This window comes from Lentzea sp., assembly GCF_036380075.1.
GTDB lineage: Bacteria > Actinomycetota > Actinomycetes > Mycobacteriales > Pseudonocardiaceae > Lentzea.
In genome coordinates this window covers 1-46,411 of the sequence record NZ_DASVFL010000001.1, presented here as the reverse complement: position 1 = coordinate 46,411, position 46,411 = coordinate 1, and the positions used below count along the sequence as shown (strand labels likewise).

Annotated in this window: 40 protein-coding genes and 2 pseudogenes; 26 read left to right on the top strand and 16 right to left on the bottom strand. The window is 72.7% G+C overall.

Annotated features, from left to right (window positions below; genetic code table 11):
- Positions 1 to 55 precede the first annotated feature (55 nt).
- Positions 56 to 910, bottom strand: a complete 855-nt coding sequence (locus tag VF330_RS00210) for a dienelactone hydrolase family protein (RefSeq protein ID WP_414675306.1) — start codon at positions 908 to 910, stop codon at positions 56 to 58.
- A 183-nt stretch (positions 911 to 1,093) separates the two neighbouring features.
- On the opposite strand from VF330_RS00210, the gene VF330_RS00205 reads away from it, so the two are divergent.
- The 4 genes from VF330_RS00205 (at position 1,094) to VF330_RS00190 (ending at position 6,306) form a co-directional block, all read left to right on the top strand.
- The gene (locus VF330_RS00205) at positions 1,094 to 3,484 is read left to right on the top strand and encodes a LuxR C-terminal-related transcriptional regulator (RefSeq protein WP_330849381.1); all 2,391 of its coding nucleotides are present in this window, start codon (positions 1,094 to 1,096) and stop codon (positions 3,482 to 3,484) included.
- 19 nt (positions 3,485 to 3,503) lie between these two features.
- Entirely contained in the window at positions 3,504 to 3,917 is a 414-nt protein-coding gene (locus VF330_RS00200; protein WP_330849380.1) for a thioesterase family protein, read from the top strand.
- Positions 3,914 to 5,014: a zinc-binding dehydrogenase gene (locus VF330_RS00195; RefSeq protein ID WP_330849379.1), complete on the top strand. Its 1,101-nt coding sequence runs from the start codon at positions 3,914 to 3,916 to the stop codon at positions 5,012 to 5,014. Before VF330_RS00200 ends, VF330_RS00195 begins: the two co-directional genes overlap by 4 nt.
- 170 nt (positions 5,015 to 5,184) lie before the next feature.
- Positions 5,185 to 6,306, top strand: a complete 1,122-nt coding sequence (locus tag VF330_RS00190) for a S1 family peptidase (RefSeq protein ID WP_330849383.1) — start codon at positions 5,185 to 5,187, stop codon at positions 6,304 to 6,306.
- Positions 6,307 to 6,368: 62 nt separating this feature from the next.
- On the opposite strand, the gene VF330_RS00185 is transcribed toward VF330_RS00190, so the two are convergent.
- Genes VF330_RS00185 through VF330_RS00175 form a run of 3 tightly spaced genes read right to left on the bottom strand, consistent with a single transcriptional unit; the run spans position 6,369 to position 9,833 of the window.
- On the bottom strand, positions 6,369 to 7,901 hold the full coding sequence (locus tag VF330_RS00185; protein ID WP_330849378.1) for a long-chain fatty acid--CoA ligase: 1,533 nt from the start codon (positions 7,899 to 7,901) through the stop codon (positions 6,369 to 6,371).
- On the bottom strand, positions 7,901 to 9,028 hold the full coding sequence (locus VF330_RS00180) for a DUF5938 domain-containing protein (RefSeq protein WP_330849377.1): 1,128 nt from the start codon (positions 9,026 to 9,028) through the stop codon (positions 7,901 to 7,903). Before VF330_RS00180 ends, VF330_RS00185 begins: the two co-directional genes overlap by 1 nt.
- Before the next feature lies 1 nt (position 9,029).
- Positions 9,030 to 9,833: an SDR family NAD(P)-dependent oxidoreductase gene (locus VF330_RS00175; protein ID WP_330849376.1), complete on the bottom strand. Its 804-nt coding sequence runs from the start codon at positions 9,831 to 9,833 to the stop codon at positions 9,030 to 9,032.
- A gap of 125 nt (positions 9,834 to 9,958) precedes the next feature.
- Here VF330_RS00175 and VF330_RS00170 point away from each other — a divergent pair, with 125 nt between their 5' ends.
- Together VF330_RS00170 and VF330_RS00165 are read left to right on the top strand one after the other, a co-directional pair.
- Entirely contained in the window at positions 9,959 to 10,603 is a 645-nt protein-coding gene (locus tag VF330_RS00170) for a TetR/AcrR family transcriptional regulator (protein WP_330849375.1), read from the top strand.
- On the top strand, positions 10,600 to 10,929 hold the full coding sequence (locus VF330_RS00165) for an EthD domain-containing protein (protein ID WP_330849374.1): 330 nt from the start codon (positions 10,600 to 10,602) through the stop codon (positions 10,927 to 10,929). The genes VF330_RS00170 and VF330_RS00165 overlap by 4 nt, the downstream gene beginning before the upstream one ends.
- Here the strand turns inward: VF330_RS00165 and VF330_RS00160 are convergent.
- Positions 10,900 to 12,333: an MFS transporter gene (locus VF330_RS00160; RefSeq protein ID WP_330849373.1), complete on the bottom strand. Its 1,434-nt coding sequence runs from the start codon at positions 12,331 to 12,333 to the stop codon at positions 10,900 to 10,902. The genes VF330_RS00165 and VF330_RS00160 overlap by 30 nt on opposite strands.
- 52 nt (positions 12,334 to 12,385) lie before the next feature.
- On the opposite strand from VF330_RS00160, the gene VF330_RS00155 reads away from it, so the two are divergent.
- The 4 genes from VF330_RS00155 to VF330_RS00140 all read left to right on the top strand — a co-directional run bounded on the left by VF330_RS00155 (position 12,386) and on the right by VF330_RS00140 (position 17,309).
- Entirely contained in the window at positions 12,386 to 13,072 is a 687-nt protein-coding gene (locus VF330_RS00155; RefSeq protein WP_330849372.1) for a TetR/AcrR family transcriptional regulator, read from the top strand.
- An 89-nt stretch (positions 13,073 to 13,161) separates the two neighbouring features.
- Complete coding sequence (locus VF330_RS00150) at positions 13,162 to 14,274, top strand: glycosyltransferase (protein WP_330849371.1); 1,113 nt, start codon at positions 13,162 to 13,164, stop codon at positions 14,272 to 14,274.
- Positions 14,255 to 16,231: a SpoIIE family protein phosphatase gene (locus VF330_RS00145; protein WP_330849370.1), complete on the top strand. Its 1,977-nt coding sequence runs from the start codon at positions 14,255 to 14,257 to the stop codon at positions 16,229 to 16,231. The genes VF330_RS00150 and VF330_RS00145 overlap by 20 nt, the downstream gene beginning before the upstream one ends.
- Positions 16,232 to 16,235: 4 nt before the next feature.
- Complete coding sequence (locus VF330_RS00140; RefSeq protein WP_330849369.1) at positions 16,236 to 17,309, top strand: ANTAR domain-containing protein; 1,074 nt, start codon at positions 16,236 to 16,238, stop codon at positions 17,307 to 17,309.
- A gap of 6 nt (positions 17,310 to 17,315) precedes the next feature.
- On the opposite strand, the gene VF330_RS00135 is transcribed toward VF330_RS00140, so the two are convergent.
- Positions 17,316 to 18,173, bottom strand: coding sequence for an alpha/beta hydrolase (locus tag VF330_RS00135; protein ID WP_330849368.1), 858 nt, complete (start codon positions 18,171 to 18,173; stop codon positions 17,316 to 17,318).
- Positions 18,174 to 18,226: 53 nt separating this feature from the next.
- On the opposite strand from VF330_RS00135, the gene VF330_RS00130 reads away from it, so the two are divergent.
- Entirely contained in the window at positions 18,227 to 21,073 is a 2,847-nt protein-coding gene (locus tag VF330_RS00130) for a BTAD domain-containing putative transcriptional regulator (RefSeq protein ID WP_330849367.1), read from the top strand.
- Here the strand turns inward: VF330_RS00130 and VF330_RS00125 are convergent.
- On the bottom strand, positions 21,062 to 21,832 hold the full coding sequence (locus tag VF330_RS00125; protein ID WP_330849366.1) for a glucose 1-dehydrogenase: 771 nt from the start codon (positions 21,830 to 21,832) through the stop codon (positions 21,062 to 21,064). The two genes, VF330_RS00130 and VF330_RS00125, sit on opposite strands and share 12 nt — an antisense overlap.
- 96 nt (positions 21,833 to 21,928) lie before the next feature.
- Here VF330_RS00125 and VF330_RS00120 point away from each other — a divergent pair, with 96 nt between their 5' ends.
- On the top strand, positions 21,929 to 22,561 hold the full coding sequence (locus VF330_RS00120) for a TetR/AcrR family transcriptional regulator (RefSeq protein ID WP_330849365.1): 633 nt from the start codon (positions 21,929 to 21,931) through the stop codon (positions 22,559 to 22,561).
- Here the strand turns inward: VF330_RS00120 and VF330_RS00115 are convergent.
- The 5 genes from VF330_RS00115 to VF330_RS00095 are packed head-to-tail and all read right to left on the bottom strand — an operon-like array spanning position 22,530 to position 27,451.
- Positions 22,530 to 23,966, bottom strand: coding sequence for a long-chain fatty acid--CoA ligase (locus VF330_RS00115; RefSeq protein WP_330849364.1), 1,437 nt, complete (start codon positions 23,964 to 23,966; stop codon positions 22,530 to 22,532). The genes VF330_RS00120 and VF330_RS00115 overlap by 32 nt on opposite strands.
- Positions 23,905 to 25,221 carry an MFS transporter gene (locus tag VF330_RS00110; RefSeq protein ID WP_330849363.1) on the bottom strand — a complete coding sequence of 439 codons (1,317 nt, stop codon included), beginning with the start codon at positions 25,219 to 25,221 and terminating at the stop codon, positions 23,905 to 23,907. Before VF330_RS00110 ends, VF330_RS00115 begins: the two co-directional genes overlap by 62 nt.
- Before the next feature lie 9 nt (positions 25,222 to 25,230).
- A complete protein-coding gene (locus VF330_RS00105; RefSeq protein ID WP_330849362.1) occupies positions 25,231 to 25,689 on the bottom strand; it encodes a MaoC family dehydratase in 459 nt (152 codons plus the stop codon).
- Positions 25,686 to 26,561 carry an amidohydrolase family protein gene (locus VF330_RS00100; RefSeq protein ID WP_330849382.1) on the bottom strand — a complete coding sequence of 292 codons (876 nt, stop codon included), beginning with the start codon at positions 26,559 to 26,561 and terminating at the stop codon, positions 25,686 to 25,688. Before VF330_RS00100 ends, VF330_RS00105 begins: the two co-directional genes overlap by 4 nt.
- An 11-nt stretch (positions 26,562 to 26,572) precedes the next feature.
- Positions 26,573 to 27,451, bottom strand: a complete 879-nt coding sequence (locus VF330_RS00095; RefSeq protein WP_330849361.1) for an SDR family NAD(P)-dependent oxidoreductase — start codon at positions 27,449 to 27,451, stop codon at positions 26,573 to 26,575.
- 92 nt (positions 27,452 to 27,543) lie between these two features.
- Between VF330_RS00095 and VF330_RS00090 the strand changes: the two genes are divergently transcribed.
- The 3 genes from VF330_RS00090 to VF330_RS00080 are packed head-to-tail and all read left to right on the top strand — an operon-like array spanning position 27,544 to position 32,519.
- A complete protein-coding gene (locus VF330_RS00090; protein WP_330849360.1) occupies positions 27,544 to 28,332 on the top strand; it encodes a PaaX family transcriptional regulator C-terminal domain-containing protein in 789 nt (262 codons plus the stop codon).
- 4 nt (positions 28,333 to 28,336) lie between these two features.
- Entirely contained in the window at positions 28,337 to 29,491 is a 1,155-nt protein-coding gene (locus tag VF330_RS00085; RefSeq protein ID WP_330849359.1) for a glycosyltransferase, read from the top strand.
- A gap of 25 nt (positions 29,492 to 29,516) precedes the next feature.
- Entirely contained in the window at positions 29,517 to 32,519 is a 3,003-nt protein-coding gene (locus VF330_RS00080; protein WP_330849358.1) for an MGH1-like glycoside hydrolase domain-containing protein, read from the top strand.
- Between the two features lie 47 nt (positions 32,520 to 32,566).
- Here VF330_RS00080 and VF330_RS00075 read toward each other — a convergent pair whose 3' ends face one another.
- A complete protein-coding gene (locus VF330_RS00075; protein WP_330849357.1) occupies positions 32,567 to 33,391 on the bottom strand; it encodes an endo alpha-1,4 polygalactosaminidase in 825 nt (274 codons plus the stop codon).
- Between the two features lie 168 nt (positions 33,392 to 33,559).
- Here VF330_RS00075 and VF330_RS00070 point away from each other — a divergent pair, with 168 nt between their 5' ends.
- The 6 genes from VF330_RS00070 (at position 33,560) to VF330_RS00045 (ending at position 39,566) form a co-directional block, all read left to right on the top strand.
- Positions 33,560 to 34,822, top strand: a complete 1,263-nt coding sequence (locus tag VF330_RS00070; protein WP_330849356.1) for an ABC transporter substrate-binding protein — start codon at positions 33,560 to 33,562, stop codon at positions 34,820 to 34,822.
- Positions 34,819 to 35,709: a sugar ABC transporter permease gene (locus VF330_RS00065; RefSeq protein ID WP_330849355.1), complete on the top strand. Its 891-nt coding sequence runs from the start codon at positions 34,819 to 34,821 to the stop codon at positions 35,707 to 35,709. The genes VF330_RS00070 and VF330_RS00065 overlap by 4 nt, the downstream gene beginning before the upstream one ends.
- A complete protein-coding gene (locus VF330_RS00060) occupies positions 35,706 to 36,512 on the top strand; it encodes a carbohydrate ABC transporter permease (protein WP_330849354.1) in 807 nt (268 codons plus the stop codon). The genes VF330_RS00065 and VF330_RS00060 overlap by 4 nt, the downstream gene beginning before the upstream one ends.
- A 23-nt stretch (positions 36,513 to 36,535) precedes the next feature.
- Entirely contained in the window at positions 36,536 to 37,447 is a 912-nt protein-coding gene (locus VF330_RS00055; protein ID WP_330849353.1) for a sugar isomerase, read from the top strand.
- Positions 37,448 to 37,450: 3 nt separating this feature from the next.
- Complete coding sequence (gene melA / locus VF330_RS00050; RefSeq protein WP_330849352.1) at positions 37,451 to 38,734, top strand: alpha-galactosidase; 1,284 nt, start codon at positions 37,451 to 37,453, stop codon at positions 38,732 to 38,734.
- A 73-nt stretch (positions 38,735 to 38,807) separates the two neighbouring features.
- Positions 38,808 to 39,566, top strand: coding sequence for a DeoR/GlpR family DNA-binding transcription regulator (locus VF330_RS00045; protein WP_330849351.1), 759 nt, complete (start codon positions 38,808 to 38,810; stop codon positions 39,564 to 39,566).
- A gap of 6 nt (positions 39,567 to 39,572) precedes the next feature.
- Here VF330_RS00045 and VF330_RS00040 read toward each other — a convergent pair whose 3' ends face one another.
- Together VF330_RS00040 and VF330_RS00035 are read right to left on the bottom strand one after the other, a co-directional pair.
- Positions 39,573 to 40,409, bottom strand: a complete 837-nt coding sequence (locus VF330_RS00040; protein ID WP_330849350.1) for a PhzF family phenazine biosynthesis protein — start codon at positions 40,407 to 40,409, stop codon at positions 39,573 to 39,575.
- A gap of 16 nt (positions 40,410 to 40,425) precedes the next feature.
- Positions 40,426 to 40,563, bottom strand: a pseudogene (locus VF330_RS00035) (response regulator transcription factor); the annotation flags it as partial.
- Between the two features lie 247 nt (positions 40,564 to 40,810).
- On the opposite strand from VF330_RS00035, the gene VF330_RS00030 reads away from it, so the two are divergent.
- The 3 genes from VF330_RS00030 to VF330_RS00020 all read left to right on the top strand — a co-directional run bounded on the left by VF330_RS00030 (position 40,811) and on the right by VF330_RS00020 (position 44,176).
- Positions 40,811 to 41,593, top strand: a complete 783-nt coding sequence (locus VF330_RS00030; protein WP_330849349.1) for an HD domain-containing protein — start codon at positions 40,811 to 40,813, stop codon at positions 41,591 to 41,593.
- A 71-nt stretch (positions 41,594 to 41,664) separates the two neighbouring features.
- Positions 41,665 to 42,948, top strand: coding sequence for a hypothetical protein (locus tag VF330_RS00025; protein ID WP_330849348.1), 1,284 nt, complete (start codon positions 41,665 to 41,667; stop codon positions 42,946 to 42,948).
- Between the two features lie 124 nt (positions 42,949 to 43,072).
- Positions 43,073 to 44,176 carry a lysyl oxidase family protein gene (locus VF330_RS00020; protein ID WP_330849347.1) on the top strand — a complete coding sequence of 368 codons (1,104 nt, stop codon included), beginning with the start codon at positions 43,073 to 43,075 and terminating at the stop codon, positions 44,174 to 44,176.
- Here the strand turns inward: VF330_RS00020 and VF330_RS00015 are convergent.
- Entirely contained in the window at positions 44,073 to 45,326 is a 1,254-nt protein-coding gene (locus tag VF330_RS00015) for a glycosyltransferase 87 family protein (RefSeq protein ID WP_330849346.1), read from the bottom strand. The two genes, VF330_RS00020 and VF330_RS00015, sit on opposite strands and share 104 nt — an antisense overlap.
- Positions 45,327 to 45,456: 130 nt before the next feature.
- Here VF330_RS00015 and VF330_RS00010 point away from each other — a divergent pair, with 130 nt between their 5' ends.
- Together VF330_RS00010 and VF330_RS00005 are read left to right on the top strand one after the other, a co-directional pair.
- Positions 45,457 to 46,071: a hypothetical protein gene (locus VF330_RS00010; RefSeq protein WP_330849345.1), complete on the top strand. Its 615-nt coding sequence runs from the start codon at positions 45,457 to 45,459 to the stop codon at positions 46,069 to 46,071.
- Positions 46,068 to 46,411 (top strand): annotated as a pseudogene (locus VF330_RS00005) (protease PrsW); the annotation flags it as partial. The gene VF330_RS00010 and the pseudogene VF330_RS00005, both read left to right, overlap by 4 nt.

The window sequence follows — 46,411 nt, the reverse complement described above, 5'->3', positions numbered from 1 at the left end:
GGGACGGGTCGCGGCGCCCCCGCCGAGGAAGGCGCCGCGACCCGGGCTCACGGGATCAGGAGTGCGGGCAGGTGTCGCGGTACTCCTCGATCAGCAGGCTGCGGCCCGGCGCCGGGCACAGGAACTGCTCGTAGCGGGTGTCGTTGTCGATGAACCGCTTGAGCCACGAGATGCTGTACTTCGCGATGGTCGTGTTCGGGCTGTTGGGCGCGAAGTGCGTGGCGCTGTTCAGCTCCAGGTACGCCTTGTCCAAAGTGGACGGTAGTGTGGTGTAGAACGGCTCGGAGTGCGTCGCCACGGGGGCGATCGAGTCGTCCTCGGCGCCGACCACCAGGGTCGGGACGCGGACCGACGACCAGTTCTTCGTGGTGTGCCAGCCGGTCAGCGGGATCGCCGCCTGCAGCGACGGGCGCTGGCTCGCCGCGCGCAGGGTTCCGCCGCCGCCCATCGAGTGGCCCATCACGCCGAGGCGGGTGGTGTCGATGCGGGACCGGACGGAGCTCTGCTGGGTGAGGTAGTCGAGGGCCGCGAGGAGCTGGGACGCGCGGCTGTCGGGCTGGTCGTAGATCGTGATGGTGTCGATCGTGAACACGACGAAGCCCTGCGAGGCGATGCGCGGGCCGAGCCACGCGATGCTCGACTGCGTGCCGGTGTAGCCCGGCGAGACCGCCACCGCGCCGAACGTGCCGGACGCGGTGCTGGTCGGGTAGTAGATCGTGCCGCCGCCGAAGCCGCTCACCAGCGACGACACCGAGGTCTCCGACACGGCGAACGGGCCGCGGGTCGCCTCGATGCTCGAGTTCGTCGGGGCCGGTCCGCGTTCGTACGGGTTGGCGGCGGCCTGGGCCTGGGCGGTGGTGCCCAGCAGGGCCAGGGACAGCGCGATCGGGAGGAAGGAACGAAGTCGCACGGCTTTGTACACCTCATTCGGCAGGGAACTCGGGGACACCTGACCCTGCAACCCCGTCGCGGACGTGCGCATCGGTACAACCACCGGTCTCGCCGGAGAACTTCGGAGGCAAAACTAACAGTGGTAGGTGAATTTCGCCGCGACCCCTTCCGCAGGCCGTCGGGGGGCGGCGACACTGGGCCGATGCTGCGTGGCCGCGACAGGCAGCGCGTCGCCGTCGACGCGTTCCTCCGGCGTGCGCGCACCGGGAACGGGTCGGCACTCGTGCTGCGCGGCGAGCCCGGCTCCGGCAAGTCGGCCCTGCTCGAGCACGCCCGGCGCTCCTACGACGCGGTGCTGTGCGTGGACGACGTGCGCGACCTCGACGACGACCTCCGTCAGCTCGCCGCCGACGTCACCGGCACGACGGCCGCGCTGCTCATCGCCACCGAGACCGCGACGTTCGGGCTGCCCGGCGTCGTGCTCGAACCGCTGGACCGCACGGCGAGCCTCCAGGTCCTCGACGACCTGCTGCCCGGCCTGCCGCCCGCGCTCGCCGTCGACCTCGCCGAGCTGGCCTGCGGCAACCCGCTCGCGCTGCGGGAGCTCGCCGGGTCGCTCACCTCCGGCCAGCTCGGCGGCACGGCACCGCCGCCGGACGTGCTGCCCGAGTCCAGCACGTTGCGCGCCCGCCTGCTCGCCCGGTTCGAGTCGCTCTCGCCGAGGGCCCGGCACGTCGCCGCGCTCGCGGCCGTGGACGACGAGCTGACCGCGGAGGCGCTGGTCCGGCTCACCGGCGACCTCGACGCCGTCACGGAGGCGGGCACGCTGCTCGACCCGCGCCGGCTCGTCCGCTCCACCCTGCACACCTCGATCGCGGCGGCCGCGCGGTTCCAGGCGCACGCCGCGCTGGCCGAGCTCCTCCCGCCAGGACCCCGGCGGACCTGGCACAGCGCCATGACCAGTGGCGACGCCGCCGAGCACGCGGACGCGCTCGCCGCCGGCGCCGAGCAGGCCCGCCGCCGCGGCGACTTCGCGACCGCCGCCCGCGACCACGGCCGCGCCGCCCAGCTCACGACCGACCAGGAGGAGAAGGCCCGCCGGCTGCTCAGGGCCGCCGCGGACCACTGGGCCCGCGGCGCGCCGCACCGGTCGCGCGCCGTCCTGCGCACGGCGGTCCGGATGACCGACACGGTCGAGCTCCGCGCTCTGATGGACCTCGTCGCCGGGGGCATCGACCTCGGCGAAAGCCTCCCGGACGTGGCGGCGGACCGGCTCATCCGCGCCGCCAGGGGCCTGGTCGGCACGCAGCGCGGACTGGCGGTGGCGGCGCTGGGGTTCGCGGGCGAGGCGGCGAGCATCGCGGGCGACCCCCGCCGGCACACGGCCGTCGCGGAGCTGGCGCGGTCGATCCGCCGCCCCGACGAGCACCCGGTCACCCGGCTCACGCTCGACCACCTGATCGGCATGTCCGCGACGCTGTCCGGACGCCACGACGAGGCGTTGCCGGCGTTGCGCGCGGTCGTCGAGCTCGCCGCCCGGGTGCCGGGACCGCAGGCGCGGATCTGGGCGAGCCAGGCGGCCTACGTGCTGGGCGACGCGACCCGGTCGTACGAGCTGGCGACCGGCGCGGTCACGGCGGCGCGGGAGAGCGGGTACACCGCGCTCGTGCCGTGGGCGCTGGTCTACCGGGCGCTGTCGGCGTTGCTGCTCGACCAGCACGCGGCGGCGCTGACGGCGGCCACCGAGGGAGTGCACGCCGCCACGGCGGTCGGCCAGCACAACGCCGTCGTCGACCACCTGACGATCCTCGCCCTGCTGGCCGCGCTGCGCGGCGACTCCGAGACGGCCCTGCACCGCATCGACACCGCGACCGAGCACATCACCGAACGCGGGCTCATCCGGCCCGGCACGTTCGGCGCGTGGGCGTTCGCGTGCGTCGACCTGGCGCGCGACCGGCCCGCCGACGCGCTGGACCGGCTGCGCCTGCACCACGGGCACGCCGGCATCAAGGTCATGGCCGCACCGCACCTCGTCGAGGCCGCCGTCGCGTGCGGCAAACCGTCCACGGGGGACAGAGCGCTGCGGCGGTACGAGAAGTGGGCCGGTGCCACGGGAAGCGCGGCGCGGCTCGCGCTCTCGCACCGCTGCCGCGCCCTGCTGGAGGCCGGCACCGCCGACGAGCACTTCGCGGAAGCCATCCGGCTGCACCGCGCCAGCGGCACCGCGCTGGAGCTCGCGAAGACCGAGCTGCTGTACGGCAACCGGCTCCGGCGGGGCCGCAGGCCCAAGGCGGCGCGCGAACACCTGCGCGACGCCGTGCGCATCTTCGAGTCCTACCAGGCCGACCACTGGGTCGAGCGGGCCCGCGCGGAGCTGCGCGCGGCCGGCGACCCCACCGGCGAGCCCAAGGACCACCCCGGTCTGACGCCGCAGCAGGCGCAGATCGCGGCGCTGGTCGCCGAGGGCGCCACGAACCGCGAGATCGCCGCGCGGTTGTTCCTGAGCCACCGCACCGTCGAGCACCACCTGCGCAACATCTTCGCGCGGCTCGGCGTGCGGTCGAGGGTCGAGCTGACCAGGAGGCTCGACTGAGCACAGCAGCGGAGGGTGTGTGCGCGACAGCTACCGGCACTGGCAGCGGATTCCGACCCGGTGGGCGGACAACGACGTCTACGGCCACGTGAACAACGTCGTCCACTACGCGTTCATGGACACGGTGATCAACACGTGGCTGATCGCGTCGGGCCTGGACATCCACGAGGGCGCGGAGATCGGCCTGTGCGTGGAGTCCCACTGCAACTACCGGGCCTCGGTCGCGTTCCCGGACGCGCTCGACGGGGGCCTGCGGATCGGCCACCTCGGGCGGTCCAGCGTGCGCTACGAGGTCGGGTTCTTCCTCGAAGGGAGCGAGGACGTGGTGGCGGAGGGCCACTTCGTGCACGTGTTCGTCGACAGGACGACCCGTAAACCGGTCGAGATCCCCGCGCGCTTGCGCACCGCGATGGAAGGGCTGGTGGTGGCGTGAAGACCCGGGGTGCCGTGCTGACCGCCGTCGGCGGGCCGTTGGAGATCGTCGACCTGGAGCTGGACCCGCCCGGTCCCGGCGAGCTGCTGGTGCGCGTGCACGCCACCGGCCTGTGTCACTCCGACCTGTCCGTGATCGACGGGTCGCGCGTGCGGCCGTTGCCGATGGTGCTCGGGCACGAGGCGGCGGGCGAGGTCGTCGAGGCGGGCCCGGACTCCGAGTTCCGCGCGGGCGACCACGTCGTGCTGTCGTTCGTGCCCGCGTGCGGCGCGTGCCGCCCGTGCTCGTCGGGCCGGCAGGCCCTGTGCGAACCGGGCGCCGCCGCGAACCGCGAGGGCACGCTGCTCGGCGGCGGGCGCCGGTGGACGCTGCCCGACGGCACGCGGCCGCACCACCACCTCGGGGTGTCCGGGTTCGCCGAGTACACCGTGATCTCCGGCCGCTCGGCCACGCTGGTGCCGCCGGACCTGCCGCTCGACGTCGCGGCGCTGTTCGGGTGCGCCGTGCTGACGGGCGCGGGGGCGGCGTTCTACAGCGCCCAGGTCGTGCCGGGGGACAGGGTCGCGGTCTTCGGGCTCGGCGGCGTCGGGCTGTCCGCGGTGCTCGCGGCGATCACGGCGGGCGCCACCCAGGTCGTGGCGGTGGACGTCGTCGAGCACAAGCGGCAGCTCGCCCGCACGCTCGGCGCGACGCACGAGGCCGCCGGCGGACCGGACGTCGTCGCCCACGTCCGCGAGCTGACCGGGGGAGGCGCGGACAAGGTCATCGACACCACCGGGGTCGCCGCCGTGCTCGAACAGGCTTACGCCGCAACGGCTGTCGGCGGCACGACCGTCACGGTCGGACTCCCGCACCCCGACCGCACGGTGACGCTGCCCGCGCTGAACCTGGTCGCCGAGGAACGCACGCTCAAGGGCAGCTACCTCGGCTCGTGCGTGCCGCGCCGGGACGTGCCGCGGTTCATCGACCTCTACCGCGCGGGGAGGCTGCCGGTCGACGGGCTGCTGTCCGGCCGGCTGGAGCTCGACGCCGTCAACGACGGGTTCGCCGCGCTGGCGTCCGGCGAGGCGGTGCGGCAGGTCGTCGTCATGGCGTAGTGCCCGATCGGGCTTGTCCGGGCAGGAACCGGACAGGACAGGTGTGCGGTCGGCTGTTGACGCCGGGCAAAGGTCTGGTCCACGGTGGGAGCGCTCTCATGTTCGCCGCTTCCCGCAACGGGGCGGGAGGCGATCCCTGCACGGACAAGGAGAAGAGCTTGCGCCTCACCATGCCCAGAATCGTGCCCGCGCTGGCGCTCGTGCTGGTCGGGTCCACTTTCGCCGTTCCGGCACAGGCCGCGGCCGAGGAGCTGTCACCGGGGCTGGTCGCCTCGATGACCTCGGCGTTCGGGCTCACCGAAGCCCAGGCGCGCGTGCGCCTGGCGTCCGAAGAGCGCGCGTCGGTGCTCGCACCGCGCGCCGAGACCCAGGCCGGCGCCTCCTACGCCGGCAGCTGGTTCGACGAGAAGACGAACCGCCTGGTCGTCGCCGTCACCGACCGGGCCGCGGCCCGCAAGGTCGAGGCCGCCGGCGCCGACTCGGTGGTCGTCGGCCGGTCGGCGAACTCGCTGAACGCCCACAAGAACCGCCTCGACGCCCTGTCCAAGACCGGCAACGTGCCGGCCGCGGTCGCGAGCTGGAAGACCGACGCCAAGACCGGCACGGTCGTGGTGAACGTCGAGGCCGGCAAGCAGACCGCCGAGGTCGCGGCGTTCCTCGACAAGGCGCGTTCGTTCGGCGCCATCAGCGTGAACACCGAGGCCGTGCAGCAGCCGCAGACGTTCGCGGCGGGCACGGTCGGCGGCGACCCGTTCTACACCGGCAACGTCCGCTGCTCCATCGGCTTCTCGGTGCACGGCGGCTACGTCACGGCCGGCCACTGCGGTGGCGGCGGCGCGGCCGTGTACGGCTGGGACCGCTCGTTCCAGGGCAACTTCGCGGGCTCGTCGTTCCCCGGCAACGACTACGCGTGGATCCGCACCGGCGGCGGCTGGTGGACCGTGCCGGTCGTGCTCGGCTGGGGCACCGTGAGCGACGCGCTCGTCCGCGGCTCGTGGGAGGCGCCGGTCGGCACCTCGGTGTGCCGCTCGGGTTCCACGACGCACTGGCACTGCGGTGTGGTGCAGGGCCGCAACGAGACCGTGAACTACTCGCAGGGCGCCGTCTACGAGATGGTCGGCACCAGCGTGTGCGCGGAGCCGGGCGACTCGGGCGGCTCGTTCATCACCGGTGACCAGGCGCAGGGCGTGACGTCCGGCGGCTACGGCAACTGCTCCAGCGGCGGCCGCACCTGGTTCCAGCCGATCAACGAGATCCTGCGCGTCTACGGGCTCACGCTGCACACCGCGTGACCCGGAGGAGGACCGGCCGTCCAGGGAGGCGGCCGGCCCTCCTGCTCAGGGCCCCCGAAGGGTCACCGGGAAAGGCGTTGCCGGATCTCGGTTTTGAGCACCTTGCCCACTGTGGACCGCGGCAGGTCGGGCCAGATCTCGACCTGCTTCGGTGCTTTCACGCTGCCGAGCTGTTCCTTGACGAACGCGATCAGCGTCGCGGCGTCGGTGTCCCCGCCGCCGCGCAGCTGCGCGACCGCCGTGACGCGTTCGCCCCACTTGTCGTCGGGCAGCCCCACCACCGCGCAGTCCTGGACCGCCGGATGGGCCCGCAGCGCCTGCTCGACCTCCGCCGAGTACACGTTGAACCCGCCCGTGATGATCATGTCCTTGGCGCGGTCGACGATGTGCAGGAAGTTCTCCTCGTCGAGGTAGCCGATGTCGCCGGTGTGGTGCCACCCGTGCGCGCTCACCTCGGCCGTCGCCGCCGGGTTCTCGTGGTACCCGGCCATCACCAGCGGTCCCCGCACGACGATCTCGCCGCGCGAGCCCGGCGGCAGCAGAGCGCCGTCCGAAGCCATGATCGCGACCTGCGTCAGCGGCGTGGGCCTGCCCGCCGACGACAGCCGCGCGGTCGCGATCGAGCCGTCGGGCAGGAAGTGGTCGGCCGGGGCGAGCGTGGCGATCATGTTCGGCGCCTCGGTCTGCCCGAACAGCTGGCCCATCACCGGCCCGATCCGGTGCAGCGCCTCGGTCAGCCGCACCGGCGACATCGGCGCGGCGCCGTACCAGAGGCAGCGCAACGAGGTCAGGTCCGTCGAGTCCAGCGCCGGGTGGTCGAGCAGGCCGTAGACCACCGTCGGCGGCAGGAACGCGTGCGTGATCCGGTGGTGCTCGACCAGCCGCAGGAACTCGCCGAGGTCCGGCGCGGGCATGACCACCGTCTCGCCGCCCAGGGCCATGATCGGGAACGTGAGCACGCCCGCCGAGTGCGTCAGCGGGGCGAGCGCGAGGTAGCGGGGCCGGACGCCGAACGGGTAGCTCATCAGTGTCAGCGCGGTCGCGGTCTCCATGTTGTGCCCGGTCAGCCGCACGCCCTTGGGCCTGCCGGTCGTGCCGCCGGTGCCCGCCAGCATGCACAGGTCGTCGTCGGGGACCGTCACGGGTTCCGGCTCCCGCGCGTGCTCCGCGAGCCAGTCCGCGAACGGCACCGCCCACTCCACCTCGCCGTCGAGGCACACCAGCGTGGTCAGCGCCGGCAGGTCGCCGCGGATGCGGTCCACCAGCGGCGCGAACCTCTCCTGGAAGAACAGGCACCGGCAGCCGAACAGGGCGAGCAGCTCCCGGTTCTCCGCCGCCTCGTTGCGGGGGTTGACCGGGCACCACACCGCCCCGGCCCGCGAGATGCCGAACACGCACGTGAGCGCGAGCGGGTCGTTGGCGGACAGCACCGCGACCCGGTCCCCGACGGCGATCCCGCTGTCCTGCAACGCTCCCGCGATCTCCCGGGAGCGCCGCTGGACCTCGGCGTAGGTCTGCGAGACCCCGCCGGTCGTGAGGCAGGGCGCGTCACCCCCGAGCGACGCGCCCTTGTCCAGGTAGTCGGACAGCCTCATCAGCGGTGCACTTCGACGATCGGGTCGAGCACCAGCCCGAACGACCGCAGCGCGCCCAGCAGCTCCCGGTGCCCGAACGCCTGGCAGCCCGAGGCGAACCCGACCCGGCGCGGCGCGTCCTGCAACAGGTGCACGGCCGCGTGGACGTTCAGCAACGCCGTCTGCTTGTAGTTGCAGTTGCCGTGGATCACGCACGACGCGCGCCCGAGCGGCCCGGACGCGTGCACGGAGTCGAGCGAGATGTTGATCCTCGGGTTCTCGCGCGGCGGCATCTCGCTGCGCACCTGGGCGGAGAACGCGTCGACGATCGCGTACTTCTCCTCGTCGGTCTTGCCCTCCATCTCCGCCAGCGCCGCGGTGACGATCTGCGGCACGCCGAGCATCAGCGGCCGGTTGAACACGCCGCCGAGCGCCCGCACCGACGCGACCCGCGGATCCCGCTTGAACCACACCGGGTGCGCCGTGCCGCCCCACGGCAGCGCGAGGCCGAGCTCGTGCTGGCCGGGTACGACCAGCTCGTAGAGACCCGCGTCCGGCGGCCATTCCACGTACTCGTTCTGCTCCAGGTAGTACGCCTTCGCGAACGCGGCGTTCGTGAGGATCGTGTTCGTGGAGGCGACTGTGGGATAACCCTTCCAGAACACCCCGATGTCCAGGGTGTCCAGACCGGGCTGCTCCAGGCAGATCTGCGCGGCGATCTCACCGACCGTGTACATCTGCGCGATCCCGGGCGACAGCAACAGGTTCTGCTTCGCGAAGTCGGCGCCGTACTGCGCGTCGGCGTCGATCATCCAGTCCTGCTCGCCGTTGGTGTCGGTGTAGTGCGCGCCGACGTTCAGGCTCGCCCGCACCGCCTCGTGGCCGTAGCGGGAGAACGGGCCGACGGTGTTCAGCACGACCTTCGTGCCGGTGAACGCCTCCGTCAGCGCGGCCTCGGTGTGCTCGACCTCGGCGATCTCGTGGTCGACGGTGTCGATGCCGGGCACGGCGGCGACGGCTTCCTTGACCCGCTGACCGTCGCGGCCGGCGGCGACGAACGGGATGCCGTACTCGCGCAGGTACTCGCAGATCAGGCGGCCGGTGTAGCCGGAGGCGCCGTAGACGACGACGGGCTTGTCCGTGGGCATGTCACATCCCCATTCCGCCGTCGACCGGGAGACCCGCCCCGGTGATGAACTTGGACGCGTCGGAGGCGAGGAACACCACGGCGTCGGCCATGTCGTCGACCTGCCCGAGCCGGCCGAGCGGCGTCAGCTCGACGACCGCGCCGACGGCGGCCTCGACGGACGGGAACAGCCCGAGCTCGGCGCAGTCGACCGCGAGCTGGTTGCCCATCGCGGTCGGGGTGAGGCCGGGGTAGATGCAGTTGACCCGCACGCCGTAGCCGAGCTTGCCGGACTCCGCGGCGGCGACCCTGGTGAGCCGGTCGATGGCGGACTTGGTGGCCGAGTAGACGCTGATGCCGGGGAAGGCGATCGTCGCCGCGACCGAGGCGACGCTGATGATCGAGCCGCCGCCACCCGCCGCGCCACCGGGCCGCATCGCGCGCAGGCCGTGCTTGAGTCCCAGCGCCGTGCCGAGCACGTTGACGTCCAGCATCTTGCGCACGTCGGCCGGGTCGAGCTCGGTGATGAGGCTGGTGATCTCGATGCCCGCGTTGTTGACGAGGATGTCGAGCCCGCCGATCGCGTCGGCCGCGGTGCTCACCGCCGCGGCCCAGCTCTCGTCGTCGGTGACGTCCAGCGGCACGAACTCCGCCGTCGCGCCGGTGTCGCGCAGAGCCTGGGCGGTCTGCTTGCCTTCCTCTTCCAGGACGTCGCCGATCAGGACGGCCGCGCCGGCCGCGGCCAGAGCCTCGGCCATGCCCGCGCCAAGTCCGCGAGCACCGCCGGTGACCAGCGCTTTCCGTCCGGTCAGCTGATAACTCGTCATTGAGTCGCCTCCTCGGTGAGATGGCTCACACGCTAGCCGAAACTTGACAGTCGTCAAGGAAATCCTTGACGACTGTCCAAGATTTATTGGACGAGTGTTCAAGGTTTGTCTCAGTGGGCGATAGGATGCGTTCCGTGACAGACGTCGCTGAGAGCAAGCAGCACCGGATCGCCCGCCGGCAGGTCGACAAGTTCGACGCCCGGCGCACCGAGCTCGCCGTGGCGACCCTGCACACGCTGGCCGAGCTGGGCTACGCCCGCACGAGCCTGCGGGAGATCGCGCAGAACTCCGAGTTCTCCCACGGGGTCCTGCACTACTACTTCGCCGACAAGCGCGACCTGATCACCGAGGCCGTCCGCCAGTACGAGGTCGTCTGCGTGACGCGGTACGACGAGGTGGTGGCGACGGCGACCTCCGCCGAGCAGCTGCGCGACGGGTTCGTGGCGATGTTCTTCGACACCCTCGCGCAGGACGCGGCGCTGCACCGCCTCTGGTACGACCTGCGCAACCAGAGCCTGTTCGACGAGACGTTCCGCGCCGACGTGCTGGAGATCGACAGCCACCGCGAGGCCATGGTGTGGCGGGTGGTCAGCCGCTGCGCCGAACTGCGCGGCGGCACGGTGTCCGCGTCCTCCGGCCTGGTCTACGTCACGCTCGACGGCGTGTTCCAGCGGGCGCTGCTGCACCACCTGGCGGGCGACGTGGCCACGGTCGCGGCGCTGCGGGCGGAGCTGCCGGAGGTCGTTGACCTGCTGGTGCGTGCGCAGTGATCACCGTCGTGGTGCTGCTCAAGGCCAAGGAGGGCCTGAGTCGCGAGGAGTTCGTCGACCACTACGAGAACCACCACGTCCCGCTGGTCCTGCGCGTCGCGCCCACGGTGGCCCACTACGCGCGGCACTACCTGCCGGAGGTGGACATGGCCGGCCACGCGTCGGAGTACGACGCCATGACCGTGCTGAAGTTCGCCGACAAGGCGGCCCGCCGGGCGTGGCTCTCCGCCGTGCTGGCCGAGGGGTCCGGGGTCGCGGAGGACGAGGAGCGGTTCCTCGACCGGTCCCGGACGCGGTCATGGACTGTGGACGAGCGCGTCAGCTGACGCGGCGCCGCGCATCCGGACGCCCGCCCACGCCACCAGCGCGGCCGCCATCGCCGTCAGCAGCAGGCTTCCTGCGGTCACCGCCCGCTCGAACTGCGCGGTCTGCGCGGCGGTCCAGCCCGGCTGCGCGATGGAGCCGGCGAACAGCCACGCCAGCACCGTGCCGCTGACCGCGACGCCGGCGGCCGAGGTGACCTGGGAGGCCGTGTCGACGAGCGCGGCACCGATCGACGTCCGGTTCTCCGGCAGTCCTTTGAGGACGTTCACGCCCGCGACGGCGCCGACCACGCGGATGCCGATCGCCACCAGTACCAGCGCGAGCGCGACGGGCGGGTAGCCGAGTCGTCCCAGCAGCGCGTAGACGGCGAGCCCGGCCACCACGCCGATCGACCCGAGCAGCACGGCCCGGTTCAGCCCGGCCCACCGCACGAACCGGTTGACCACCGGCCCGCTCGCGATCAGCACGACCACCTGCGGCAGCATCCCGGCGGCGGCCAGCGCGGGCGACCAGCCCCAGTCGAGCTGGAGTTGCAGTGTCACGAGGTAGGTGAGGCCGGCCGCCGCCAGTCCGGTCGCGGCCTTGTAGGCGAGACCGCTCGCGACCAACGGCCGGGCGACCAGTGCGAGGTCGAGCAGCGGGTGCCGGGCGGTCCGGGCGCGGACGACGTACAGCACGGCCGCGAGAACGGCCGCGACCGCGGTGGCCCAGGGGATCCACGAGCCGGAGCCGGACTCGACGAAGAACGTCGGCGCGAGCAGGGTGAGCACGATCGCGACCGTGCCGAGCAGCCCGCCCACGACGTCGGCGGGTGCGTGGTGGAACTCGGTGTCGGGTGCGATCCCGCGGGCGATGCCGGCGAACGCGAGCGCCGCGATCGGCACGTTGACCAGCAGCAGCGCCTGCCACGGCGCGACGGTCAGCACGAGACCGCCGAGCGGCGGGCCGACCGCGAGACCGACCAGGCCGACGGTGGAGATGAGCGTCATGGCGCGGACGCGCAGGTCGTCGCCGGAGAACAGCCGGAACGCCAGCGCGATCGAGCCCGGCGTGGTCATCGCGGCGGCGACTCCCATCACCGAACGCACGGCGATCAACGCGGCCACGGACGAGACGAACACGGTCGCGAGCGACGCCACACCGAGCAGGGCCAGGCCGACGAGCATCACGCGGCGGCGTCCGAAGCGGTCGGCCACGGCGCCGAACACGAGCATCAGGCCGCCGAAGACGACGGCGTAGGAGTTCGAGACCCACTGCAGCGCGGTCGTCGAGGCGTCGAGGTCGCGGCCGATGGTGGGCAGCGCGACGGTGAGGATCGAGTTGTCGAGCATCTCGAACAGGAACACGGCGGAGAGTCCGGCGAGGGCGATCCACGCCTCTCGCAGCGAACGAGGTGAGGTTGACACGAACACTGTTCTACTTACGAACACTGTTCGTGTCAACTGGTAGGGTGGGGGCATGAGCAACAGGCGTGGTGCGTCACGCGAGGAATGGGCGGACCGGATCGCGGCCCTGGACCAGCGAGAGCAGGTCCGGAAAGAGCCCATCACGGTCGACCGCATCGTCACGACGGCGTTGCGGATGGTCGAGACCGAGGGGTTCGACGCGCTGACCATGCGGCGGGTCGCGGCCGCGCTCGACACCGGGCCCGCGTCGCTCTACGCCCACGTGCGCAACAAGGCCGAGCTGGACGACCTGCTCATCGGCGCGCTGAGCAGGAACGTGGAGCTGCCGCCGCCCGACGCCGCCCGGTGGCGCGAGCAGGTCCTCGACGTCTTCACGCAGCTGCGCGACCAGTTCCTCCGCTTTCCCGGCATCTCGCGCGCGGCGCTGTCCGCCCCGCCGACGAACCTCGACACGCTCCGCGTCACCGAAGGGCTGCTCGCGCTGTTCCTCGCCGGTGGCGTCGCGCCGCGGGTGGCGGCGTGGACGATCGACGCCGCGCTCCTGTACGTCAGCGCCTACACGTTCGAGGTCTCGCTCCGGGCCGGCGGAGTGGACCGGGAGGAGGTCCTGGCGAGGCTGCGGATGCTGCCGGCGAGCCGGTTCCCGCACACCGCCGCGCACGTCGAGGAGCTGAACTCGGGCGCGGAGCACGAGCGGTTCGACTTCGCCCTGGGGCTCCTGCTGCGGGGAATCGCCTGATCAGCGAGGCCAGTGCGGCACGCCGCACGGGGCTGGGCTACGTTCGGGGGCAACGGGTTCAGCGAGCAGCCCTTCGGCACGATCGAGTCGTGGACGGAGCTGTTGCCGTGCTACCCGTTTCCGGTTTTCTCAAGATCTCCCTGGTGTCCGCGAACGACATACCCGGCTGGCGTGACGCGCACGTCCGCGACCTGGCGGCGTCGCTGCGGGCCCGCGGGCACGACGTGACGGTCCACCACCGCGACCGCGTGGACGACGACGAGCTGTACCTCGGCGACTTCGTCGACGACCTGCGCGCCGCGTGGGGTGGCGCCCGGCCCGACCTCGTGCACGCGCACTTCTGGCGTGCGGGTCTCGCCGCCCTGCTGGCCGCGCAACCGCTCGGAGTGCCGGTCGTGCAGTCGTTCCACGGCTTCGGCCGGCGGCCCGACGTCGAACGGCTGGTGGGCAGGGAGGCCGCGCTCGTGCTGGCGAGCGGCCGGGACGAGGTGCTCGACCTGGCCGCCGCGGGCGTGCCGCGCTCGCGCATCCAGCTGATCGCGCGCGGGATCGACGTCGAGCTCTTCCAGCCGGAGGGCGAGGTCGCCGCCCGCGGCGAGCTCGGCCGCATCGTCACCTCCGTGGACCCGGCGGGGGACAACGGCGTCGCCGACCTGGTCGCCGCGCTGCCGCGGCTGCTCGACGCCGAGCTGGTGGTCGCGGGCACGGGTCATGGCGAGGGGGACCGGCTGAGCCGCTGGGCCCGCCGGCTCGGGGTCGAGGACCGCGTCCGGCTGCTCGGCCCGGTCGCGCGGGAGGACCTGCCCGCGCTGCTGCGGTCCGCGGACGTCGTCGCGTGCGTGCCGGCCCGGTCGTCGTGGGACGCCCTGCCGCTGGAGGCCATGGCCTGCGGCGTGCCGGTGGTCGCCACGGACGTGGGCGGGCTGAGTGACGCCGTGGTCGACGACGTCACCGGCGTGCTGGTGCCGCCGCGCGACCTCAAGCAGCTCGTCCGGGCCCTGCGAACGGTGCTGGACGACGCCACCCTCAGGACCTCCTGCGGGATCGCGGCCGCGGACCGGGTCCACGCCCGGCACACGTGGCCCGACATCGCCGTGGGCGTCGAGAGGCTCTACCGGCGGCTGCTCGCACCACCGGAGCCGGCGCGCCGCCGTCGGACGGGACGAGTGGAGGCTGCGGCTGGTGACGGTATCGGGGGCTGACGGGGACGGCCCGCACTCGGCGGCCGGTGACGCCGGGGTCGTGCGGCGGGTCTTCGACCTCATGCCGTTGCTGGTGATCGCGTTCGAGGGTCCCGAGCTCCGGATCACCGCCGCCACCGGCGTGTTCCGCGCGTGGACCGGGCGTCCGGCGGTGGTCGGCACGACCCTGCGGGAGGCGTTCGCGGAGACCGCGGGCCAGCAGACGCTGGAGACCGTGGAGCGGGTGTACGCCACGGGCGAGCCGGAGTCCCTGCGGGACTACCGCTTCCAGTTCGACCGCACCGACGCGGGGGACCGCGTCGAGCTCTTCGCGGACTGGAACATCACGCCGGTGTTCAGTGCCGGAGCCGAGGTCACCGGCCTGGTCATCGACATCGTCGACGTCACCGGGAGGGTGCGGGAACGGCAGGGCGCGCAGCAGCGGGCCGTCGAGGCCGAACGCCGGTACGCGGAGGCCAGAGACGTGATCGACGCGCTGCAGCGGGAGATGCTGCCGTCGAGCGTGCCGGTGCTGCCGCGAGCGCAGGTGGCGGCGAGCTACCTGCTGGCGCAGGCCGACACCGCCGCGGGTGGCGACTGGTTCGACGCCGTGCCGTTGCCGGGCGGGCGCCTCGGGCTGGTGGTGGGGGACGTCGTCGGCCACGGCCTGGCAGCCTCGGCGACGATGGGACAGCTGCGCGTCGTGCTGTCCGAGCGCCTCGCCGTCACCGCTGACGTCGTGGAGGCCCTGCGGTCGGCCGACGCCGCGTCGCGCCGGATCCCCGGCGCGCGGTCGGCCACCGTGTGCGTCGCGGTGCTCGACCCCGCGACCGGGGTGGTCGACTACGCGTCCGCGGGGCATCCGCCGCCGCTGGTGGTCGCGGGAGGCGAGGCCCGGTTCCTCCCCGGCAGCGGCGACCCGCCGCTCGGGGTGCACGGCGAGTGGCGCACTCCCACCGTCCAGCGCGAGAGCCTCGTGACCGGGGACGTCCTCCTCCTCTACACCGACGGCGTCCTCGAACGGCCCCGGCGCACCCTCGCCGAGGCGACGGTCGAGCTGCTCCAGGTCGCGGCCGACGTCGTGGCGGACCGGGTGCTGCGCGACCACCTCCCGCTGGCCGCGGACCGGCTGTGCACCCAGACCGTCGAGCTGCTCGCCAGGGTCACCGGGCACAGCGACGACATCACGCTGCTGGCCGTGCAGCTCGTGACACCGCCGCCCGCGTTCCACCGCGTCTACCGGGCCGCGCCCGAGTCGCTGGCACCGCTGCGCGCCGACCTGTCCTGCTGGGTCGACGGGCTGCGGATCGGCGCGCACGACGCCGACGCGTTGCAGCACGCCGTGGTCGAACTGGCCACCAACGCGGTCGAGCACGCCTACATCGACTCCGCCGCCGACCACGAGTTCGTCATCACGGGGGAGCTGACCGACCGCGGCGAGGTCGAGGTGCGCGTGTCCGACGACGGCCGGTGGCGCGAACCCGTGCCCTCGCCCGACCGCGGGCTGGGCCTGAAGATCACCGCCGACATGGTCGACCACTTCCGGGTGGAGCACGACGGCCACGGCACGACCTCGGTGCTGCTGCACCGGGTCGGCAGGCCCGCGCGGTTGCTGACGGCGGACGACCTGACGTTCGGGTTCGCCCTGGCGCCGCCCGAACCGGACCAGCCGCTGCTGATCGAGGACCGGTCCGCCGCCGGCCCGCGCCTGCGCGTCACCGGGCCGGTCGACGCGCACACCGCCAAGAAGTTCGAGTACGCGGTGACGGTCGCGGGATCGACCGGCACCCGGTCGCTGACCGTCGACCTCGGTGCCGTGACGCACCTGGCCAGTGCCGGGGTGTCGGTCCTGCACCGCCTCACGACCCGGCACCGCGACAACGGCACCGAGCTGCGGCTGGTCGCCCCCGTCGCCACCTCCGCCGACGTGGTCATGACCCTCGTCGGTCTCGCTCACGACACCGATGCGGAAGGATGACCGGATGGACGTGACCGCGGCGAGGACCGAGGCGGCGCTGGTGCTGACGGTGCCGGGGGCCGACGTGCTGGACGCCACCGCGATCCACGCGCTGTCCGAGGCGGCCGCGACGACGCCACCGCCGTCGCTGGTCGTGCTGGACCTGCGGGGTCTCACATTTCTGAACGCCGTGAACGTCCGCAACCTGCTGTCGTTCGCCACCGCGCAGGCCGCCCGCGGCGTCCGGAGCGTGCTCCTGGTCGAACCGGCGGGCGCGGTGAGCCGGGTGCTGGAGACCGCCGACCCCGACGGCGCACTGCCCCGGTTCGCCGGTCTCGAGGACGCCCTGCTCGGCACATTGCCGGCCACCGACGTCGGAGTGGACGACTTGGTCCCGGAGTTCGAGGTCCTGACCAGGTCGTTGCTGACCACCACCACGGTCGCCGGCGCCCTGCGGCAGGTCGTGAACGCCGCCCGGCACCTCGTGCCCGCCGCCGCGGTGGTCAGCGTGACGCTGCGGGCCCCCGACGGCACCTACACCACCCCGGCCGAGACCGACCACGTCGCCACGGCACTGGACGTGGTCCAGTACCGGACGGGCCGCGGCCCGTGCCTGCAGGCGGCGCGGCTGGACGGTCCCGGCTACGCGGTCAGCCCCGACCTGGGCACGGAACAGCGGTGGCCGGAGTTCGCCGCGGCCGCCGTCGAGCACGGCCTCACCGGCGTGCTGTCCACGGAGCTGCTGTCGCCGACGAACAAGGTGGTCAGCGGCGCGCTCAACATCTACACGCGCCACCACGACACCATCACCGACACCGACCGCCACACGGCGTTGCTGCTCGCCACCCACGCCTCGCTCGCGCTCGCGCACCTGAGGTCCGCCGAGGTCGCCGACCTCCAGGGCACCCAGATGCGCCAGGCGATCGGCACCCGCGACATCATCGGCCAGGCCAAGGGCATCCTGATGAACCGCCAGGGCATCACCGCCGACCAGGCGTTCGCGCTGCTGCGCGAGACGTCCCAGCAGCTCAACGTGAAGCTGGTCGAGGTCGCGACGACCCTGGTGGCCCGCCACGGCGAGCTCGGCCCGCGGGTCTGAGCACCACTACCGCGTCAGCAGGTCGCGGATCGCCGTGCCGACCACGTCCGGTGCCTCCTCGGCCATGAAGTGCCCGCAGGAGACGGTGCGGTGGTCGAGGTCGGGTGCCCACCGCCGCCACAGCGCCTCGGCGTCGAACCCGAGCGCGGCGCCCCAGTCCTGCTGCAGCACGGTGACGGGCATCCGCAGCTGAGCTTTCCCGTCGGCGGTGTCGTGCTCGACGTCGATCGTCGCCGACGCGCGGTAGTCCGCGACGATCGACGTCACGGCCTCGCGGCTCGCGCGCAGGTACTCGGCCCGGACGTCGGCCGGGAACGGTGTCGTGCTCCACAGGTCGAGGAAGTGGCCGAAGAACGCGTCGGGCCGGGCGCCGATCAGCTCCTCCGCGAGGCCGGGCGGTTGGGCCATCAGGAACAGGTGGAACCCGACGACCGCGGACGTCCCGCGCATCACGTCCCACATGTCGAGGGTCGGCAGCACGTCGAGCGACGCGAGGTGCGTCACGTGGTTCGGGTGGTCGAGGCCGGTGCGGAACGCGACGAGCGCGCCCCGGTCGTGGCCCGCCAGCGCGAACCGGTCGTGCCCGAGGGCCTTCGCGACGGCCACGACGTCGGTGCCCATCGTGCGCTTGCTGTAGGTGGTGCCGGTGTCGGCGGGCTTGTCGCTGTCGCCGTAGCCGCGCAGGTCGGGCATGATCACGGTGTGGTCGGCGGCCAGGTCGGCGGCGACGTGCCGCCACATGAGGTGGGTCTGCGGGAAGCCGTGCAGCAGCACGACAGGGCTGCCCCCACCCGTGGTCGCGACGTTGAGCGTGACGCCGTCGTCGACCTGGACTCGCTGGTAGTCGAATGCTTCGTGGTTCACGGACCGAGCTTCTCCCCGCCCGATCAGCAACCGGTCAGTGCCGGGGTCAGCGCGTGGTGACGTTCGGCGTGCTCGGCCCGCTGACCGCGGACAACGCCCGTCTCGGCGGTCCGAAGCAGCGGGCGGTGCTGGCGCGGCTGCTGGTGGCGCGGCGCCGCGTGGTGCCGGTGCGGACGCTGGTGGCCGACCTGTGGGAGGAGCCGCCCGACGGCGCCGTGGGCACCGTCCAGACGTTCGTCGGAGCGCTGCGCAAGGCCCTCGAACCGGACCGTCCACCCCGGACGCCGTCGTCGTTGCTCGTCACGGAGGGCGCCGGGTACGCGTTGCGGGCGACCGACGTGGACGCGTGGCGGTTCGAGGAGATGCTCGGCGGCGACCTGTCCGTGCTGGACGGCGCGCTGGCGTTGTGGCGCGGCCCGGCCTACGCGGAGTTCGCCGACGAGCACTGGGCGCGCGCCGAGGCCGACCGGCTGACCGAGCTGCGGCTGGTGGCGGTGGAACGCCGCGCCGAGGCGCTGCTCGGCGTCGGGCGGGCCGCGGAGGCCGTCGCGGACCTGCGCGCCCACCTGGCGGCGCACCCGTGGCGGGAGAAGGCGTGGAGCCTGCTGGCGCTGGGTCTCTACCGCGAGGGACGTCAGGCGGACGCGCTGGAGTCCGTCCGCTCGGCCCGCGCCGCGCTGGCCGAGAACCTCGGCGTCGACCCCGGCCCCCAGCTGCGCGCGCTGGAGGCGGACATCCTCGCCCAGGCCCCCCGCCTGACGCCCGCCGTCGAGGTCGGGCTGGTCGGCCGGTCCGCCGAGCTGGCGGCGCTGTCCGGGGCCGTGCCGGCGGCCGGGCTGGGGATCGCGCTGGTGAGCGGCGAGGCCGGGGTGGGCAAGACGGCGCTGGCCGAGGCGTTCCTCGCGCTCCTGCGCGGCCGGGGCTGGACGACGGTGTGGGCGCGCTGCCCCGAGGACGCGCCGGTGGCGTGGCCATGGCAGCAGGTCGTGGAAGCACTGGGCTCGACGCTGCTCACCGACGACCGCTTCCTGGCGAGACGGGCCGTGGTGTCCACTGTGGAGTCCGCGGCTCCCGTGCTGGTGGTGCTGGACGACCTGCACCAGGCCGACGAGGAGACCCTGGCCGTGCTGGCCGCGTTCACCAAGGCCGAGCTGTCCGGACGGGTGCTGGTCGTCGCGACCACCCGGTCGCCGGTCGTGTCCGAGGCGCTGGCGCGGGCCGAACCGGTTCGCGTCGGGCTGGGCGGCCTGGACGAGGAGGCGGTCGGGTCGCTGGTGCGGCCGATCGCGGCCGGGGCGGACGTGCGGGCGATCTTCGAGCGCAGCGGCGGCAACCCGTTCTACGTCAAGGAGCTCGCCCGCCTGTTCGCCGCCGAGGGATCGCTCGGTGTCCCGGCGGGCGTGCGCGAGGTGATCCGCCACCGGCTGGCCGCGCTGCCCGTCCCGGCGCGGACGGTGCTGCACCAGGCCTCGGTGCTCGGGCGGGACGTCGACGTCCCGCTGCTGGCCCGGCTCGCGGGCGACGACGTGCTCGACGCGCTGGAGGTGGCGCTGGAGGCCGGTTTCCTGGTCGAGGTGGCGCCGGGGCTGGCCCGGTTCACGCACGTGCTGGTGCGGGACACGGTGTACGCGGAGGTGTCGCTGACCCGGCGGGCGGTGTGGCACGCGGCGGTGGCTTCGGCGTTGGAGGCGCTGCGGCCCGCCGACGTGTCGTTGCTGGCGCACCACTACGTCCTGGCCGGTGCGCGCGGTGAGGCGGCGGTGCGGGCGTTGGCCGCGGCGGCGGAGGTCAGCCGTTCCTCGCAGGAGGCGGTCGCGTTGTGGCGTGCGGCGGTCGCGGCGGCGGACGGGCCCCGGCTCGACCTGGTCGCCGGGCTGGTGCGGGCGCTGGCGGTGAGCGGCGACCTGGCGGCGGCGCGGGAGGAGCGGGCGGCCGCGCTGAGGTCGGTGACCCGCACGGACCACGACGTCGCCGAGGTCATCGGTTCCTTCGCCGTGCCCGGCATCTGGACCACCAACGACGACCCGGCCCACTCCGCCGCGCTCGTCGCCGCCGCCGAACGCACCCTCCCCGCGTTCCCCGGCCCCACCGCGACCAGGGCCCGCCTGCTCGCCACGGTCGCGATGGAGGACCGCGGCTCCGGCACCCGGCTCCCGGAGGCCCGGGAGGCCGAGGCCATCGCGCGCGACCTCGACGACCCGGCGTTGCTCGCCTTCGCCCTCAACGCGCGGTTCATGCACACGTTCCACCGCACCGGCCTGGCCGCCGAGCGCGCCGCGATCGGCACCGAGCTGGTGGCCCTCGCCGCCGCCCACCACCTGGTGACGCACGAGGTCCTGGGACACCTGATCCTCGTGCAGGCCCGCGCCGCCCTGGCGGACTTCGCCGCGGCCGACCGGCACGCGGCCGCCGCCGGCCGGCTCGCCGACGACCACGACCTGCCGCTGGTCGGCGTGTTCACCGATTTCTACGCGGCGCTGACACTGGCGGCCGCGGGCGACGTCGCCGAAGCCGAGAAGGCTTACCGGGCCGCGGCCGGCCGCGTCCGGGGCACCGGCATGTGGGGCATGGAACGCGGGCTGCTGCCGCTGGCGCTGCTGAGCCTGCACGGTCCGTCCACAGTGGACCTCGACGACGACTGGGGGCCGTTGCGGGACTGGGTGAGCCCGCTCGTCCTGCCGCGCGACGAGGCCCTCGCGGCCGCCCGCGCGCTGCCGGAGGGCCCGAAGGACCTGCTGAGCGAGGTGCGGGCCTGCCTGCTGGCGATGGCGGCACGACGCCTGGGGGACGACGAGCTGCTCGCCCGCGCGCGCGTGGTGCTGGAGCCGGCGCGGCACGAGCTGGCGGCGGGCACCGGGCTCGTCACGTTCGGCCCGGTCGCCGACTTCCTAGGCGGCTAGTGCGGGGCCGAGCAGCAGTCCGCCGTCCAGCACGAACTCCGACCCGGTCGCGAAGGCCGACTCGGCGGAGGCGAGGTGGAGCACGAGTGCCGTGACCTCGGCCGGTTCGCCCAGGCGCGGCACCGCGAACGGCGCGGGGGAGTAGAGGTCGCCGATCGCCGGTTGACCGTCCTCGACGGGCGAGGTGATCAGCGGCGTCCGCACGACACCGGGGTGCACCGAGTTCACCCTGATGCCGTCGCGGCCCAGCTCCAGCGCCGCGGTCTTCGTGAGCCCGCGCAGCGCCCACTTGCTCGCGACGTAGGGCGCGTAGTACGGCGACCCGACGTTGGCCATGGTCGAGGCGATGGTCACGATCGACCCGCCGCCCGCCCTGCGCAACGACGGCGCGACGTGCTTGATGCCGAGGAACTGGCCGGTCAGGTTCACCGCCAGCACCCGGTCCCACACCTCGCGCGAGGTGTCCTCGAGCAACGCCGGCGCGTGCTGTGCGCCCGCGTTGTTGACCAGGACCGACACCGGTCCGAACCGGTCCTCCGCGAGCCGGACCGCCGAGGCCCACTCCTGCTCGTCGGTGACGTCGAGCCGCACGGCGACCGCGCGGTCGCCCAGGTCGGAGGCGAACGCCGAACCCGCCGCGAGGTCCCGCGCCGCGACCACGACCCGTGCCCCCTCGGCGTGGAAGCCCCGCACGTGGCTCGCGCCCATCCCGCTCGTCGCGCCGGTGACGAACACCGTCCGTCCGTCGAAGCGTCCCATCCCGTCCTCCAAGTGGTGAGTTGAGTGACTCACCTCGGAACCGTAGGCGGACGTCGGTGGTGAGTCAAGTGACTCACCTCGTGGCATACTGGCAGCGTGCCGACCTACCACCAGCGCCTGGCGGAGCAGAAGCGGACGGCGATCGTCGACGCCGCGACCGCGCTGTTCCTGGAGTCCGGGTACGACAAGACGTCGCTGGCGCGCATCGCGGACGCCGCCGGGGTGTCGAAGGCGACGCTGTTCAAGCAGTTCCCGACGAAGGCCGAGCTGTTCGACGCGATCGTCACGGACTACTGGCGCACCGAGGAGGGCGCGCTCACGCCACCGCCCGGCGACCCCGGTGCGGGCCTGACCGCCCTGGGCAACCGGTACGTGGCACTGCTGACCCGTCCCGGCATGGTCGCGCTGTTCCGCATCGTCATCGCGGAGGCGCCGCGCTTCCCCGAGCTCGGCCAGACCCAGTTCCGGCTCGGCAAGCAGCCGTTCTTCGACGCGGTCCGCGACTACCTCGCCGCGGAGCACGAGGCGGGGACCCTCGCGGTGCCCGACCCCGTCTCCGCCGCGACGCAGTTCCTCGGCATGGTCTCGAACTTCGCGTTCTGGCCGCGCATGCTGCTGGTGAACTGGGCGCCCACCGAGAAGGCGATGGCGCGCGCGGTGGACGAGGCCGTCGAGACCGTCCTCGCCCGGTACACGGTCAGAGCGGCAGGCGGCGCAGCGCGGGCTTGAGCACCTTGCCCGATCCCGTCCGCGGCAACGACGCCACCACGTCGAAGTACCGCGGGATCTTGTACTTCGCCAGCCGGGACACCAGGAACGAGCGCAGCCCGTCGGCGTCCGGCTCCGCGCCGTCGCGCGGCCGCACGAACGCCCGGCCGACCTCGCCCCAGCGTTCGTCCGGCACCCCGACCACGGCCACCTCGGCCACGTCGGGGTGCGAGGCCAGCGCGTTCTCCACCTCGGCCGGGTAGACGTTCTCCCCGCCCGAGATGAACATGTCCTTCAGCCGGTCCAGGACGTAGAGGTGCCCGTCCTCGACCCGGCCGAGGTCGCCCGTGCGGAACCAGCCGTCGGCCGTGAACGCCGCCGCGGTGGCCTCCTGGTCGTTCCAGTAGCCGGGCGTGACGTTCGGGCCCCGCACCTCGATCTCGCCGACGTCCGAGAGCCGCAGGTCGCCGAAGAACACCGGCGTGCCCGCCGATCCCGCCCGCGCCACGCTGTCCGCCGCCTCCAGGAACGTGGCGCCGGGAGCGGTCTCGGTGAGGCCGTAGCCCTGGCAGAACACGAGCCCGCGTTCCTGGTAGGCGCGGATCAGTGCGTCCGGCACCGCCGCGCCGCCGCACAGCAGCACCCGCAACGACGACAGCGACGCGGTGGGCCAGCGCGGCGACGCGACGACGTCGGCGAACATCGTGGAGACGCCGAACATCAGCGTCACCCCGTGCTTCTCGACCAGGTCGAGGCACGCGTCGACGTCCCAGCGCGGGGTGATGACGCTGAGCCCGCCCTTGATGAACGTCGGCAGCAGCGTCTGGGCGAGCGCGGCGACGTGGAACAGCGGTGCCGCGACCAGCGCCACGTCATCGGCCGACAGGTCGATGCCGATCATCAGGTTGAAGGTGTTCCACAGCAGGTTGGCGTGGGTGAGCACCGCGCCCTTGGGCCTGCCGGTGGTGCCGGAGGTGTAGAGGACCAGCGCGGGCGAGGAGATGTCGACGGGCACGTCGAGCACCTCCTCGGACCCGCCGGAGAGCCACTCCTCGTAGGAGTCGAGCGAGACGGCCCTCGGGTGCTCCTGGTCGAACGACGGCGCGTGGACCAGCACGTGCGCGCCGCTGTCGGCCAGCTGGTACTCGACCTCCGCCGGGGTGAGCCGGAAGTTCAGCGGGACGAAGACAGCGCCCAGCTGGTGGGTGGCGAACATCGTCTCGGCGAACGACGGGTGGTTGGGGCCGAGGTACGCGACGCGGTCACCGTCGCGCACCCCGAGCTCCCGCAACCGCCACGCCAGCTTCGTGGTGCGCACGGCCAGCTCGCCGTAGGTGGTGGAGACTCCGTTGTGGACGAACGCCTCACGCGTCGGCGCCATGCGCGCGCGGCGGTGCGGCCAGCTGCCCAGTCCCGCGTTCCGCATCGCCGTCTCCCGTCAGGCTGGTCCTGCTGGTCTCGTGCAGCGCCAGCGTGCACACCACCGTGAGCACGCAGAACGCCGCCAGGATGAAGGGGATCGCGCCGACGCCGGCGGACCGCTGCACCTGCGCGAAGAGCAGCGGTGCGAGCCCCGCGCCCAGTCCCGCGATCTGGTAGCCGAGCGACGCGCCCGTGTAGCGGCTGCCGGTGCTGAACAGCTCGCTGTAGAGCGCGGCCAGCGGCCCGTACATCATCGGGTGGACCACGGCTTGGCCGAGCACCAGTGCGATGACGACGAACCCGTTGTCCACCAACGGGAACAGCACGAACCCGAACGCCGCCATCAGCACCGCGCCGCCCAGGACCACGGGCCTGCGCCCGAGCCGGTCCGACGCCGCCGACCAGGCGATGATGCCGATGACCGCGCACGCGGAGGACAACGTCAGCGCGTTCAGGATGACCTGCCGGGGAGTGCCCGCCTGGACGCCGTACGCGAGCACGAACGTCGTCAGCGTCGACTGCGCGACGAACGCGGCGAGACCGACCCCGACGGCGAGCAGCAACGTGCGCGGGTGGTGGCGCAGGACGTCCACCAGCGGCGCGGACGACCGCGTGCGCTCGGCCCGGAACACCGGGGTCTCGTCGACCTTCAGCCGCACGAACAGGCCGATGCCGAGGAGCACGACGCTCAGCAGGAACGGCACCCGCCAGCCCCACTCCAGGAACGCCTTCTCGCCCGCCAGCGCGGCGGTCGCGCTGAGCGCGAGGTTCGACAGCACCATGCCGCACGGCGCGCCGGCGTTGGTGAAGCTCGCCCACAGCCCACGCCGTGAGGTCGCGTGTTCGGCGGACATGAGCACCGCGCCGCCCCACTCGCCGCCCACCGCGATGCCCTGCAGCACGCGCAGCAGGACGAGACCGGCGGGAGCGAGCCAGCCGACCTGGGCGTAGGTGGGCAGCAGGCCGATCAGGAAGCTCGCCACGCCCATCAGGGTCATGGTCAGCACGAGCATCCTCTTGCGCCCCAGGCGGTCGCCGTAGTGTCCGAAGAGGACACCGCCCAGCGGCCGGGCGAGGTAGCCGGTGGCGAACGTGCCGAAGCTCGCGATCGTGCCCACCAGCGGGTCGAGCGAGGAGAAGAAGACCTTGTTGAAGACGATGGCCGAGGCGGTGGCGTAGAGCAGGAAGTCGTAGTACTCGATCACGCTGCCGAGGAAGCTGGACGCGACGGCACGGCGTAACTGCGTTGTAGGCGCCATGACTTCACCTCACGCGTAGTGGCGGTAGATGCCCCGTGCGACGCACGCGGGCTTGGCGGAACCCTCGATCTCGACCGCGAAGTCGACGGTGACCTGGACGCCGTCGCCCGCGACCTCGTCGGCGGACACCACCCGGCCCTTCAGGCGGATCTTGGCGCCGACCGGCACGGGAGCGGGGAACCGGACCTTGTCCAGCCCGTAGTTGATGCTCATCCGCACGCCCGAGACGTCGAGCAGCTCGGTCATCAGCGGGATGAGCAGCGCCAGCGTGAGGTAGCCGTGCGCGATCGTGCCGCCGAACGGCCCGGCCGCGGCACGTTCCGGGTCGACGTGGATCCACTGGTGGTCGTCGGTGGCGGTGGCGAACGTGTCGACCCGGTCCTGGTCGATCTGCAACCAGTCCGTGTGGCCGAGGTCCCTGCCCGTCAACGCTTTCAGCTCTTCGAGTCCGTGCACGGAAGTGGTCATGCGTCCTCCTTGACGAGTCCGAGCAGCCGCGCCGCGTTGAGCTTGAGGATCTTGGGGCGCACCTCGTCCTTGATCTCGATCTTCGCGAAGTCGGCGAGCCAGCGGTCGGGCGTGATCACCGGGTGGTCGGAGCCGAACAGGACCTTGTCCTGCAGCAGGGTGTTGGCGTACCGGACGAGCTGCGGAGGGAAGTACTTCGGCGACCAGCCGGACAGGTCGATGTGGACGAACGGCTTGTGCGTCGCCACCGCCAGTGCTTCGTCCTGCCAGGGGAACGACGGGTGCGCGAGCACGATCCGCAGGTGCGGGAAGTCGACGGCCACGTCGTCGACCAGCATGGGGTTGGAGTGCCTGAGCCGGATCCCGCCCCCGCCGGGCACGCCGGCGCCGATCCCGGTCTGTCCGCTGTGGAACAGCGCCGGGACGCCCAGCTCCTCGATCACCTCGTAGAGCGGGTACGCCATGCGGTCGTCGGGCGAGAAGTCCTGGAGGCTGGGGTGGAACTTGAACCCGCGCACGCCGTGCTCCTCTACGAGCCGCCGTGCCTCGCGGACGGCGGCGCGGCCCTTCCACGGGTCGACGCTCGCGAAGGGGATCAGCACGTCGGCGTGCTCGGCGCACGATGCGGCGACCTCCTCGTTGGAGATGCGCGGGTGGCCGGTGGCGTGCTCGGCGTCGACGGTGAAGATCACCGCGGCCATGTTCCGCTCGCGGTAGATCCCCGCGGTCTCGGCGATCGTCGGCTGGCGGTGCCCGGCCTTGAAGTACTTCGCCGACGCCTCCATCAGCGCGGGGCTGAGCGAGCTGTGACCGTCGCGGGAGACCTCGGCGTGCGTGTGGACGTCGATGGCGACGAGCTCGTCCACGTTCATCGCGGGCCTGTTCACGGCACCACCGGCGCCGGGATGCCGTAGGTCTCGGGCTTGAACTCGCCCCAGCGCCCGGCGATGTCCGCGGCCGTCCAGCCGCCGTCGGCGAACTGGACCTGCTTCTCGGCGGGGTGCGTCCACAGCGCGAGCCGGTCGCCGCCGATGCCGATGGCCTGGCCGGTGATGCCCTTCGCGGCGTCCGAGGCCAGGAAGACGACCAGCTCGGCGACGTCCTCGACCGTGCCGAGGCCCTCGTCGCGGCGCACCCACGACGGCAGCGGCGCCCCGGTCCGTTCGGACTCCTCGATCAGCGGCGCGAACACCGGGATCGTCTTGGTCATCTCGGTGGCGGCGACCGGCACGACCGCGTTGACGGCGATGTCCGACCGCGCGAGCTCCAACGCCCAGGTCCGCGCCATCGCGGCGATGCCGGCCTTGGCGGCGGAGTAGTTGGTCTGCCCGAAGTTGCCGCGCTGCCCGGCCGGTGACGAGACCAGCACGAGGCTGCCGCCGGTGCCCTGCTCGCGCATCCTGACCGCCGCCGCTCTCGCGCAGGTGAACGTACCGCGCAGGTGCACGTTGACCACGGCGTCGAAGTCGTCGTCGCTCATCTTCCACAGCACCCGGTCGCGCAGGATGCCCGCGTTGGTGACCAGCACGTCGAGCCGGCCGAACTCCTCGACCGCGGCGGCGACGAGCCGGTCCGCCGTGGCGGCCGTCCCGACCGGCGCGACCACCGACGCCCCGCCGATGCTCGCCGCGACCTCCTCGGCGCTCTCGTCCACGTCGTTGACGACGACCTTGGCCCCGTTGCGCGCCAACGCTTCCGCGTAGGCCCGTCCCAGCCCCCGCCCGGCGCCGGTGACTATCGCGACCTTCTCCGACAGCTCCATCCGACGAGTCCTCTCCCCTGGGAGTCGTGGAGGAAAGTATGGGCACTTTCGTGACGCTCGTCTAGATGTTGCCCAACATGTATCGTGGGTCCGTGACACCGCAGTCCCTCATGCTCAACTTCCTCGGCCTGTACGTGCTGGGCCGGGACATCGCGGTCTACTCGGGCAGCCTGATCGACGTGTTCGGGCGGGTGGACGTCTCCGAGGAGGCCGTGCGCTCGACGCTGACCAGGATGTCGTCGCGCGGCCTGCTCACCAAGCACCGCAACGGCCGCAAGGTCTACTTCGGACTCACCCCGCGGGCGACGGACGTGCTGGAGGACGGCGGCCGCCGCATCTGGCAGCGCGGCGCCGTGAACAGGGACTGGGACGGCACCTGGACCCTGGTCGGCTTCTCGCTGCCCGAGGGCCGCCGGGGCGCGCGCCACGACCTGCGCTCGCGCCTGCAGTGGGCGGGGTTCGGTCCCGTGCAGAACGGCCTGTGGATCGCGCCGGGCAACCGGGACGTCACCGAGATGGTCGCCGGGCTCGGGCTCACCGGCAACGTCACCGTCTTCACCGCCCAGCACGCCAAGCCGACCGAGGCCGCCGACCTCGCCACCCGCGCGTTCGACACCGCCGCGATCGCCGCCCGCTACCAGGACTTCCTCACCCGCTGGCGCGAACCGGACGACGCGCTGCCCGACGACCTGGCCCGCCAGCTGCTGCTGCACGCGGACTGGCTCGACCTCGTCCGCCAGGACCCGCACCTGCCCGCGGAGCTGCTGGCCCGCGACTGGCCGGCGATCGAGGCCGAGCAGGTGTTCCGGGCGCTCGCCACGCGGTACGTCGGGACCGCGACCCCGCTGGCGCTCGCGGCCATCGAGTCGATCGAGGTCTGACGGCGTGCGGGTGGTCGTCGTCTCGGGAGGCGATCCCGGGCACGTCGTCCCGGCGGTCGCGCTGTGCCTGCGGTTCCTGGCGGCGGGGGACACGCCGTTCCTGCTCACCGGTGAACGTTGGGTCGCCGCGGCGGCCGGTGAGGGGATCGCGGCGTCGCGAGTGGACGGTCTCGCGCTGCGGGACCTCGAGGACTGCGCGGATCTCGGTGGCGCGCTGCACGACCAGGCCGCCGAACTGGCGATGGCTCTCGTGTCCCGGCTCCGCGAACTGACGCCGGACCTGGTGGTGTGCGACGTGCTGGCGCTCGGCGGGAGCATGGCCGCGGAACTCGCCGGCGTGCCGTGGGTCCAGCTCTCGCCGCACCCGCTCTACGAGCCGTCGCGCTGGTTGCCGCCGATGGGCAGCGGGCTGGCTCCCGGACTCGGTGTGCGCGGACGGGTGCGCGACGCCGTGCTGCGGGCGATGACGGCCCGGTCGATCCGTCAGGGCGAACGGCAGCGAGCCGTTGTGCGGCACCGGATCGGGCTCCCGGCCCGCGACCGGGGGCCGGTGGCGCGGTTGGTCGCGACGCTGCCCGCGCTGGAGGTGCCGCGTCCGGACTGGCCGTCGAACGCGCACGTGGTCGGGCCGCTGCTGTGGGAGGCGAGCCGGGAGGCGCTCATCCCGCCGCCGGGTTCCGCGCCGCTGGTGATGATCGCCCCGTCGACGGCGTGGACCGGGTCGGCCGGCATGGCCGAGATGACGCTGGAGGCGTTGCGGGACAAGGGTGTCCGGGCCGTCGTGTCGACGTTCGCGCCCGCTCCCGGTCTTCCCGCGTGGGCGCGCTCGGGCCCCGGCGCGCAGGACGCGCTGCTGCGGGAGGCGTCCGTCCTGGTCTGCGGTGGCGGGCACGGGATGCTGGTCAAGGCGTTGCGGGCGGCCGTCCCCGTCGTGGTGGTGCCCGGCGGGGGTGACCAGTGGGAGATGGCGAACCGGGTCGCGCGGCAGGGGAGCGGCGTGGTCGTCCGCCCCTCGACCGTCGAGGGCCTGCGGGACGCCGTGACGCGCGTGCTGGGCGACCCGGCGTTCGCCGCTGCGGCGGCTCGGGCGGCCGCGTCGGTGACTGATGTTCGCGATCCTGTGGAGGTATGTCGGACTGCGTTGAGTCTTGCGCGATGAGAGCGCTCTCCCTTTCAATGAGGGCATGCGCAGGTCGATGACGATCCTCGTGGTGGCGGCGTTGGCGGTCTCGTCCGCCTCGCCGGCGGTGGCGCAGCGCGCCGCAGCTCCAGACCTCTACCCCGCCGTCGGTGCGGGGACCTCGTTCCTCGACCACGCCGGCCTGCTCGGGAACGTCCCGGAGCCGGCCTGGTACGAGGCGAACATCCCGTTCGTCGACGTGCCGGACCGCGAGATCCGGGACACCTACTACTACCGGTGGCGGACCTACAAAGAGGCACTCAAGTACACAGGACCGAAGGACGGCTGGATCGTCTCGGAGTTCCTCGGCCCCGTCGGCTACTCGGCCCCGAACGGCGGCATCGTCGCCGCCGCGGGCCACCACGTGTACGAGGGCCGCTGGCTGCGCGACCACCGCTACCTCGACGACTACGTGGACTACTGGCTGCGTGGTTCCGGCGCGAGCGCCAAGCCGGCCACCGACTTCCTGAACAAGAACACCACCGACTGGGCTCACCAGTACTCGTTCTGGGCCGCCGACGCCGTGGCCGCGCGGGCCGCGGTCGACGGCCGCTCCCGGTTCGCGACGGACCGCCTGCCCGAGCTGATCCGCCAGTGGCAGCGCTGGTCGCCGCAGGTCGACGCCGACCTGGGCCTCTACTGGCAGACGCCGGTGTGGGACGCAATGGAGTACACGGCCAGCTCGTACCAGAGCCCCGACCCGTACCACGGCGGCGACGGCTACCGCCCCACGCTGAACGCCTACCAGTACGGCGACGCACGTGCCATCGCCCAGCTGCTCAAAGCCCGCGGCGACACGGCGGGCGCCGCCCAGTACGACCAGGCTGCGGAAGCGCTGAAGACCGCGCAGGAACGCTGGCTCTGGGACGCGAACGGCCAGTTCTACAAGCACGTCATGCGCGACGGCAACCCCTCCCGGGCGAAGATCAACGACCGCGAGTCGATCGGGTTCGTGCCCTGGTACTTCCACATGGCGCCCGACGCGAACAGCGCCGCGTGGGCACAGCTGAAGGACCCGCAGGGCTTCGCGGCCCCCTACGGCCCGACCACCGCCGAACGCCGCAGCCCGTACTTCATGCGCGAGGCCTTGAACGGCTGCTGCCGCTGGAACGGCCCGAGCTGGCCGTACGCGACCAGCCAGACGCTGACCGCCCTGGCCAACCTGCTGATCGACTACCCGGCCCAGTCCTACGTCTCGCGCGCCGACTACCTCTCGGTGCTGCGCGGCTACGCCCTGACCCAGCGCAAGAACGGCCAGCCCTACGTCGCCGAGGCCCACCACCCCGACGAGGACCGGTGGATCTACGACGGCCGGGGCCACAGCGAGGACTACAACCACTCGACGTTCAACGACAACGTGCTGTCCGGCCTGGTCGGCATCCGGCCGCAGCTGGGCGACGAGGTCCGGATCGCCCCGCTGGCACCGGCGAGCTGGGACTACTTCGCCGCCGAGAACGTGCCGTACCACGGCCACAACCTCACGGTGCTCTGGGACCGTACCGGCACCCGCTACGGCAAGGGCGCGGGCCTGCGCGTGTGGGTCGACGGCCAGTTGCGGCACTCGCAGTCCGGGCTGTCGTCCGTGCGCCTGACGATCCCCGCGCGCGCAACCGGCGACCTGCCGGAGCTCGTGGACGACTTCGCGAACGTCAGCCAGTCCGGCTACCCGACCGCCCGCGCGTCGTTCAGCTACAACGTCGACCCGCCCACGAAGGCGATCGACGGCCAGGACTTCCACCTCGACGTGCCCGGCACCCGCTGGACGACGTGGACCAGCCCCCACACGTCGGACTGGCTGGAGGTCGACCTCGGCGCGCCCGCACCCGTCTCGGACCTGCGGGTGACGTTCTACGACGACGGGGGAGGGGTGCGCGTGCCTTCCGCCTACGACCTGCAGTACTGGGACGCCGGCGGCGTGTGGCGCGACCTCCCCGGCCAGCAACGGTCTCCGGCCTCGCCGGTGGCACGGCAGGTGAACCGCGTCCTCGTGCAACCGGCGGTGACGACCGACCGGGTGCGGATCTCGCCTCGCCGCACCGATGGCGGGGCTGTCGGGATCACCGCTTTCTCGTCCGTGCGGGCGCCGGTGCGCGGGTTGACCGCTTCCGTGCCGGCGCTGTCCGTCCGGCCCGGTGCCGGTGTCGAGACGACCACGACCGTGTCGGCCTCGCGGTCGTTGGCGGACGTCCGCGCCGCCCTGGCCGTTCCCGCCGGCTGGAGTGCTGTCGCCCTGACGTCCGCCACCAGCGCGCGGCTGCTGCCGGGACGGAGTCTGGTGACGCGGTGGAGGGTCACCGCGCCGGCCGGGCTGAGGCTGGGGGAGTCGGCGCCGGTCCGGGTGGTGGCCACGGCGTCCGGTGACAGCGGGGCGAGCACGGCGGTGTCGTCGGCGCAGAGCGTGTTCGACCCGGCTGACTACGGCACGGTGGTCTGGGACGACACCTTCGACACCGACCGGCTCGGGTCGTACCGGGTGGACGGGCCGTTCTCCGAGACGCCGCCCGCGTTGCGGGTGTCCGGTGGTGTGCTGACGGCCAGTGCGTCCGGTCGCAGCGGGTCCGTGCTGGCCGCGCCGGTCGCCGGTGACGTCCGCGGGACCGCCGTGGTCGTCGAGCCGCGGTCGTTCGCCGGGTCGGCGCCGGAGGACAGCCTGTTCCTCGGCCAGACCGCGGGCGACCGGGACTTCGCGCTGGCGTGGTTCAACAACGCGGGCAAGGCGTCCGGTGTGGACGTGACCGTCGGCGGCGTCCGCCGCGGGGACGAGGCGACCGGTGGGTGCTGCGCCGCGCTGAACTGGGCGGCGGGGGACCGGTTGGCCGTGGTGGTGCGGGACGGGCAGCTGACCAGCTGGCAGGAGCACGACGAGCGGTGGTCGTTGCTGCGGTCCGCGCCCGTCTCGGCCGCCGTCGATCCCGCCGTGGTGGCGGGGTGGTCGCCGGGACTGGGGTTGCGGCTGGACGCCGGATCGCTGGTGGTCGACCGCTTCACCGTGCTGCGCCGCGCGTGAGGACCCGTCCGGGGTTCGCGGGCCTCGCGAACCCCGGACGACGCCTTCTACTTGCAGTAGTCGAACGCGTAGGCACCGTTGTTCGGGCCCACCAGGTACCGGTCGCGCAACGTGGTGATCGCCGGGGTGTCCGGGTCGTCGCACACGTCCTTGAACGTGCCGCGCAGGTCGTCGGTGTACTCGATGTCCATGACGTTCTTGTCGTAGACGTCGCTGTAGTCCGAGCACTCCTCCCAGCGGTGGCACTCCTCGGACACGGCGAAGTCGAAGCCCACCTGGCTCTTCGCCTGCGCCGCCTGCTCCGCGGCGTTCTTCTGACCGATCGCGAGGCCCTTGCCGTGCGCCCGGTCCGCGAGGAGCTTGGCGTAGGCGAGGTTGTTGCTCACGGTCAGCTTGCCGCGGGAACGCAGGTAGGAGTCGAGGTTGTCGACCTCGACGGCCTTGAAGCCCTTGCTCGCGCACAGGTCGATCGTGCTGCCGATGATGCCGGCGAGCTCCGTGCGCTTGGCGGCCGTCGAGGTGTCGAGGATGAACTCGTCGCGCCAGTTCGGGTCGACGATCGGGTTGCCCGACGAGTCCTTCACGATGAGGTGCTTGCGCTGGTTGAGCCACACGCTCTTGTCACCGGGCTGGGTCTGGAACCCGTTGACGTAGCAGATGTTGTAGACGTTCGCCGCCGGGGAGGCGGTGCTGTCGCGGGTCACCAGGGTGACGCCGCTGGGCGGGGTGTAGGCGGCGCCCAGCTGGTAGTCGAGCGCCCCGCTGGTGGGGGGTGGCTCGATCGCCGCCGCCTGGCTGGACGTCGCCAGCGGACCGGCCACGCAGGCCAGGGCGAGTGCGGTACCGGTGAGGGCGCGCGCAGGGATGGTCATGTGCGCCGAACTCCTTGATCGCTCAGAAGTGGTGATCGGGTCTGAGCGACCGTACCGGTAGGAGTCCTTATCGGGCTAGCAAGCAATCTCAATCGGTCAGAACTCTTGCTTGTTTGAGCGATTCCAGCTTAGTGTCCCCGACCACACTCACCACGTGAGGGAGTCGACATGGGCACAGGGCTGAGCCGCCGCGCGGTGCTGACGATGGGCGCCGCGCTGCTGATGACGGCGGCCTGCGGAACGGGCTCCGGTGGCAACGGGAAGATCAAGGTCTGGCACGGCTACACTGACGCCGAGGCCACCGCGTTCGGCAAGCTCGCCGACCGGTGGAACTCCGCGCACCCCGAGCAGCAGGTCGAGCTGGTGTTCAACGGCGGCAACGACAACGTGCTGCAGAAGACCCTCGCCTCGTTCGCCTCGGGCAACCCGCCGGAGATCGCCTACCAGTACGGCTCCTCGATCACGGGCCTCACCGGCCGCCCGCAGACGCAGGACCTCACCGACCTCGTCAAGAACGACGCCGACTTCCGGTGGGACGACCTGTTCGCCGCCGCCCGCGAGGCCGCCACGGTCGACGGCAAGATCTACGGCATCCCCGCGCTCGTCGACAACCTCTCCCTGGTCTACAACAAGAAGCTCTTCGACGACGCCGGCCTCGCGCACCCCACCGAGTCGTGGACGTGGGACGACTTCCGGTCGGCCGCGCGGAAGCTCACCGGCGACGGCCGGTACGGCTGGGCCTACGTCAACGACGGCACCGAGGACACGGTCTGGCGCTTCCTCGCACTGCTCTGGCAGGCGGGCGGCGACCTGCTCTCGGGTGACGGCAAGAAGGCCGCGTTCGCCTCCGACGCCGGGCGGCAGGCCATGCAGCTGTTGCGGGACATGGCCGTCACGGACAAGTCCGTCTACCTCGACGCGGGCGACCAGCAGTACCTCAACCTCTTCAACTCCGGCCGCGTCGGCATGCTGTGGACCGGGCCGTGGGACCTCGGCGTGATCAACGGGGACGTCTCCTACGGCGTGCAGATCCTGCCCGGCAAGGTCACGCACGCGACGATCGCCGGACCGGACACGTTCGTCGTCTTCGGCGACAACGGCCGCAAGAACGCGCTGCCGTTCCTGAAGTGGCTGCTGTCGGCGGAGGTCCACCTCGAGTTCGCGATGGAGACCGGGCACCTGCCGATCCGGCAGTCCGAGGTGGAGCTGCCGAAGTACGCCGAGTACGCGGAGAAGTACCCCGGTGCCAAGGTGTTCGTCGAGAACCTCGAGAAGAACGTCACGAAGTCCCGGCCGAACATCCCGCAGTACCCCAAGATCTCGCAGGTCCTCGGCACCGCCGTGCAGTCGGTGCTGCTCGGCCAGGCCGAACCGCAGGCCGCACTCGCGCAGGCGGCGGGCGAGGTCGACCAGGCCCTGGCCTCCTCGTGACAGCCGACCGCCGCAAGCTCGCCGACCACGCCGCCGGGTGGGGGTTCGCGGCACCGGCCGTGGTCCTCATCGGCGTGTTCGGCCTGGTGCCGGTGGTGTGGTCGTTCGTGCTCTCCCTGCAGCACACCGACCTCACCTCGCCGGGCACGTTCGCGGGCGGCGACAACTACGCCAAGCTCGCCGCCGACCCGCTGTTCTGGGACGCCGCCCGGCGCACGCTCGTCTACGTCGTGCTGTTCGTGCCGGTCACGCTCGCGCTCGCGCTGCCGGTCGCGGTGATGCTCAACCAGAAGATCCGCGGTGTCGTGTTCTACCGCCTCGCGGTGTCGGTGCCCCTGGTGACCTCGACGGTCGCGACCGGAATCATGTTCAGCTGGCTCGCCAACCCGCAGTTCGGGCTCGTCAACGCCGCGCTGGACGCCGTCGGGCTGCCGAAGCAGGGCTTCTTCACGGATCCGAACCAGGCGTTGTTCGCCGTGGTGGCGATGACGGTGTGGGGCTGGCTCGGGTTCGCGGTCATCATCTACCTCGCCGCGCTGCAGAACGTGCCGAAGGACCTGATCGAAGCGTCCTCTTTGGACGGCTGCGGGCGCGCGGGGTCGTTCTGGCACGTGGAGCTGCCGCTGGTGGCACCCGCGACCGGGTTCCTGCTGGTGTGGCTCACGATCAACGGCCTGCAGCTCTTCGACGCGGTCTACGTGACGACCAAGGGCGGGCCGCTGCGGGCGACCACCGTGCTCGTCTACCACCTCTACAACGAGGCGTTCGTGAGCTTCGACGGCGGCTACGCGGCGGCGATCGGCTGCGCGGTGTTCGTCGTGATCGGCGCCTTCACGCTCGTCCAGCTGCGGTTCAACCGCCGCACGTCCCACTACGAGGCACGATGACCAGGCCGAGCGCGCTGCACCTGATCCTGTTCCCGCTGTCGCTCGTGATGGTGACCCCGCTGGTGTGGATGGTGCTGGTGTCGATCTCGACGCGGGAGGAGTCGCGGCGGTTCCCGCCCGGCCTGCCGAGCGGGATCGAGTGGGAGAACTACGCCGCCGCGCTGAACGACGCGCCGCTGGGGTCGTGGCTGGGCAACAGCCTCGTGGTGTCGGTGGTCTGCGTGGCCGGCAACCTGGTGCTCTGCTCGCTCGCGGGCTACGCGTTCGCGCGGATCCGGTTCATCGGCGCCAGGGTGGCGTTCGTGCTGATGCTCGCGACGCTGATGGTGCCGTTCCAGATCGTCATGCTGCCGCTGCTGATCATGATGCGGCAGCTCGGGCTCGTCGACACGCTGGGCGCCCTGATCGCGCCGAACCTCGCCACGGCGTTCGGGGTGTTCCTGATGCGGCAGTTCTTCACGACGCTGCCGCGCGAGCTGGAGGAGGCGGCGCGCATCGACGGTGCGAGCAGGCTGCGGACGTTGTTCCAGGTGCTGCTGCCGTTGATGCGGCCTACGCTCGCCACGCTGGCCGTGCTGACGTTCCTGCAGACGTGGAACGACTTCCTGTGGCCGCTGATCGCCGTGCAGAGCCCGGGGGTGATGACCGTCCAGCTCGGACTGCAGAGCTTCCAGGGCGCGCACACCACCAACTGGCCGAAGCTCATGGCCGGTACGGTGCTGAGCCAGCTGCCCGTCCTGCTCGTCTTCTTCTTCGCCCAGCGGTTCTTCGTGCGGTCGGTGGCCGCGGCGGGCATCAAGTGACCGATCAACCGGAGGAACCCGCCATGCCGACCAGGTCCGCCGCGGAGCTGCACACCACCGCCGAGATCGCCTCCCAGCCCGACTGCTGGCGCCGCGCGGTCGCGCTCGCCGCCGAACCCGAGGTCGTGGCGGCCCTGCCCGCCCACGGTGACCGCGTCGCGGTGGTCGGCTGCGGCACGTCGTGGTTCATGGCCCAGGCCTACGCCCGCCGTCGCGAGGACGAGGGGCTGGGGGAGACCGACGCGTTCGCCGCGTCCGAGTTCCCGTTCGGCCGAAGGTACGACCGGGTGGTGGCGCTGACGAGGTCCGGCACCACCACCGAGGTGGTCGACGTGCTGCGGCGGCTGCGGTCGCACGTCCCCACCACGGCCGTCGTCGGCGCCCCCGGCACGCCGGTGACCGAGCTGGCCGACCGGGTGGTCGCGCTGCCGTTCGCCGACGAGCGCTCGGTGGTGCAGACCCGGTTCGCGACCTCCGCCCTCGTGCTGCTGCGCGCCCACCTGGGCGAACGGCTCGACCGCGCGGTCCTCGACGCGGAACGGGCGCTGGCCGAACCGCTGCCCGCCGACCTCGTGGAGCGCACCCAGTTCACGTTCCTCGGCGGTGCGCCCTGGACGACCGGCCTCGCGGCCGAGGCGGCGCTGAAGATGCGCGAGGCGTCGCTGAGCTGGACCGAGTCCTACCCGGCCACCGAGTACCGGCACGGCCCGGTCGCGATCACCGACGAGGGCTCGCTGGTGTGGGTCTTCGGTGCCGCGCCGGACGGCCTCGCCGCAGACGTGGCCGCGGCCGGCGGCCGGTGGGTGGCCCGCGACCGCGACCCGCTCGCCGAGCTCGTCGCGGTGCACCGGCTCGCCGTGGAGGTGGCGCTGCTGCGCGGGCTCGACCCCGACACCCCGCGCAACCTGACCCGTTCCGTGATCCTGGAAGGCTGATCGATGGTCACCATCGCGTTCGTGGGCGCCGGTTCCGTGGAGTTCACCCGCCAGCTGCTCCGCGACGTCCTGTCGTTCCCGGAGCTGGCGGACGTCACGATCTCGTTGCACGACATCGACTCCGAACGGCTGGAGGTGGCGGCGGGCCTGGCTCGCCTGACCTCCGCTTCGGTGCGCGTGCGCACCTCGTTGTCCCGGCGGGAGGCGCTGGAGGGCGCGGACGTCGTGGTGAACATGGTCGCGATCGGCGGCCACGCGGCGACGCTGCGGGACTTCGACGTGCCGGAGTCGTTCGGCCTGCGCCAGACGATCGGCGACACGCTCGGCATCGGCGGGATCTTCCGCGGGCTGCGCACGTTCCCGTTCCTGGAGGGGCTGGCGGCGGACGTGCTCGCCGTGTGCCCGGACGCGTGGCTGCTGAACTACACCAACCCGATGGCGATGAACATCCAGTACCTGGCGACCGTCGCGCCGCGGCTGAAGGCGGTCGGCCTGTGCCACTCGGTGCACTGGACGATCCACGACCTGAGCGCGCTGGTCGGCGTGCCGCACGAGGAGGTCGACTTCCTCTCCGCGGGCGTGAACCACCAGGCGTGGATCCTGCGGTGGCAGCACGAGGGCCGCGACCTGTACCCGGCGCTGGACGCGGCGATCGCGGCGGACCCGGAGCTGGTGCGGCGGGTGCGCGTGGACCTGTACCGCAGGCTCGGCTTCTACCCGACGGAGACGAGCGAGCACTCGTCCGAGTACGTGCCGTGGTACCTGCGGCACCGGTCCGAAGTGGACCGTCTGCGGATCCCGGTCCGCGACTACGCCTCGATCAGCGCCGGGAACGTGACCACGTACGAGAAGACGCGGGACGCGCTGGCCGCCGGCGAGCCGCCGCCCCCGTTGGAGGACGAGGCCGTCGAGTACGCGCCGCAGGTGATCCACAGCCTGGTGACCGGGCAGCGGCGCACGATCCAGGTCAACGTCGCGAACCACGGCCTGATCTCGAACCTGCCCGCGGGCATGGCCGTGGAGGTGCCCGCGACGCTCGACCGGCTGGGCGTGCACCCGCACGTCGTCGGCGCGCTGCCGCGCCAGCTGGCCGCGCTCAACCGGAGCTTCCTCAACGTCGTCGACCTGACCGTGGCCGCGGCGGTCGAGGGCAACCCGGACCACGTCCGGCACGCCGCCTTGTGCGACCCGGCCACCGCCGCCGCGCTGACCGTCGGCCAGATCGACGAGCTGGTCACCGCGATGACCGCCGCGCACGGCGACCTGCTGCCCGCATCATTGCGATAACGCTCAGGCCGGATGCGTGGTTATCGCGTAAATCGTGCCAAACCGAGCACCTTTCCTGCGTTATAGTGATCGGATGCGTCAGGAGCAGCGTCTGGCTGCGATTCTCGGCAAGCTCGCGGACGCGGGCTCGGTGTCCGTGACCGGGCTCGCGGAGGACCTCGGCACCTCGGTCGCGTCGATCCGGCGCGACCTGCAGTCGCTGGAGGAGCAGAAGCTGCTCAAGCGCACCCACGGCGGCGCGGTGGCCGTCGAGGTCATCTACGAGCTGCCGCTGCGCTACCGGGTCGGCCGCCGCGAGGAGAAGCGCCAGATCGCCGAGGCGGCCGCGCGGCTCGTCACGGAGTCCGTCCACTCGGTGGGGCTCAACGGCGGCACGACCACCACCGAACTGGCCCGGCTGCTGGCCGGCACCCGGTCGCTGAAGGTCGTCACGAACGCGCTGAACATCGCCTCGGACCTGTGCCCGCGCCCCACGATCGACCTGGTCGTGACCGGCGGCGGCGTGCGCCCGGAGAGCTACGAGCTGGTCGGCCCGATCGCCGACCGCGCCCTCGCCGGCATCAGCCTGGACCTGGTGTTCCTCGGCGTGGACGGCATCGACGCGCGCGGCGGCATCACCACGCACGACGAGGTCGAGGCGCACACCGACAACTGCCTGCTGCGCACGGCCGACCGCGTGGTCGTGCTGGCGGACGGGTCGAAGGTCGGCAAGCGGGCGTTCTCGCGCATCGCCGACATCACCGAGGTGCACGTGGTGATCACGGACGCGTCGGCGCCGGTGGAGGAGCTGGAGAAGCTGCGCTCGGCGGGCGTGGAGGTCGTCGTCGCGTAAGACCGGTCAGAGCGCGACCTGGCCCGTCACCCCGAGGACCGTGTCGCCCCCGACCCAGATCTCGCCGCCGTCCCGCGCCAGGTGCACCCGCCCCCGCCGCCCGAGCACCGTTCCCTGGGCGGCCACGTACGACGGCGCCGCCAGCCCGGCGGGGATCAGCCACTGCGCGATCGCGGCGTTCAGGCTGCCGGTCACCGGGTCCTCGTCGAACCTGCTGCCCTCGTCCACGAACGCCCGCACCTCGAACGCCGCGTCGCCGCCCTCCTCGTGCGGTCCCACCACGCCCACGCCGCGGAACCCGCCGAACCGCGCGAAGTCCGGTTTCACGGCGAGCACCGCGGACGCCGAGGCGAGCAGCACCGCGACCCAGCCCGGCCCGTTGTCGGCCCATTGCGCGTCGACGACGTCCTCCGGCCGGACCCGCAACGCCGTGGCGAGGGCCAGCAGGTCCGACAGCGTCACCGGGCCGCTGCGCGTCAACGGCGGGGCGGCGAACGCCAGGCGTGCGCCCTCCTCCCGCACGGTGACCAGGCCGGCACCGCACTCCTGCACCACCCGGCCCGCCACCCGCGGCACCCCGCCGGCGGCCAGCCAGGCGCGCGCCGACCCGAGGGTGGGGTGGCCGGCGAACGGCAGCTCGCGGCTGATCGTGAAGATCCGCAGCCGGTAGTCGGCCTCGGGGGAGTCAGGGGAGAGCAGGAACGTCGTCTCGGCCAGGTTCGTCCAGCGGGCGAACGCCGCCATCTCGGCGTCCGAGAGGCCGTCCGCGTCGTGCACGACCGCGACCGGGTTGCCGTACAGGAACTCGTCGGTGAACACGTCTACCTGGCTGAATCCTCGCACCGCGCCAGCGTAGCCAGAGCCACCCGCTGCTTTCGGCCACCTTTACCGCCTCGGCCCGCGTGCGGGCGCCGGTCTTGCCGATCGCGGAGCTGAGGTGGTTGCGCACGGTGCCCTCGGACAGGTGCAGCGCCTTGGCCAGGTCGACCGTCGTGGACTTGCCCGCGCCGTTCAGGCCGAGCAGCGCGACCACCTCGCCGAACCTCTTCCTCAGGCCGCTCAGCGCCACCGCGGCGCCGGCCCGTACCGCTGTCCGGGTCATGTCCACAATGCTCGGAGCGGGCGGCCGGGAGCGAGGGGATCGGGCGTCACGACGTGGGCATGACGGACGTCATGGACCCCCCGCGATGTGATCAGGTCGATCGGCCCTCGGCGAACCGCCGGAAGCGCCTTACGGTGGAGGGGTGACGACCACGACCCAAGCCGTGAGCCAGGCGGACGAGCGAATCCGGCGCCTGGAGGCCCGGCTGGTCCGCGAGCACGTCGAGGTGCCGCCGAGCCTGGTGCACGAGTGGATCGAACGCGCCAGGGCCCGCTTCGGCGGCGCCAGGGTGCAGGACTACGTGCCGTTGCTGGTGGCCCGGGCCGTGCGGGCGTCCGCACGCGACTTCTCCGCCGACGTGCCCGAGATGTCCGGGACGTTCCTCACCAGCTGGGCCAGGAACACCGCCCGGCGGCTGCTGGCGGACGAGCTGCCGCGCCGGTGGGCCCACACCGCCGGCGTCGCCCGCCGGGCCGAGCGGGTGGCCAGGGTGCTGCCCGCCGAGGAACGCGAGCTGCTCGTCGCCGCGGCCTGGCTGCACGACATCGGCTACGCCTCCGAGCTGAAGGACACCGGTCTGCACTCGCTCGACGGCGCGCGCTACCTGCGCCGGGCCGGTCTCTCCGAACGCGTGTGCTCCCTCGTGGCGCACCACTCCGGCGCGTCGGCCGTCGCCGGGCTCGTCGGGCTGGCCGACCAGCTCGCCGAGTTCGGTGACCACCGGGGCCGGCTGCGCGACGCGCTCTGGTACTCCGACATGTCCACCGGCCCGGACGGGCAGCCGACGACGGTGCAGGGCAGGCTGGCCGAGATCCGGCAGCGGCGCGGACCGGAGGACCCGGTCGTGCGCGCCCTCGCGATCAACGGCGACGAGCGGCTGGCCGCGGTCAGGCGGACGCACCGGTTGCTGCGCCGCGCGTCCTGACTGCGCAGTTCTGCGTCCTGAGTAGTTCTGCGGATGCCCCCGCGGTGGTCCGCACTGGCACAGTGGCGGGTGTGGACGAGGTGGGGGCTCGGCGCCGGTGGTGGCTGCGGACCGGGCTGGCGGGGATCACGGGCGCGGTCATGGCGCCGGTCGCGGCCGGCACGGCGGTCGTCGGCCTGTTCGCGGGCACGGCCGGGTTCGTCGCACTGACGTTGCTCGTCGTCGTGCTGTTCGTGGTCCTGCTGACCTTCGTGGCGCAGGTCGCGCCGGACGAGTCGCGCTTCGGCGGCAGCGGCGGCGGACGCGTGTTCTGGGCGGTGCTCGTCGCGGCCGCGGGCACGGTCCTGTGGCTGCTCGGCTGGTCGGTCGGCGACGAGGCCGGGCTCGGGCTCAGCGGGTCGCCGGTGCTGTGGGTGCCCGCGACCGCCCTGCTCTTCGCGCTCGTGGCCGGAACGCTGCTGCGCCGGTGGTACCTGGCGCTCGGGTCGCTGGCCGTGCTGACCGCCCTCGGCCTGGTGCTGCTCGACGCGCTCGCCGCGACCCTGCCGTCCGACGTGGACAGGCGCGCCGCCGGGGACGACGTGAGGTCGCTCCTGGTCGCCTCGGTGCCGGGCTACGGGGTGGTCTCGAACCAGCGGTCGTGGCAGCTCAGACCGCTCGACGTGGACCCGAGCAGCACGCCGCCGTCGCCGTTCGTGCAGCTGTACGCCGAACCGGACGCGCCGGACTGCCAGGTCGACCCCTACCAGACCCGGTACCCGAGCGGCCCGGACTGCGAGGTGGAGCGCCCCGGTCTGTTCTTCGTGCAGGGGCCCGTCGGCAACGCTTACGTCCACCGCGTCGACGGCCGTCGGCTGGTGCTGGCCGGCCCGAAGTCGTTCGACCGCGCGGTCCTGCGCGACGCGCTGCTCACCGCCCGCCCCACCGGGCAGGACGGGGCCGTCACCGCCACCGTGCCGGGCTACTCGGCGACGTCCGTCTCGTCCGGCGGCACGGTCTTCACCCCGGACGACAGGGCGCTGCTGCCCGGTGCGAGGAACATCGAGTTCTCCACCCGCACCGCCTTCGACGGCCAGTGCGTCTACGGCGCCCTGGAGTGCGTGGTCGAGTCGCCCTCGGTGCGCTACGAGCGTTTCGAGGACGCCCACGTCTACGTGCGGGTCGTGGACGGCAAGGAGGTCACCGTCCGCGGTGGACTGGCGGTCGGCCGCGACGTGCTGCGCACCGCCGCCCTGGCCGCGCACCCGGCCACGGACGACGAGCTGCGGGCGATGCTGCCGGTCGAGCAACCGTCCACACCGGACCGCTCGCCGATGGGAGTGGCGCGGCACCTCGCGCGCGTCCTCTTCGGGTGACGGCGCGGCGGACCGGGGAACGCGACCGCGGAGTTCATCGCATCGCGTCACGGGTGTCACCCGGCCGGGTGCACCTCGCGCCGAGAACGGGGGATCGTGCTTTTCGCGCATTAGGTTCTGCGGCATGGGGTTCGGCAAGGTGCTGGGCGCGCTCGCGTCCGTGTTGGTGATCGTCGCGTCCTCGGTCACGCCCGCGCAGGCGGCCGTGCGGCAGCCGCTGCTGCCCGACCTGCGGCAGGCGCCGGTCGGGTGCGCCGGCGGCTACGGCGGCGATCCCGCGCTGTGCCGCGACTGGGACGTCTGCATGGTCACCGACCCGAAGGACCCCAGCGGCGACTGCGTCACGTCCGGCGGCATCAGGTCGGTGCGGCTGCGGTTCACCACCGCCGAGGACAACGTCGGTGAGGGACCGCTGCTGCTCTACGGCCGCCGCTCGCGCGCCGGGGCGGACGAGATGCAGGTGCGCCAAGGGTTCCAGCACGGCCGCGGCGCGCCGATCCCCGCCACGTTCGACCAGGCCGAGCGGGCCACCGCCACGTCGATGTACTACGAGCCCGCCAAGGCGCACCGGCACTGGCACCTCCTGAACTTCGCGCGGATGCAGCTGCGCACGCCCGGCGGCCGGACCGTCGTCGCCGACCGCAAGAACGGCTTCTGCCTCGGCGACCGCTACCGCACCGCCGACGCGGGCGCGCTGCCCGGTGCGACGCGCGACCCGGCCAGCCCGGAGGGGCAGCTGGCGAAGCAGCTGGCGCAGAACCGGTGCGGCTACCGCGATCCCGCCGCCACCGAGGTGGTCGAGGGTATCTCCGTCGGCAGCGGCGACGACTACCGCTACCAGGTCGACTTCCAGTGGCTCGACCTCACCGACGTCGCCTCCGGCACCTACGACGTCGTCACCACGGTCAACCCCGACCGCACGCTCCTGGAATCCCGCTACGACAACAACTCCTCGTCGATCTCGATCTCCGTCCAATGGCCGGGCGGTGCGGCGCGCAGGCCGTCGGTGATCACCGAGGCACCCGCCGTGACGCTGCTGCGAAGCTGCCCGGGACGGGACCGCTGCTCGGGTGAGCTCAAGCTGGGCGAGCGCACGTTCGCGCGGGCGCAGGGACCGGTCGCCGTCACGCCGCGGTGCGGGACGACGGCACCGGACGAGAGCTGTTGTTGTTGCTGTGCAACCGAGTCACCCACAGCGATCCGGGAAACAGCAGCAGCAGTCCGGTAACGGGCCACAGCGCGGCGGCGACGTGCTGCCACACCGTCAGCTCCGCCAGGTCCGGCGGCACCTCGGGAACGCCGAGCAGCGCGAACCACCGCACCGTGAACACGACCGCGAGCACAGCCGTCGTGACCGCCAGCCCGGCCGAACGCCGCCGGTGCGCCTGGACGGCGAGCCAGACGAGCAGCGGGATGACCCACACCCAGTGGTGCTCCCAGCTCACCGGCGACACGAGCAGGCTGGTGACCGCGGCGGCCGAGAACCCCAGGAAGTCCGAGCCGCGCCGGTGCGCGCACCGCGCCACCGCGAGGCCGGCCAGCGCCACGGCCGCGAGCACGACGAGCCACCACCGGTCGAAGCCCGCCGTGCCCAGCGCCCTCGCCATCGCGCCGGACAACGACTGGTTCGGCGTCACGAACACGTCGGCCACCCGCGACGACTGCACGACGAGCCCGCCCCAGTACTCCAGCGAGTCGGCGGGGGAGAAGGCGAAACCCGCCGCGACCGTGCCCAGGAACGCGAGCGCCGCGGTCCGCGCGGCCGCCCACTGCCGCGTCACGACGAGGTAGCCGATGAAGATCAGCGGCGTCACCTTCAGGCCCGCCGCGACGCCGATGCCGACACCGCGCCACCGTCCCGCGTGCGGGCGGAAGTCCAGCAGCACCAGCAGGAGCAGGAACGCGTTGATCTGCCCGGCGACGAGCTGCACGCGCACCGGCAGCAGCACCGACACCAGCACCAGCCCGGCCACCGCCAGCGCGCCGCGGACCCGGCGGTCGCGCACGCCGGCGATCCCGAGCGCCAGCCACACCACGCCGCCCAGCGCGACCAGCGAGGCGATGTTCCAGAGCAGGCCCGCCGGGCCGATCGGGAGGAACGACAGGGGAGCGAAGACCGCGATCGCGGCGAGCGGCGGGTACGTGTACGACATCGGCCCGTACAGCGGCGACAGCACGGTCAGGTCGTAGAGCGACTGCCCGTCGCGCACCGCCTGCCCGCTGGCGAGGTAGACGCGCAGGTCCACCGCCCAGCGCAGGCTCCAGTACGGGTCGGCGGTGTGGACGGCGTGCGCGACCAGGGCCAGGACCACGGCGGTGAGGACCACCGCCGCCGTCAGGAGGGTTCGCGTCCGGGCGTCGGTGCGGGTAGCGGCCATCGGGAGGCACCTCTCGTACGGGACAGGATGCGGAGCGGCGGCAGCCGGAGGGTCTCGGGACCGGCTCGAGCGCGGCTCACGCGGCAGGCTCGGCGAGCCGGGAGCGCCGGGGTGTGGTCAGGTGGAGGACATGACCGCACCGCCGGAGTGGATCGCCGTCGAGCACAGGTTCCTCGGGCTCGACCGCCGCACCTTCAGACCGGCGCTGATCGCCCTCGCCGTCGCGCTCCTGCTCGCGTACGGGCTGCCCGCGCTGAACGCCGCGGTCCCGTGGCACAACGAGATCCGGGCCGGTGACGTGCTCGACCTCGGCGACGGGGCGACGGCGGTCCCGCCGGTCGGGTGGCAGCTGGAGAGCGGCACCCTCGCGGGCCGCGGGTCCGCGTCCCCGGCGAGCCTGGACGTGCGCCTGGCGACGGGCGGCGCGACGATCACCCTGCGCGGCGCGGCGTTCACCGGGACGGCGGACGCCTTCCTCGACCAGGTGCTCCGGTCGGAGGGCGCCCAGGGCGTCGACGGCTCCCGCGGCACCCTCACGACCGCCGGCGGGCTCGTGGGCGTCGTGCAGAGCGCCACGGCCCCGAGCGGCGACCAGGTGGACGTCGCGTTCAAGATGGCGCCGGGCCCGGCGGTGCAGGCGCCCGCGCTGCTGGTCACCGTGCGCGCGGCGCCCGGTCAGTTCGAGCGGTACCAGGACAGCGTGGGCGAGCTCCTGCGCAGCATCACGCCGGGAGCGACCCGATGACCGCCACCGCGGCCAAGTCCGCGCAGCTCGACGCCATCGAGCAGTCCGGGTGGGGCCTGCCGTTCCGCCTGGTGCAGCCGCACAACCTGGCGTTCTGGGTCTACGCGCTGGGCGTGGGCGGCGGGGCGCTGGCGATGCTGCGCTACTTCGGCCCCGGCGCGCACTTCTACGGTCCGGCGCTGACCGGCGGCGTGCTGTTGTTCGGGCTGTACCTGGTCCCGTGGCTGCTGATCCTGCGCCACCACAACCGCTACACCGCGCAGCCCGGTTCGCTGCTGGCGGCGGCGTTCGTCTGGGGAGGGGTCGCGGCGACGTTCTGGATCGCGCTGCCCGCGAACAC

What these genes read in the sequence shown, in the direction of transcription:
- VF330_RS00205 (WP_330849381.1), top strand. Translation starts at nt 1,094, where the DNA reads ATGCTGCGTGGCCGCGACAGGCAGCGCGTCGCCGTCGACGCGTTCCTC.
- VF330_RS00190 (WP_330849383.1), top strand. Translation starts at nt 5,185, where the DNA reads ATGCCCAGAATCGTGCCCGCGCTGGCGCTCGTGCTGGTCGGGTCCACT.
- VF330_RS00185 (WP_330849378.1), bottom strand. Translation starts at nt 7,901, where the DNA reads ATGAGGCTGTCCGACTACCTGGACAAGGGCGCGTCGCTCGGGGGTGAC.
- VF330_RS00180 (WP_330849377.1), bottom strand. Translation starts at nt 9,028, where the DNA reads ATGCCCACGGACAAGCCCGTCGTCGTCTACGGCGCCTCCGGCTACACC.
- VF330_RS00175 (WP_330849376.1), bottom strand. Translation starts at nt 9,833, where the DNA reads ATGACGAGTTATCAGCTGACCGGACGGAAAGCGCTGGTCACCGGCGGT.
- VF330_RS00170 (WP_330849375.1), top strand. Translation starts at nt 9,959, where the DNA reads ATGCGTTCCGTGACAGACGTCGCTGAGAGCAAGCAGCACCGGATCGCC.
- VF330_RS00155 (WP_330849372.1), top strand. Translation starts at nt 12,386, where the DNA reads ATGAGCAACAGGCGTGGTGCGTCACGCGAGGAATGGGCGGACCGGATC.
- VF330_RS00140 (WP_330849369.1), top strand. Translation starts at nt 16,236, where the DNA reads ATGGACGTGACCGCGGCGAGGACCGAGGCGGCGCTGGTGCTGACGGTG.
- VF330_RS00125 (WP_330849366.1), bottom strand. Translation starts at nt 21,832, where the DNA reads ATGGGACGCTTCGACGGACGGACGGTGTTCGTCACCGGCGCGACGAGC.
- VF330_RS00115 (WP_330849364.1), bottom strand. Translation starts at nt 23,966, where the DNA reads ATGCGGAACGCGGGACTGGGCAGCTGGCCGCACCGCCGCGCGCGCATG.
- VF330_RS00110 (WP_330849363.1), bottom strand. Translation starts at nt 25,221, where the DNA reads ATGGCGCCTACAACGCAGTTACGCCGTGCCGTCGCGTCCAGCTTCCTC.
- VF330_RS00105 (WP_330849362.1), bottom strand. Translation starts at nt 25,689, where the DNA reads ATGACCACTTCCGTGCACGGACTCGAAGAGCTGAAAGCGTTGACGGGC.
- VF330_RS00100 (WP_330849382.1), bottom strand. Translation starts at nt 26,561, where the DNA reads ATGAACGTGGACGAGCTCGTCGCCATCGACGTCCACACGCACGCCGAG.
- VF330_RS00095 (WP_330849361.1), bottom strand. Translation starts at nt 27,451, where the DNA reads ATGGAGCTGTCGGAGAAGGTCGCGATAGTCACCGGCGCCGGGCGGGGG.
- VF330_RS00080 (WP_330849358.1), top strand. Translation starts at nt 29,517, where the DNA reads ATGCGCAGGTCGATGACGATCCTCGTGGTGGCGGCGTTGGCGGTCTCG.
- VF330_RS00075 (WP_330849357.1), bottom strand. Translation starts at nt 33,391, where the DNA reads ATGACCATCCCTGCGCGCGCCCTCACCGGTACCGCACTCGCCCTGGCC.
- VF330_RS00070 (WP_330849356.1), top strand. Translation starts at nt 33,560, where the DNA reads ATGGGCACAGGGCTGAGCCGCCGCGCGGTGCTGACGATGGGCGCCGCG.
- VF330_RS00060 (WP_330849354.1), top strand. Translation starts at nt 35,706, where the DNA reads ATGACCAGGCCGAGCGCGCTGCACCTGATCCTGTTCCCGCTGTCGCTC.
- VF330_RS00055 (WP_330849353.1), top strand. Translation starts at nt 36,536, where the DNA reads ATGCCGACCAGGTCCGCCGCGGAGCTGCACACCACCGCCGAGATCGCC.
- melA (WP_330849352.1), top strand. Translation starts at nt 37,451, where the DNA reads ATGGTCACCATCGCGTTCGTGGGCGCCGGTTCCGTGGAGTTCACCCGC.
- VF330_RS00045 (WP_330849351.1), top strand. Translation starts at nt 38,808, where the DNA reads ATGCGTCAGGAGCAGCGTCTGGCTGCGATTCTCGGCAAGCTCGCGGAC.
- VF330_RS00020 (WP_330849347.1), top strand. Translation starts at nt 43,073, where the DNA reads ATGGGGTTCGGCAAGGTGCTGGGCGCGCTCGCGTCCGTGTTGGTGATC.
- VF330_RS00015 (WP_330849346.1), bottom strand. Translation starts at nt 45,326, where the DNA reads ATGGCCGCTACCCGCACCGACGCCCGGACGCGAACCCTCCTGACGGCG.
- VF330_RS00010 (WP_330849345.1), top strand. Translation starts at nt 45,457, where the DNA reads ATGACCGCACCGCCGGAGTGGATCGCCGTCGAGCACAGGTTCCTCGGG.